The sequence below is a fragment of the Paenibacillus tritici genome, assembly GCF_018207515.1.
GTDB lineage: Bacteria > Bacillota > Bacilli > Paenibacillales > Paenibacillaceae > Paenibacillus_AQ > Paenibacillus_AQ tritici.
Map to the genome: position 1 here is coordinate 115,343 of NZ_CP073365.1, position 57,671 is coordinate 173,013.

Here is a 57,671-nt window from a genome sequence, read left to right on the forward strand (position 1 = left end):
AGCAGAGCCACTATCTTATACAGCAGAACAAAAAAATGAAATTAGTGAAGCTGCTAAGAAAGCCAGATTAGATAAAGTTTACATCCCTACAGTAGGCTTAGGTGTTGATGATTACTTGGATCGTGTAGAAGTTAAAGACAATCAAGTCCGTATTGTATTTATTCGAGGTTCAATCACTCAATCCAAAGAAGAACTTAAACCAACTAACGAGATTGCTTCGACTAAAGAAGTTGAACTTTCAAAAAATGTATCTGGGAAATGGATTACTGAAGAGAATGGAGCAACGTCTTTATACTTTGAGAAAGACGGACTGTATTTCAGTATGAATTCAGCTAGAACCTTTTTTCAGGCTGATTATGAGAGAGCGGCCGCTTCGCTTGAACCATTAAAGTAAGTTTCTTCGCTATCTCCCTAATGGGCAGAACGGATTGAAATCACTACATATAGGATGCAAAACAACCGCCTGGATTCAGGCGGTTGTTTTAATGTGGACCAACGCGCCGCCAGAGGAATGAAAGGAAAAGAAACAACAGGAAGGTTAGTACAAGGGGAGGGACTGGGGGGCGGTTGGGACAGATTAACGCCGGGTTGGCCAGAAGCGTAACCGGCGCAAAACAGCTGTATTAGAAATTTGTAAACACTTCGCGCAAGATTCGGTATGCCCTTTGTTGCTGTTCATGATCTTGTTCCTTTAAAAGCAGAACGATCTTCCAAATCCATTCGTCAGCTTTGAAGCGTTCGTATTGCTCATGATCAAATGTAATAGCAATCTGCGTATGTAGCGCTTCAGCAATCTTTTCCAGCGTTTGAAGCTGTATGTTTTGCTCACCGCGTTCCACGCGGCCAATGTAAGTCCCTTGAGACTCTATCGCTTCAGCTAGCTGTTCTTGCGTCATTCCTGCCAAGGTCCGGTAGTGCCGAATTTGCTCTCCAATTGCTTTTGCCAAGTCGCTCACGTTGGTTATCACCCCTTCCTACTAGAAGTGTAGACCAGTGATTGGACAACCTTGGAGAGTTCTGAAAGTTCAAAAAATATATCATTGAACTTTAAGGTTCTTTTAGGGTATAATTTCCACATATTGTATGCATAACATGTGGAAAGATGGAGGCGCGCGCCATGTTCCTTCCGATGATTGAGTTCTTCGCGTGTTCACGTAAATAAATACGAAAATGCGTTGTTGACCACCGTTTTGGAACTTTTTTGAAAGGAGATTGTATCTATTTGGAAGTTAAAAATTCTATACGTGAGATTTTGTTGAAGTATATGCGGGCCAATGATATGAGCTACGCAAAATTTACTGAGATTTCTGGAATCAATTCGGGATCACTTAGCCGGATACTTCAGGGGAGTAGGCCAATCTCAGTAAAGCAATTAGAATTAATCACGGGGGCGCTGGGGTTAGCGGAAGATGCTCTGTTCGGTTCATATGTAGAAGAGTGTTTTGCTTTTTTTGCTTCGATGCGCCGAATACGTCCGTTTATTATCAAGTGCGCAGTGCTGGATCGTCTGGATTGCATTGAGTGGATTGTTCTGCGGCTATTGGATAATTTGTCTTATGTTCCAGCGTTATTTGATGTTGCTGAAGAACTATTTGCCAGCAAGCATCATCAAGCAGCGGCATTGCTCTATGATAATGTGAGTAAAGCTGAAAAATTTCAGCATTCTGAGCGTTTGGCATTTTGCCGTTATCGTTTATTTTTAGTCGAGCTAGGGACTGACTTGGAATCAAACTATAGAGCAGCCATGGTATTTGAAGATTATGTGAATCGTTTACATGAAGCCGACCAGTTGGAAGCACTTAAGCGCCTTATTGATGTGTTGGTTACAGTACATAAGTGGAAAAGAGTAGATGAACTGGCTGCTGAGATGCTTCGAATTTCTCAAATTCAGTATGACTTACAAGCCGTTGGAGGAAGTGAGAAGCAGCCTGAACGACCAATCTACTTTTACATCCTTTATGCTTGGCTGGTGCGCTCGGCTGTATGCGAAGAATATAAGGATTACGCTGGTGCTTTGAAATATGTGTCTCTTTATGCTGAAGCGGACTGGATACGGGAAAAAGATCAGTCAGCAGCTAGGTATAAAAAACAGTTTTCTGAATGGGCCATAGCTAATGGTTACCTATACCGGGTGATGTCTGGTGATGCTCAAGCCATAGATGAGTATGCCGACTTTGTGGCTGACCACCCGGAAGAGATTTTTATCGCGTTGAGTCAGATCGTCCAAGCAGCCAATCAATTTGGTTATGACATTGATCGTATCTTGGAACGTTTCTCTGATTACTTCCCATTTAAGGAGATGGCGGGTGAACAAGGTCAGTACAATGTCTCCGTCATTTCGGAGAAGAGCGCTCAGTTTTTAAGTGACTTGGGAGTATATACATTCAAGAAAAATCAGGGCAATGCAATAAATCTTATATTAGAAGGATTGGATTTTTCTGTTAATATAAACAGTGTACGGAATGTGATTACCTGTATGACTCTTTTTGAGCAATATCGTGATTATGCAGATCAAGAAGCGAAAAAGAAATTTAAAAAACTCGCGAGTGAGGTGCATCGGATCAATGCGAAAAAGAACGTGGTTCCTCTTAGTTTCGTTTAGTTGTCTTGTTGCGACTGTGGCTCCTATTATGACTACACTAATCACAATGGGGCATGGTGTCGGTTGGGGCTAAGGTGTTGACAACTTCATTGTAATGCACAAAAAAGCTTTCCTTCAAGGGAAAGCTTTTTTGTGCATTAAGACGGCATTTTAAATTTGTTGTAACCAGTATTAGCAAAAAAATGGTGAGTTGCCATCTGAGTATCGAGTAATCATTTGACATAAAAACCTAAAATATTACACAAAGGAGATGTTGCTCAACGATGAAAAAAAGCATGCTCATGCAACTTCGGATTGAACGTGCCCGGAATCGCCTTTACACCCTGACAAACCAGTATGGGAATTTTCAGCATCCTGCTGTAATCAAGCAATCGATGGTACTGGATGAATTGATTAATCAGTACAATGTGATCGGAGAGCAATTAAAAAAGCCGATTGGGTGAACAATCGACTTTGGGCGAGAAACTTTGTCGGGTTCGCTCGCCCCTTTAGTTTAACAGATGATGCTAAAACACGGAAAAATAGCTGTAGAATTTATGAAGGAGCTGTACTTGCCCCGTGGATCAATGTCTCCAAGTGGCTCTTTTTTGTTTGCTGTCTGTCTGAGTCAAAACTACCTAGATGTACTTTATCCACTTGTTCCCGCCTTACCTTTGAAAATTGCCGAATTAAGATACGTTATTCCACTTGCTTATGGCAACAGCCGATATCGCGGACCTCCGCCGCGCACCTACGCTTTCGCGGCCGCGGCCTTGGCAACGCCGCTTCCGCCGCTACTGCCGCCGCTGCCAGCGCCGCCGCCACTGCGCCGGGCCCGGATGCCTACGCGCAGCAGGCGCAGCGCATCGGCCGCACCGCCGCCCAGGGAGGCGCGGCGCTGGCCCTTGCGCAGCCGCACCGGCGAGGCGGTGCGGCGCAGGAGCAGCTTCAGCTCGCGGGGCGACAGCCCCGGCCGCAGCGCGAGCAGCAGGGCCGCGGCACCGGTGACATGGGAGGTCGCCATGGAGGTGCCGCTCATTTCCTTATACCCCTCCCGCAGCCAGCAGGAGGGGATACCTTCGCCCGGACCGTAGACGTCAATGTACGGTCCGCGGTTGCTGAAGGCCGCGATGCGCTGCCTTCTGTCAAGGGCGCCTACGGCAATAGTCTCCGGATACCGCGCGGGGTAATCCCCGCCGCGCTTGCCGTCGTTGCCGGAGGAGGCGATGATGGCGATCCCGGCCCGGTAGGCCTTGATCACTACATCATGCAGAGCCTTGCTCCGGTTCCTCATGCCGAAGCTCATATTGATGATATCGACTTTGTTCTGTACGCACCAATCGATGCCAAGGACAATGTCCGACACATAGGCGGAGCCGTTGTGGTCGAAGGCCTTGACCGGATAGAGCAGCGCCCGGGGGGCTACGCCCATCATGCTGCGCGTGCCCCCGGCTGCGGCCAGCGTTCCGGCAATATGTGTGCCGTGTCCGTTGTCATCCAGCGGCATCATGCCGCGGTTCAGCAGATTTACCCCGGAAGCCAGCGTATGCTTCAGATCGGGATGGCGGAAGTCAACGCCCGTATCAATGACGCCGATCTTCACGTGTACACCGGTGGATCTCGACCAGGCCTGCGGCGCGCGGATAGCCTTAACGCCCCAGGGCATCATGGAAGGACCGCTGGGGTCCGCCAAGGCCGAGTGAACCTGAATCCGGTGGTCTTCTTCTATACATAGGGAATCCGCATAACGGTCCATCAGCTTCCCTGCTCCCGCAGCGGGCACGAAGAAAGCCTGGATCAGTGCAGATACCTGAACCTGCCGCAGACCAGGCTTCTTTGTCTTCAGGGACTTCCACTGTGAGAGTGCTCCGGCATACATACGGGGGTCGTTGAAGGTCACAATGTGCCGCTGTGCACTTTTGGGGGCAGCCTTCATTTCTTCAAGCAGCATCTGCCAAAATCCGTAATAATCCATAAGTTACGCCGTCCCCTCCTCGGTGCCGTGCTGCCATATAGTATGAAGGCGGGAGGGTCTCCGAATGGGAACTTGCCCTTTTTTAACGAAATAGGCTGCCCATCGTGTCAAAAAGCGATAGTTCACATAAAATAAACAGAGGGAACCGCAAGGCTCCCTGCAACATCCCGTAAGGAGCCGATCCTTGGCGTGGATACAGTCATGTGCGGAGGGATTTCCCTCCGCCTTTTTAAAAACTTAAGAAATTACAGGTTTCACATATAACTTATCCTTCTATTTCACGCGGAACGCCGCGTTTATCGCCCATTGCGAGCGGACAAGCCTTCCCCGGCTGAAGTACCGCACATTCTCTTTCCGGATCTTGCTGCAATAGACTTGCAATTTACCCGCAAATAGGTTTTACTTAGGTTTGTTAATGGATATCATGAATGAAGCATGAGTTAATGTGAACAATGCGTGAGAGGAAGTGTCCTTTAGTGAGTACGCCACTCAATTTAAAGCTGGACCCTGAGAAAGTTAAAGAAATGCCGATGGTAGACCTGGCTTTCCTGGTGCTGAAGGGTGCCAATACGCCTTACTACTACCGTGATCTGATGGTTGAGGTTGCCAAGCTGCGCGGTATGACCGAACAAGAGAGCCAAGATACGATTGCCCAGTTATATACCGAGATTAATATTGACGGGCGTTTTGCCTGTGTCGGAACCAACCTGTGGGGCCTGAAGCGCTGGTATCCGCTGGAACGCTCCGATGACCCTGTCGGCAACACCAAGCGCGTGCGGATCATCAACGATGAGGACGACGATTTGGAAGATGACGACTTTGCTGAAGAAGATGAGAATTACGCTGCCGAGGAAGAGGATTTCGATGCGATTGATGAAGATCGCGACGACCTCTATTCAGACGACGACAGCGAAGAGGAAGTTGACGAAGATGTGGTCATTGATGAAGACGACATTGACGAAGACGATGCGGACGAGGAAGATTCCGAAGACGGCGAAGAAGATGAAGCCGATGAGGAAGAAGAAGATTAATTTTAGAATAGTCTCTCCGGCGGGATAATTCGTCCCTTGACAGGGGCAGGACCGTCAGAGTAAACTATTGCATGGGCTTATAATGAAAGTTAATATGTTTTCTTAAAATAAAAAGTGCCCCGGGTCTACGGGTGTCACTTTTTTGTTTTTTTTAAAGATAATAAGGGCTGTGCTTCGCGCAATAATGTTTCTTATCCTTGTTGCGGTTTTCTGCGGTTTCAGGGCCGTTCGGTCCTGAATGTCGGCGGGTGGAAGCAACTTTCCGGTTCCCCGGTTGGATGATGGAAAAAAGGGTTACGATAAGCAGCAAGCGTCCCCTGAATTTCTGGACTTTATTTAGGAGGGTTTTAGAGTGACAAAGTATATTTTCGTAACGGGTGGCGTCGTGTCCTCCCTTGGCAAAGGCATTACCGCTGCTTCGCTGGGCAGACTGCTCAAGAACAGAGGTCTGAAGGTAACGATCCAGAAATTTGATCCTTACATTAACGTGGACCCGGGAACAATGAGTCCTTATCAGCACGGGGAAGTGTTCGTAACCGATGACGGTGCGGAGACGGACCTGGATCTTGGGCATTATGAACGGTTTATTGACATTAACCTGTCGAAGAACAGCAATGTAACGACAGGCAAAATCTATTCCTCGGTCATCAGCAAAGAACGCCGCGGGGAATATCTAGGCGGCACTGTACAGGTTATCCCGCATATTACGAACGAAATCAAGGAACGCGTATTCCGCGCCGGCCGTGAGACAGGCTCGGATGTAGTGATTACAGAAATCGGCGGCACCGTGGGCGATATCGAGAGTCTGCCGTTCATGGAAGCCATCCGTCAGATCAAGAGCGATATCGGCCGGGAGAATGTCATGTACATTCATGTTACCCTGATTCCTTATATCAAAGCAGCCGGTGAGGTCAAAACAAAGCCGACACAGCATAGCGTCAAGGAACTGCGCAGCATCGGAATTCAGCCGAATGTGATCGTATGCCGTACGGAGTATCCGTTGACCGATGATATGAAGGCCAAGCTTGCTTTGTTCTGCGATATTGATAAGAATGCCGTTGTGGAATGCCGCGACGCTTCAACCCTGTATGAAGTTCCGCTTAACCTGCGTGACGAAGGATTGGATGAGATTGTCGTCAATCACCTGAAGCTGACCACACCTGCACCGGATATGCGTGAATGGGAGAGTATGCTGGAGCGGATTCAGAAGCTGGAGCGTACCGTTGAGATTGCTATCGTTGGTAAATATGTAGCGCTTCATGATGCGTATCTTAGTGTTGTTGAGTCTCTGTCCCATGCCGGATTTGCCTCCAATGCGGATGTGAAGCTCCGGTGGGTGGATGCAGAGCTGGTAACGGATGAGAATGTCCATGAGCTGCTGGGCGGCATCGGCGGGATTCTCGTTCCGGGTGGTTTCGGCGACCGGGGAATCGAAGGCAAAATCTCGGCTATCCGCTATGCGCGGGAGAAGTCCATTCCGTTCTTCGGAATCTGCCTGGGGATGCAGGTATCCGTAATCGAATACGGCCGTTCCGTTCTGGGACTGGCTGGGGCGAACAGCTCCGAGATCGATCCTGCTACTCCGTACCCGCTGATTGACCTCCTGCCAGAGCAGAAGGATGTTGAAGATATGGGCGGAACCATGCGCCTCGGACTGTATCCTTGTAAGCTTTTGCCGGATTCACTGGCTATGTCCTGCTACGATGATGAGCTGGTCTATGAACGCCATCGTCACCGGTATGAGTTCAATAACGCCTTCCGTGATGAGATGGAAAAAGCAGGACTGGTCATTTCCGGGACCTCCCCTGACGGACGTCTGGTGGAAATTGTCGAGCTGCCGGGTCATCCGTGGTTCCTGTCCGTGCAGTTCCATCCGGAATTCATCTCCCGTCCGAACCGTCCGCAGCCGTTGTTCCGTGAATTTGTCAAAGCTTCACTTGCACATTCTGAGCAAATCTAACAATTTGATGAACAGGCCTGCCGGAGCCCCCATTAGGGGGCTTCTTTTTTGAAATATAATCTATAAGTTGCTAATCCTTCAATTTTTTGCTTTGAATATAACACGCGATGTCAATTATCCTTCAATTTCTCGCTAGAACATTGTTTGCTTGGCACAATAGCTCACGGAGTTCAAGGGGACTGTACTCCCGTTTTTCAACTGGAAATACACCTGTATATGGCATAGATTTACGCATTTTAGCCAATTAGCAGGATTTTGGCTGCAAAGCACGAATAATAGGTTTCGTATAGACTAAGTTGAAGCGGGGCCGTTAGCTGTGAGAGGGCGCGGTATGGACAATCTGCCTTAAACTCTGGGAGGGTATCGTATGGAAAAAAAGAAAGTGTTAATCGTCGACGATCAGAATGGAATCCGGATTCTCCTCATGGAAGTATTCAATAGTGAAGGTTATGCCACCTTTCAGGCAGCTAACGGGAAATTGGCGCTGGAGATCGTGAAGAACGAATCGCCGGATATGGTTCTGCTCGATATGAAGATTCCGGGGATGGACGGGCTGGAGATTCTCAAGCATTTGAAGGAGCTTAATCCGGCGATCAAAGTCATTATGATGACGGCCTACGGAGAGCTGGACATGATTAAGGAAGCGACCAAGCTGGGGGCCCTGATGCATTTTACCAAGCCGTTTGATATTGATGAGATGCGCGTTGCTGTCAATATGCATCTGCACAACAAGTCGGTTGACCAATGCAGCTAGCTTAGAGGTTTATAGTTTGGGGACGTCCTGTTATGGATACGCTAAATGAGGAAATAGTCCGCTGGTAAAGGGTTGGCTGAATATCGTCCCACCGGGACATTTTTTTGTGTATCCTATTTAGTATTTAACACAGGATGTGCTATAATAGGCCTGTATGTGATGTCGGCTTATATAAGCAACCCAATATTTTAGGAGGATTGAAACCATGCCATTAGTATCTATGACAGACATGTTGACCAAAGCACTTGAAGGAAAATATGCAGTTGGCCAGTTCAACATCAACAACCTGGAGTGGACTCAAGCGATTCTTGGTGCAGCAGAAGAAGAGAAGTCACCGGTAATCCTTGGTGTATCCGAAGGCGCAGCCCGTCACATGGGCGGCTTCTATACAGTAGTTAAGATGGTTGAAGGTCTTATTCATGACATGAAAATCACCGTTCCTGTAGCCATCCACTTGGACCACGGTTCAAGCTTTGACAAATGTAAAGATGCCATTGATGCCGGATTCACTTCCGTAATGATCGACGGCTCCCACCACCCAATCGACGAGAACATTGAAATGACCAAGAAGGTCGTTGAATATGCTCACGCTAAAGGTGTTTCTGTAGAAGCTGAAGTTGGTACTGTAGGCGGACAGGAAGATGACGTTATCGGCGGCATCCAATACGCTGACCTTAACGAATGCGTACGCATCGTCAAAGAAACCGGCATCGACACTCTGGCTCCTGCACTGGGTTCCGTACACGGTCCTTACCTGGGCGAACCAAACCTTGGATTCAAGGAAATGGAAGAGATCCGCGATGCGGTTAACCTTCCGCTTGTACTTCACGGCGGTACTGGTATTCCTGTACACGACATTCAGAAGTCCATCTCCCTGGGTACTTCCAAGATCAACGTTAACACTGAGAACCAAATCGCGTTCGCTAAGGTTGTCCGCGAAGTTCTTGCTGCTAAACCGGATGCTTACGACCCGCGTACATTCATCGCACCAGGCCGCGAAGCTATCAAGCAGACTGTTATCGGCAAAATCCGTGAATTCGGATCCAGCAACAAAGCCTAAGTATTACACTGCCGCATAACTTTGTTTTTCCGCACAAGCCATTTCGTTTTCCTCAGAAACGGGTGCCGTCCTTCGGATAAGGGCGGCACAGCCGTTTCTTCTTCTAATCACCAATCACAAGCAACCCATGTCACCTTAAGCCACAACTGGTATTGCCACAACAAGCTGCAATACACGTAGGGGGAACCAAATAAATTTATGGAAAAATTAATGATTGGCGGCGGACGTCCGCTAGAGGGCGTTGTAACCATCAGCGGAGCAAAGAATAGTGCAATTGCGCTGATTCCTGCGGCAATTTTGGCGGAATCTGAGGTTGTGCTGGATAATTTGCCTGCGCTCAGTGATGTTGCCGTTTACTCCGAAATTCTGGAGGAGCTTGGTGCAAGCGTGTCGTGGACAGGCAGCCAAATGAGAATTAATCCCTCCCGTATTGTATCTATTCCCATGCCTAACGGACCGGTTAAGAAACTCCGGGCTTCTTATTATATGATGGGTGCACTTCTGGGACGTTTCAAGGAAGCAACTATTGGACTACCCGGCGGCTGCAATTTCGAGCCCCGCCCGATTGACCAGCATATCAAAGGCTTTGAGGCACTTGGGGCGACAGTGACCAATGACCATGGCTCTATTCACCTGTATGCCAAAGAACTGCGCGGTGCCAAGATCTACCTGGATGTCTCCAGTGTCGGCGCCACCATTAATATTATGCTCGCGGCCTCCCGTGCCAAAGGCTCTACAATTATTGAAAATGCGGCTAAAGAGCCTGAGATTATAGATGTAGCTACCCTATTGAACTCTATGGGCGCTGTTATTAAAGGCGCCGGTACAGAAACGATCCGGATTGAAGGCGTAACTGAAATGCACGGTTGCCGCCATTCCATTATTCCCGACCGTATTCAAGCTGGAACATACATGATTGCAGCTGCGGCTACGCGCGGCAATGTCTTAATTGATAACGTAATTCCCAAGCATCTGGAGGCGCTCACTGCCAAGCTGCTGGAAATGGGAGTAGACATAGAAGAGCTGGATGAGAGTATCAGGGTCATCGGCAAGGCCAAGTACCAGCATGCCGATGTCAAAGCGTTGATCTACCCCGGGTTCGCCACTGATTTGCAATCTCCGATGACCAGTATGCTTACTCAAGCTGAGGGAGTCAGCGTCCTGAGCGATTTCGTATACAGCAACCGCTTCAAGCATGTCCCTGAATTAGTCCGTATGGGCGCTAAGATTCGTGTAGAAGGACGTTCCGCAATTATTGAAGGCGGCAAGCTCAATGCTGCCAAGGTGAAGGCTGCTGATCTCCGGGCAGGCGCAGCCCTGGTTATAGCCGGGCTTACCGTAGAGGAAGGCATCACTGAAGTGACGGGCGTGGAGTATATTGACCGCGGTTATGATAACCTCGTAAGCAACCTTCGTAATTTGGGAGCCGATGTTTGGCGCGAGAACGAATAGTCAGGATTCCCGGATTGGACAGGGAGAATTTGCGGGCGGACTGCATATCTCTTTCCAATTCGGGTAATCCTATCCTAATAAGCATTTTCATAGACTCATATATTCCATAAAAATTGAATAGGTGGTTATTGCACATGGATCTTCAAATTTCCGATCTGGAAGAAATGAAGCTTACCGATCTGTATAAGCTGGCCAAGAAATACCAGATCCCTTATTACGGAACGCTTAAGAAGCGGGAGTTAATCTTCGCCATTCTTCGGGCACAGGCTGAGCAGAGCGGTCTTATGTTTATGGAAGGCGTGCTTGAGATTCTGCCGGAAGGCTATGGCTTCCTCAGGCCGATCAACTACTTGCCGAGTGCAGAGGATATTTATATCTCCGCCTCGCAGATCCGCAAGTTTGACCTAAGAAGCGGAGACCTGGTATCCGGGAAATGCCGGACCCCCAAAGAGAACGAACGTTATTTTGGATTGCTGCAGGTCAATGCCGTCAATGGCGAGAACCCTGCTACTGCGGCTGAACGGCTGCATTTCCCGGCGCTTACGCCGCTGTATCCGCAAGACAAGCTGCCGCTCGAAACATCCCCAACCCATCTGTCTACCCGTATTATGGATTTGCTTGCTCCTGTAGGTCTGGGACAGCGTGGTTTGATTGTAGCACCTCCCAAAGCAGGTAAGACGCTCCTTCTGAAAGAAATTGCCAACAGCATCTCCACTAATAATCCTGAGATTTCGCTGTTTGTACTGCTAATTGACGAACGCCCCGAGGAAGTAACGGATATGCAGCGTTCGGTTAAAGGTGAGGTAGTGGCTTCGACATTCGATGAGCTGCCGGAGAATCATATCAAAGTGGCTGAGCTTGTGCTGCAGCGTGCGCTGCGGCTGGTAGAGCACAAGAAGGATGTCGTAATTCTGCTGGACAGCATTACCCGTCTTGCCCGTGCCTACAATCTCGTGGTTCCGCCATCCGGCCGGACCCTGAGCGGAGGGATTGATCCCGCCGCCTTCCATCGTCCCAAGCGCTTCTTCGGTTCCGCGCGTAACGTGGAAGAAGGCGGAAGCTTAACCATTCTGGCAACCGCGCTGATTGATACCGGATCGCGTATGGACGATATTATCTACGAAGAATTCAAGGGTACAGGGAACATGGAGCTTCATCTGGACCGTAAGCTGGCAGAACGCCGTATCTTCCCGGCTATTGATATCCGCCGTTCGGGTACACGCCGCGAAGAAGTGCTGCTGAGCAAGGAAGAGCTCGATACCATCTGGTCCATCCGTAAAAATATGAACGAATCCTACGACTTCGTAGAAGGTTTCCTGAAGAAGCTGCGTGACACCAAGACGAATGCTGAATTCCTGGCCTCCTTTGATGTAGCCGGCAATAAGGATTCCTCGTCCGCAAGCGGTACCGCCAGCAAGGGCGGAACCTCGAACAGCGGCTCGTCCGCCCGCCGCACCCCGCGGCCCAAGGCCCCTTCGGTGCCTACAACCTGAGAAATGATAACAAGAGGAGAATAACATGTATTTGGTATATGCCGACGGGCAAGGAAACGTATATGATCATCCCGAGCTGTATGCCCTGGCCCGCAGCGGGGATATGATTGTTGAGATACTGGAGGAAGAGTTGATCCCGTTGCCTGAAGGCGCCACCCTGGTAGGGCTGCCTAATACGCGTGCAATAGGAATGAATCCCGAGACAGGCGAAATGCTGCCGTTGCCGTTAGGTTCGCAGGCAGTTGGAGCGCTATTGCCGCAGGGCTATACCCGTCTATGTCTTCCCGGCTATGTCAAGACAGACAAGACGTATAAGCTTCCGCTCTTTGGTTATTCCGCAGTGGTGTGGAAGGATGGCGGATTCTATGTCGCCGCTGATCTGACCGATGATCCGGAGCAGTGGAATCCTATGAATTGTGACCGGGGCGATGTGAAGGCTGGTGTGGGTGATCTGACTGCCAAGTATCCGGAGAACCGCCTGTATAATCATCTGTCCAATTGTGCACTGGAATATGAATGCCTGACTTCCTCCAATACCTTCTTGGGCCGCTGGGAGGGCGCTGTTCCCGTCTCTTATTCCTGCAATGCCGGCTGCTTCGGCTGTATCTCTGAACAGCCGGATGACAGCGGATTTGTATCGCCGCAGACACGGATGAACTTCCGCCCTACGGCCAGTGAGGTCTCACAAGTGATGCTGGAGCATCTGAAGACACCGGAATCCATTGTAAGCTTTGGACAGGGCTGTGAAGGGGAACCTTCCACTCAGGCCAAGCTGATTATCGAGTCTATCCGTGAAGTGCGCTCCATTACGGATATGGGCTATATCAATATCAATACCAACGCCGGGTTAAGCGATCATATCCGTGGTATTGTGGATGCAGGACTTGATCTGATGCGGGTCAGTACGATCAGTGCATTGGATGACCATTATAATGCCTATTACAAGCCCCGCGGGTATACGCTGGCTAATGTAGAGAAGTCGCTGAAGTATGCTGCTTCACAAGGCGTATACACTTCCATCAACTATTTGATCTTTCCAGGTGTTACAGACCGTGAGGAAGAGATTGAAGCTATGGTGGAATTCGTCAGACGTACAGATCTGAAGCTGATTCAGATGCGTAATCTGAATATTGACCCGGAGAGTTATCTGGAACTGATTCCTCCGGCACAAGGCGAGATTCTCGGAATGAAGACGATGCTTGAGATCTTCCGTGAGGAGCTCCCGGGCGTTGTGATTGGCTCCTTCACCCATGTTCCGCCTGCTGAACTGGCCCGTGCCAAGCAGCGTGTGGTGAAGCTGTAGGGTACGGAAATTGGAAGCGGCCGGGGCTATTGCAGAGCCTGGGCTTCCATGCTAGAATGTAGCTTGCGTAATCATATAACTCTAGGCCCGCATGAGGCTTAGGGCGTGAGAGGTGAGATTTCATATGCAAACAGCAATTCAACCCAAGTACAATCTAACGAAGGTAACCTGCGCTTGTGGCCATACCTTTGAAGCGGGCTCGACGGTACAGGAGCTTCGCGTCGAGATTTGCTCGAACTGTCATCCGTTCTTCACCGGCAAGCAGAAGTTCCTGGATGCCGGCGGCCGTGTTGACAAATTCAAGAAGAAATATGGTATCTAATGGATCTGCCGCCTAAGCGGCATAAGATTTGGAACCCCTCCGGCTGTAACGGCTGCAGGGGTTTTCTTTTTGGAAATATGCGGAGTTGATTTTTGTCCAGCTGTAAGCTATACTTATCTTCGCCGTGCTAGACGGGGAGGTAGCGGTGCCCTGTAACTCGCAATCCGCTGTAGCGAGGTTGAATTCCTGTTAGAGGTGCTGTCGATGTGAGGCCTTGGTTCCTATAGGCTGTGTTGACGGTTGGGTCCTCCGCAATGAGTGCTTGTGAACCTGGTCAGGTCCGGAAGGAAGCAGCCATAAGCGAGTTTGCTCTTGTGCCGGAGGGTGGCCTAGCCCGAGCAGTTTTGTAGGGTTACCGCTTGGATCGCAGCCATCAATAACAGGTGCACGGTTTACATACTAGGATGATAGCGTCTTTGCTACAAGCGAAGATGCTTTTTGTTTTTTTGCGGAATATAGTATAATAAATTAGCGACAAATGCCGGAAAGCGGCAGGCTGAGAGAGGGTAATGCATAGTGGAACATATCGCGCTGTACCGTGCTTGGCGGCCGCAGTCGTTTCAAGATATGGTAGGACAGCAGCATATTATCCAGACGCTGCAGAATGCGATCCGTGAACAGCGGGTTTCGCATGCCTACCTGTTCAGCGGACCGCGGGGAACCGGTAAGACGAGTGCTGCCAAGGTATTGGCCAAGGCAGTCAATTGCGAACAGGGCCCGGGTCCTGAGCCATGTAATGAATGTCCGTCTTGTCTGCGGATTACAGCAGGCAACATCATGGATGTTCAGGAGATTGACGCGGCGTCTAACCGGGGCGTTGAAGAGATTCGCGATCTGCGGGATAAGGTGAAATATGCGCCTACCGAAGTACGCCGCAAAGTGTATATTATTGATGAAGTGCATATGCTGACAACAGAGGCCTTCAATGCCCTGCTGAAGACGCTTGAAGAGCCGCCGCCGCATGTGATGTTCATTCTCGCGACCACCGAGCCGCATAAACTGCCGGCCACGATCATCTCACGTTGTCAGCGGTTTGACTTCCGCCGGGTCTCGCTGGAGGAACAGACGGGCCGTCTGACTGAGATTTGCCGGAAAGAAGGCATTACAGCGGATGCAGATGCCCTCCAGTACATTGCCCGCCTGTCTGACGGCGGGATGCGGGATGCGCTTAGCATTCTGGACCAGATCTCTTCTTTTACAGATGGGAACGTGACCTATCAGCAGGTGCTGGGAATGACCGGAGGGATTCCCTCCGAGCAGTTCGCCCGTCTGGCAACCGCCATTCTTGGAAGTGACATGGGACAACTGCTGGAACTTGTCGAGCAGATGATGCATGAGGGCAAGAGTGCAGATAAATGCCTGGAGAATCTTCTGTATTACTTCCGTGATTTACTGATGATCAAGATGGTGCCGGGAGCGGATCAATTAACGGACCGGGTGCTGAATCCGGCCGATTTCCGCGACATGGCAGCAGCCTTTACCCGCGACCGGTTATTTCTGATTGTGGAGACACTGAGCCGCTATCTTGGGGAAATGAAATATGCAACACATCCGCAGACTATATTTGAGGTAGCACTGATGAAGCTGTGCAGCGGTCCGCAGGATGCGGCTCCTTCGGCAGGCATTCCGGCTGTGAATGCTGACCTGCCTGCTGCCGGGCACAGCTCTCCGCCGGTTCAGTCCGGTGAGCTGGATCAGCTCAAACGGCAAATCGCCGCGCTGGAGAAGAAGCTGGAGCAGGCTATTCAATCCGGCGGCGTGGCCGGCGGGGGACGCGAGCAGGCAGTCCAGAGAACAGCCGCTCCTCCAAGTGCTCCGCGCGTATCTTCGGCGTCTAAGCTTCCGCCGCAGCTTGATAAGTTTATTGCGGGCAAGGATAGTCCCGATTTTAACGCAGTATATAAGCAGTGGAGCCATGTTCTTCAGGGTGTGAAGGAAGAGAAGGTTACTGTACACGCGTGGTTTGTAGACGGGGAACCCGTGGCGGTTATGGAAGATGCCGTGCTCGTCGCCTTCAAGAATACCATTCACCGCGATACCACCGAGAAGCCGGCCAACCGGCAGGTCATCGAGAACGTTATGAACGCTAAGCTGGGTAAGCCGTACCGGCTGGTAACCATGATGATGCGCGACTGGAGTGAAGCGGCAACCAAGTCTGCTTCAGCGGCCAGCACAGAAGAGCTGCGCCTGGAGCATGAGCATGAGACAGGCGAAGCGAAGTCCGAACCATGGATTGACGAGGCGATCCAGCTCTTTGGAGAAGACCTTGTTGTCATAAAAGAATAAGGATTCAGCCTATCAGCGCAGAGATGCGCATCCCAAAGGAGAGATGATGTATGAATAATATGAACCAAATGATGAAGCAGGTAAAAAAAATGCAGGAGCAGATGCTCAAAGCCCAGGAGGAACTGGGAAGCAAGACTATCGAGGGCTCCTCTGGCGGCGGCGTGGTTACCGTTCAGGTGAACGGCCACAAGAAGTTGCTGTCCATTCAGATTAAACCGGAGGTAGTGGACCCCGAAGATATCGAGATGCTGCAGGATCTGGTGATCACTGCTGTTAATGATGCTCTTACCCAGGCTGAAGATTTGGCTAATAACGATATGGGTAAATTCACCGGCGGAATGAAGATCCCTGGTTTATTCTAGGCTTACTCCACTCCCGACCAAAGGAGAACCATTACTTTGTATTATCCAGAACCGTTAGCCAAGCTGATAGAAGCTTTTACACGTTTGCCCGGTATTGGTCCGAAGACTGCCGCCCGGCTGGCCTTTCATGTGCTGAATATGAAGGAGGACGAGGTGATTGACTTCGCCAAGGCTCTGGTCAGTGTCAAACGTAATCTTCATTACTGCTCGGTCTGCTGCAACATCACGGATACCGACCCGTGCCGGATCTGTCAGGACAAAACCCGCGATGCTTCGGTAATCTGTGTGGTTCAGGACTCGAAGGATCTGGTGGCTATAGAACGAACCAAGGAATTTGACGGTTATTATCATGTGCTTCAGGGTGCTATTTCTCCTATGGAGGGGATAGGCCCAGATGATATCCGGCTCAAGGAGCTGTTGACCAGGCTCAGCGATGAGCGGGTGAAGGAGCTGATTATGGCAACCAATCCTAACATAGAGGGTGAGGCAACCGCCATGTATATCTCCCGTCTTGTCCGTCCATTCGAGATCAAGATCACCAGGATAGCCCATGGCTTGCCCGTAGGCGGCGATCTGGAGTATGCGGATGAGGTTACCCTGTCGAAGGCGCTGGAAGGCCGTCGAGAGCTGTTCTAAGTGTTATGCTGATGCATTATAAGTTTAGGGAGCCCCCAGGGCTCCCTTTTTTAATATAGGCGTGCCCAGAGGCACGCATTATCTAGTTGGTGAAAGTCCAACCAAAGGAGGGACCAAGCTACCTTTGTAGCTAGGATGCTTGCACATGGCGAAATCTGTGTGTAAAAGCGCATCGACAAAAGTACTGGTCAGAGACCGGGCGAGCAACAATTCAGGCCGCAACATCAAGTGAATCCTGCCGCGTCGTCAAAAAGGCCCTGCAAAGGGGAACAGAGGGAGCCGAGTCCCGCTATTATGGACGAAGGCCAAGGAAACTGTGCAGAACTTGGAACAGCAGTGAAGAATCCTCCGGCGTAATGGGAACGGCATGGATTGAAAGATAATGCAGTGAACTGGGGAGACCCTCCCCCACACGGAAAATTTTTTTTTTTTTTTAGGAACCCGTAAAGAGACGCTCTATAAGTCCAGAAGACGAAGTGAACCGTCTGTGGGAAGGGAGTCCGAGGGGCTTATAGTACCGAAGAACCTAAGGACAACATAACCTTAGGGAGGGAAGGAGCCCTGCTTTGTTTACGCTTTTGGAGGAGGTACGAGTGAGTGAATGCCAAACGGCTAACGACACCCAAGGAAAAAGTTCAAGAACTCCAAGAAAAGCTAGGTCATGCGGCCAAGGAGAACAACAAGCGTAAATTCCACGCCTTGTACGACAAAGTCTACCGGTGGGATGTGCTATGCGAAGCCTGGAAACGGGTGAAAGCGAATAAGGGAGCTGCGGGAGTGGATGCCGTAACGCTCGTTGAAATCGAGAAACAAGGAGTCACGAGATTTCTCAAAAGCTGTGAGCGAGAATTGAAAGAAGGCAGCTACCATCCGCAGCCCGTACGGCGGCACTATATCCCGAAGAAAGACGGGAAGCCAAGACCACTAGGCATCCCTACGGTACGAGACCGAGTCCTACAGATGGCAACCAAACTGGTGATTGAACCCATCTTTGAAGCAGATTTTAAAGAAGTCTCCTTCGGATTTCGCCCGAAGCGAGGTGCAAAAGGAGCACTGGAACGAATCCGGAAAGCCTGCAACCGCAAAGGAAATTGGGTAGTCGACGTCGATATCCAAGGTTACTTCGACAATATAAATCAAGAGAAACTCATGAAATTGGTACAGATGCGTATCAATGACAGACGGATTTTGAAGCTTATACGGAAGTGGCTTCATGCGGGAGTGATGGAAGAAGGAAAGGTACGGCGCTCCGATCTAGGGACACCCCAAGGTGGTGTCATCTCGCCACTGCTGGCGAATATCTATTTGAACTACTTTGACCGGTTATGGGAGAAACACGGAAGTGGGCTGGGAGAACTGACGAGGTATGCAGACGACTTCGTTGTGGTCTGTAAAACCAAAAAGGATGCAGAACATGCGTATGAACTCATCCGCACCATTATGGAACGTCTAGAACTCACGCTGCATCCGACCAAAACCCGCATTGTAGGTCTGTGGACAGGAGACGAAGGCTTCGACTTCTTAGGAATGCACCACCGAAAAACGAAAGCAGAAACCTCTCAAGGGAAGGTGTACTATACCACTCAGCAGTGGCTAACGAAGAGGGCAGAGGAACGCATCCGAGGCGTGGTCAAAGACAGATTAGCACCGCCTGGCATGCGCTGGAAATCGTTTGAGGAACACGTGGAATGGCTCAACCCAAAGATTCAGGGATGGAGAAATTACTATTACACGAACTACAGCCAAAAGAGGTTAGCGAAGCTGGATTGGTATATTCTGCAGCGATTTACCCGGTGGTATGCAAAGAAGAGACAACGGAGGAGATGGATGAGCTCATTCCCGGAGGTCAAGTATATGGCCAATAAGTGTGGACTAAAAACGCTATTGTAATCTGCATGCCCATGAATGACAAACATCGGAAAGCCGTATGAGGGAAAACCTCACGTACGGTTTGATGAGGAGGGGCTGGGTTGTACCAGCCCTTTACTCTAGATGAGCGGTCAATATTTTTGATAAAAGGTCTGCTGACTCTCTGACTCTTGGTTCTAAGTTTGTCCCTATTCCGATATGTATGAGATTAACGGGTGTGAATCGCCGGTTGGTTCTGCAGTTATTCATATAGGAGGGATTGCAATGGGATGGTGGAGTGCCAAGTGGCTGAGCGGGAGTGTGGAGAGGGAGAAGGAAGCAAAGGCGGAAGAGGAGTGGGGAGAAGTGTATCAGGAGGTGCGGAAAGCACAGTCTGATTGGGAAAGAGCCTATCTGATGTTTGACGAGGCACTCGGCCAGGATCAGATTGACTACGCTATCTATATTCTGGAGGCGGCTGAACGGAAATATCAGATCCATCTCAAAGATGCCAAGAGACTGGGTCTTGACCGGAGAGAGCTGCAATTATGAACATACTGAGCTGTGGAGGAGGATTGCGATGCTGAGAACGGTTGCTATGGGTGTACTGATTGTATCGGGGGTCTTACTGATACTGACGGTATTCAGAAAAAAATTGGGCTGGGCGTGGCTGAGCGTATTTGGAACTCATCTTATATTGGCTGCACTCGGTATTTACATCGTTAACTTCTCAGGTATTCTAACGGATCTGCACATCCCGCTTAACCCGACAACAATAGGAGCTGTAACCCTGCTGGGCTTGCCGGGAGTGCTGATGTTATTGGGTTTGAAATTAACTTTATTTTAGAGGTTGACGAAGGTTGCCGATTCATGATACATTAAGTCTCGGCCCTTTGGACAAGAGATCTCCGGATCACTTGCCAGAAGCTAAAGCGAAAAAAGAAATTAAAAAAACGCTTGACTGAAACAAGGGTGCTGTGATATATTATAAAGGTCGCTGCTGAGACAAACATCGGCGATAAAAGATGAGACATTGATCTTTGAAAACTGAACAACGAGTGAGTGGGAAATCACGAAAGTGACTTCCGAAAATGATGAATTTCAAGGCGTCTTGACGCTTTAGAGATCTCATCGTAGAGAATGTAAATTCTCGTCAGATGTTTCAAAATGAGCAATCGCTCTTTCTAAATACCAATTTGGAGAGTTTGATCCTGGCTCAGGACGAACGCTGGCGGCATGCCTAATACATGCAAGTCGAGCGGAGTTATGAAGGAGCTTGCTCCGGATTAACTTAGCGGCGGACGGGTGAGTAACACGTAGGCAACCTGCCCTCAAGACTGGGATAACTACCGGAAACGGTAGCTAATACCGGATAATTTCTTTCCTCTCCTGAAGAGAGAATGAAAGGCGGAGCGATCTGCCACTTGGGGATGGGCCTGCGGCGCATTAGCTAGTTGGTGGGGTAATGGCTCACCAAGGCGACGATGCGTAGCCGACCTGAGAGGGTGAACGGCCACACTGGGACTGAGACACGGCCCAGACTCCTACGGGAGGCAGCAGTAGGGAATCTTCCGCAATGGGCGCAAGCCTGACGGAGCAATGCCGCGTGAGTGATGAAGGTTTTCGGATCGTAAAGCTCTGTTGCCAGGGAAGAACGTCCGGTAGAGTAACTGCTATCGGAGTGACGGTACCTGAGAAGAAAGCCCCGGCTAACTACGTGCCAGCAGCCGCGGTAATACGTAGGGGGCAAGCGTTGTCCGGAATTATTGGGCGTAAAGCGCGCGCAGGCGGTTATTTAAGTCTGGTGTTTAAACCTTGGGCTCAACCTGAGGTCGCACTGGAAACTGGGTAACTTGAGTACAGAAGAGGAAAGTGGAATTCCACGTGTAGCGGTGAAATGCGTAGATATGTGGAGGAACACCAGTGGCGAAGGCGACTTTCTGGGCTGTAACTGACGCTGAGGCGCGAAAGCGTGGGGAGCAAACAGGATTAGATACCCTGGTAGTCCACGCCGTAAACGATGAGTGCTAGGTGTTAGGGGTTTCGATACCCTTGGTGCCGAAGTTAACACAGTAAGCACTCCGCCTGGGGAGTACGGTCGCAAGACTGAAACTCAAAGGAATTGACGGGGACCCGCACAAGCAGTGGAGTATGTGGTTTAATTCGAAGCAACGCGAAGAACCTTACCAGGTCTTGACATCCCGATGAAAGCATTAGAGATAGTGCCCCTCTTCGGAGCATCGGAGACAGGTGGTGCATGGTTGTCGTCAGCTCGTGTCGTGAGATGTTGGGTTAAGTCCCGCAACGAGCGCAACCCTTGACTTTAGTTGCCAGCAGGTTGAGCTGGGCACTCTAGAGTGACTGCCGGTGACAAACCGGAGGAAGGTGGGGATGACGTCAAATCATCATGCCCCTTATGACCTGGGCTACACACGTACTACAATGGCCGGTACAACGGGAAGCGAAACCGCGAGGTGGAGCCAATCCCAGCAAAGCCGGTCTCAGTTCGGATTGCAGGCTGCAACTCGCCTGCATGAAGTCGGAATTGCTAGTAATCGCGGATCAGCATGCCGCGGTGAATACGTTCCCGGGTCTTGTACACACCGCCCGTCACACCACGAGAGTTTACAACACCCGAAGTCGGTGGGGTAACCCGCAAGGGAGCCAGCCGCCGAAGGTGGGGTAGATGATTGGGGTGAAGTCGTAACAAGGTAGCCGTATCGGAAGGTGCGGCTGGATCACCTCCTTTCTATGGAGAATCGTTTCCTGCAATGGAAACATTCAAATCGGAAGCTTAGCTTCCACAAGTGAACCTTCGGGTTCGAACACTCACTCGTGTTCAGTTTTGAAAGAGCAAGTCTCTTTCGTATGCGTTTGGTGGCGATAGCGGAGGGGTTCCACACGTACCCATCCCGAACACGACCGTTAAGCCCTCCAGCGCCGATGGTACTTGGACCGAAGGGTCCTGGGAGAGTAGGACGCCGCCAAGCGAACAATCAATTCATTGGTTGATTCACAATGTTATCTGTTATATGGGCTTTTAGCTCAGTTGGTTAGAGCGCACCTCTGATAAGGGTGAGGTCGGTGGTTCGAGTCCACCAAGGCCCACCATATAACATTTTAATTGAATACCATTTTGGGGCCATAGCTCAGCTGGGAGAGCGCCTGCCTTGCAAGCAGGAGGTCAGCGGTTCGATCCCGCTTGGCTCCACCAAAACTTCTTTACAAAAGTATATGCAAGAACTTGATCCTTGAAAACTGGATACCGAAACGAATTTGCGTTTTAGAACATTCCTTTAAGCTGAACTTGTGTAAACAAGTTTCAATATTATAGTGATGCTAAGCGAAGATTTTGGATGATGAAGCGACCTTTGGCTTTGAATGTGTTGGTGAATGGAGCAATCCATGAACAGCATTCAAAACAAGATGAGCAAATCAGCCAAACATCGGAGCGTTGGTTAAGCTAATAAGAGCACACGGAGGATGCCTAGGCGCCAGGAGCCGACGAAGGACGTGGCGAACAACGAAACTGCCTCGGGGAGCTGTAAGCAAGCTTTGATCCGGGGGTGTCCGAATGGGGAAACCCAGCTGTGGTAATTCGCAGTTACTCATTTCTGAATACATAGGAAATGCAGAGGCAGACCAGGGGAACTGAAACATCTAAGTACCCTGAGGAAGAGAAAACAATAGTGATTCCGTCAGTAGCGGCGAGCGAACGCGGAACAGCCTAAACCAAGGGGCTTGCCCCTTGGGGTTGTGGGACGTCTCACATGGAGTTACAAAGGAATATGGTAGGCGAAGAGGTCTGGAAAGGCCCGCGATAGAGGTAAAAGCCCTGTAGCCGAAATGGTGTTCTCTCCGAGACGGATCCCGAGTAGTGCGGGGCACGTGAAACCCCGTATGAATCCAGCAGGACCATCTGCTAAGGCTAAATACTACCTGGCGACCGATAGTGAAACAGTACCGTGAGGGAAAGGTGAAAAGCACCCCGGAAGGGGAGTGAAATAGAACCTGAAACCGTGTGCTTACAAAAAGTCAGAGCCCTTTTTATGGGTGATGGCGTGCCTTTTGTAGAATGAACCGGCGAGTTACGTTTAACATGCAAGGTTAAGGTGAGAAGCCGGAGCCGCAGCGAAAGCGAGTCTGAATAGGGCGATTGAGTATGTGGACGTAGACCCGAAACCGTGTGATCTACCCCTGTCCAGGGTGAAGGTGCGGTAACACGCACTGGAGGCCCGAACCCACGCATGTTGAAAAATGCGGGGATGAGGTGGGGGTAGCGGAGAAATTCCAATCGAACTCGGAGATAGCTGGTTCTCCCCGAAATAGCTTTAGGGCTAGCCTCGGTGAATGGAGTGGTGGAGGTAGAGCACTGATTGGGTGCGGGGCCCGCAAGGGTTACCAAGCTCAGTCAAACTCCGAATGCCATTTACTTCTTGCCGGGAGTCAGACAGTGAGTGCTAAGATCCATTGTCAAAAGGGAAACAGCCCAGACCATCAGCTAAGGTCCCCAAGTGTGTGTTAAGTGGGAAAGGATGTGGAGTTGCACAGACAACCAGGATGTTGGCTTAGAAGCAGCCACCATTGAAAGAGTGCGTAATAGCTCACTGGTCGAGTGACTCTGCGCCGAAAATGTAACGGGGCTAAACACACCACCGAAGCTATGGCTAGATGCTTTGCATCTGGGGTAGGGGAGCGTTGTGTAGGGGTTGAAGGTGTACCGTAAGGAGCGCTGGACACTACACAAGTGAGAATGCCGGTATGAGTAACGAAAAGATCAGTGAGAATCTGATCCGCCGAAAGCCCAAGGTTTCCTGAGGAAGGCTCGTCCGCTCAGGGTAAGTCGGGACCTAAGGCGAGGCCGACAGGCGTAGTCGAAGGACAACAGTTTGAAATTACTGTACCACCGTAATCCGCTATGAGCGATGGGGTGACGCAGGAGGGTAGTGACGCGGACTGATGGATGTCCGTCTAAGCAGTGAGGCTGATGTGTAGGCAAATCCGCACATTACTAAGGCTGGGCTGTGATGGGGAGCGAAAATTATAGTAGCGAAGGTCATGATCTCACACTGCCAAGAAAAGCCTCTAGCCAGGAGAAGGTGCCCGTACCGCAAACCGACACAGGTAGGCGAGAAGAGAATTCTAAGGCGCGCGGAAGAACTCTCGTTAAGGAACTCGGCAAAATGACCTCGTAACTTCGGGAGAAGAGGTGCCTCGGTAGGGTGAATAGCCCGAGGGGGCCGCAGTGAAAAGGCCCAAGCGACTGTTTAGCAAAAACACAGGTCTGTGCGAAGCCGTAAGGCGAAGTATACGGGCTGACGCCTGCCCGGTGCTGGAAGGTTAAGGGGAGTGGTTAGGGGCAACCCGAAGCTGTGAACCGAAGCCCCAGTAAACGGCGGCCGTAACTATAACGGTCCTAAGGTAGCGAAATTCCTTGTCAGGTAAATTCTGACCCGCACGAATGGCGTAACGACTTGGGCGCTGTCTCAACGAGAGATCCGGTGAAATTTTAATACCTGTGAAGATGCAGGTTACCCGCGACAAGACGGAAAGACCCCATGGAGCTTTACTGCAGCTTGATATTGAATTTGGGTACGATCTGTACAGGATAGGTGGGAGCCGGTGAGGCAGGAGCGCAAGCTTCTGCGGAGGCGCCGTTGGGATACCACCCTGATCGTATCTAGGTTCTAACCTGGTGCCCTCATCGGGTACGGGGACCGTGTCAGGCGGGCAGTTTGACTGGGGCGGTCGCCTCCTAAAGAGTAACGGAGGCGTTCAAAGGTTCCCTCAGAATGGTTGGAAATCATTCGCAGAGTGCAAAGGCATAAGGGAGCTTGACTGCGAGACCTACAAGTCGAGCAGGGACGAAAGTCGGACTTAGTGATCCGGTGGTACCGCATGGAAGGGCCATCGCTCAACGGATAAAAGCTACCCTGGGGATAACAGGCTTATCTCCCCCAAGAGTCCACATCGACGGGGAGGTTTGGCACCTCGATGTCGGCTCATCGCATCCTGGGGCTGAAGTAGGTCCCAAGGGTTGGGCTGTTCGCCCATTAAAGCGGTACGCGAGCTGGGTTCAGAACGTCGTGAGACAGTTCGGTCCCTATCTGTCGTGGGCGCAGGAAATTTGAGAGGAGCTGTCCTTAGTACGAGAGGACCGGGATGGACGTACCGCTGGTGCATCAGTTGTTCCGCCAGGAGCATGGCTGAGTAGCTACGTACGGACGGGATAAGCGCTGAAAGCATCTAAGCGTGAAGCCCCCCTCAAGATGAGATTTCCCAGTATGTAAGACCCCTTGAAGACGACGAGGTAGATAGGTTGGAGGTGGAAGTGCAGCAATGCATGGAGCTGACCAATACTAATCGGTCGAGGGCTTATCCAAATACACTAATACACAAATTCGTTTCGGATTCAGTTTTCAGGAATTAATTTCCTGTGCGGATTTACATGGCTACCATTTATTTGGAGAGATACCCAAGTGGCTATAAGGGGACCCTCTGCTAAGGGGTTAGACTGCGTAAGCGGTGCGAGGGTTCGAATCCCTCTCTCTCCGCCATTATAAATCCAATACTTGTAGTGTGGCGGCGTAGCTCAGCTGGCTAGAGCGTACGGTTCATACCCGTGAGGTCGGGGGTTCGATCCCCTCTGCCGCTACCATACATACCCGGAGGCTTAGCTCAGCTGGGAGAGCATCTGCCTTACAAGCAGAGGGTCGGGGGTTCGAACCCCTCAGCCTCCACCATTTTTAACTTTTTGTTTCAACTTACACCGTGCCGGTGTAGCTCAACTGGTAGAGCAACTGACTTGTAATCAGTAGGTTGGGGGTTCAAGTCCTCTCGCCGGCACCATTTTTACAACAAAAGTGTGGAACCGTGGTGTAGTTGGCCTAACATGCCTGCCTGTCACGCAGGAGATCGCGGGTTCGAATCCCGTCGGTTCCGCCATTTTTTTGTTTTTAGGCTTGTTTCATGGCTCGGTAGCTCAGTCGGTAGAGCAAAGGACTGAAAATCCTTGTGTCGGGGGTTCGATTCCCTCCCGCGCCACCATCATGGAGGCTTAGCGAAGTGGCCAAACGCATCAGACTGTAAATCTGCTCACGTACGTGTTCGGTGGTTCGAATCCATCAGCCTCCATAAGTTTTTTGAGCCATTAGCTCAGTTGGTAGAGCACCTGACTTTTAATCAGGGTGTCGAAGGTTCGAGTCCTTCATGGCTCATCTCAAGTTAGAGGTCATCACCTTAGGGTGGTGGCCTTTTTTTGTTATGTTGTATCCAGTAAGGTTCCTGATTAATTATTGTTGTCATTTAGGGTACAGCAGTGCAATTCCGCATATTGCAGCAAAATATGATAAAATAAGCGAAAAGAGCAAAAGTGGTGGAGAATGGTGACGATGGATAGTGAGGTTTTGCGTCAAAGACTGGAGCAACTCACCGGAAAGAGAACCGGAATCAAGCAGCTTGGAAGGCAGCATTCAGCTTCACTTTTTGGCATAGGTACGGATAAAGACCAGGAACAGCCGGTGTTTCATGAAGGTTATCTATGGGTTCCCTTATATGAGAATGACGGCCGGGTTACAGCTGTGTGGGTGGAGACAGAGGGGCTGTCGTCACTGGAGCTGGAGCTTGTTAATTATGCCGGACGGAACTTTGCGGTAGCTCTTAAGGCTACCGGATTCAAAGAAGAAGGTGAGATGGAGGCGCGGCAGCTTAGCGCCTGGCTGAACTCACAGCTGGAGCAGGAGAAGGACGATACGGAGATTCCCGATGAAATCTCGCTGAAAGGCCGGTTGTTCGGGGATATGATTCCATTTCTGCTGGTCAGCGAGAACGCCCATAACCCGCAGATGACGTACCGTTCATTAATGAAGCTGATGCGGAGTTATTTCGAGAACGATGTATTGCTTGTTCCCCTGCAGGATAAGGAATGGTTAATTTTAGCCCGTAAGGAACTACTCACGGGCGGAGATGATAAGGAGGATGAGGAAGAAAGCGAAGAGGAACTGCTGTCGCAGACTTCTATGGGGCTGCATGAACTGATTGCCAGTGAATGGGTTGGCGTCTTCCATCTGGCAGTGTCTCCAGCCATTGTTCCGGTCAAGGGTCTAACAGGAGCGGTAGCCTTACTGCGGGAGACCATTATTCTCGGGCGGATTTTCCAGGTAGGGGATTATATTCATCTGCCGTGGGAGCTTCACATGGAGCGGCTGGTTAACAGTATTCCCGATGACCGCCGCAGGCAGCTTCTTGGACAGATCGGCGATTATTCCGCTGTACTGGCGGATAAGGAAATGCTGCTGACGCTGGAGAGCTTTTTTGAAATGGACTGCAATGTCAGTGAAACCGCCAAGAAGCTGTATATTCACCGGAATACCCTGCTATACAGGCTGGATAAAATCAAACAGGAGACCGGGGCCGATGTCCGCAGCTTTGGAGATGCCGCAATTGTGAAGGTTGCTATGTTATTGTATAAAGTGACGAAAAGAAAATAGGTTTTTTGTGAACCTTGCAAATAGCCATCCGGCTAGGTCTGGGGTAAGATAAGTGTACAAGAAAGCGTTTGATTTTCTATTCCAATAATAGACTCGAGGGGGAAATACAATGGCAGGCGTACGTTTAGAGCATATTTTCAAAAAATACCCGGGTTCCGATAAAGCAACAGTAATTGATATCAATCTTGATATTAAAGATAAGGAATTCCTCGTACTGGTTGGACCTTCCGGTTGCGGTAAATCCACAACCCTGCGTATGATCGCTGGTCTGGAAGAAATCTCTGAAGGCAAAATGTACATTGGTGACCGTGTTGTGAATGACGTTGCTCCTAAAGACCGTGATATCGCGATGGTATTCCAATCCTACGCCTTGTACCCGCATATGAGTGTATATCAGAACATGGCTTTCGGTCTGAAGCTGCGTAAAGTGAAGAAAGAAGAAATCGACAAGAAAGTGCGCGAAGCAGCAAGAATTCTGGATATCGAGCATTTGCTGGAACGCAAACCTAAGGCACTGTCCGGTGGTCAACGCCAACGTGTCGCTCTAGGCCGCGCTATTGTCCGTGATCCACAAGTCTTCCTGATGGATGAGCCTCTCTCCAACTTGGATGCGAAACTTCGTGGTCAGATGCGTGCTGAAATCACTAAGCTGGTTAAGCGCCTTGAAACCACTTGTATCTATGTAACGCATGACCAGACAGAAGCAATGACAATGGGTGACCGTATCGTAGTTATGTACGATGGTATCATCCAGCAGGCTGCTTCCCCTGAAGAACTGTACAATGAGCCTACGAACCTGTTCGTAGCCGGATTTATCGGTTCCCCTACAATGAACTTTATCAATGGTACCCTGTCCGAATTGAACGGCGCTGTCCGTTTCCGTGCTGAGAACCTTGACGTTGAAGTTCCAGGCGGCAAAGCTACAATCCTGCGCAACAAAGGCTTCATCGGCAAAGATGTAATCATGGGCGTTCGTCCGGAAGACATCCATGAAGAGCCTGTGTTCCTGGAAGCTTCCCCTAACACAATCTTCACTTCGTTGGTTGATGTTACCGAGAACCTTGGTCATGAAATGCTCCTCTACTTGAGCGGTCTTGGCAATAACACAGTTATTGCGCGTGTAGATGGACGTTCCACTACCCGTGAAGGCAGCAAGCCTAGATTGGCTATCGACATGAATAAGGTCCACATCTTTGACAAAGAATCCGAACTTAACGTTCTGCTGGGATAAGATCTCTGCAGTATGAGTACTTTTATTTTGAAGAAAGCCGCCTGATTAGGCGGCTTTTTCTTGTAGGCGTGCCCAGAGGCACGCATTATCTAGTTGGTGAAAGTCCAACCAAAGGAGGGACCAAGCTACCTTTGTAGCTAGGATGCTTGCACATGGCGAAATCTGTGTGTAAAAGCGCATCGACAAAAGTACTGGTCAGAGACCGGGCGAGCAACAATTCAGGCCGCAACATCAAGTGAATCCTGCCGCGTCGTCAAAAAGGCCCTGCAAAGGGGAACAGAGGGAGCCGAGTCCCGCTATTATGGACGAAGGCCAAGGAAGCTGTGCAGAACTTGGAACAACAGTGAAGAACCCTCCGGCGTATAGGGAACGGCATGGATTGAAAGATAATGCAGTGAACTGGGGAGACCCTCCCCCACACGGAATTTTTTTTTTAGGAACCCGTAAAGAGGCGCTCTATAAGTCCAGAAGACGAAGTGAACCGTCTGTGGGAAGGGAGTCCGAGGGGCTCGTAGTACCGAAGAACCTAAGGACAACATAACCTTAGGGAGGGAAGGAGCCCTGCTTTGTTTACGCTTTTGGAGGAGGTACGAGTGAGTGAATGCCAAACGGCTAACGACACCCAAGGAAAAAGTTCAAGAACTCCAAGAAAAGCTAGGTCATGCGGCCAAGGAGAACAACAAGCGTAAATTCCACGCCTTGTACGACAAAGTCTACCGGTGGGATGTGCTATGCGAAGCCTGGAAACGGGTGAAAGCGAATAAGGGAGCTGCGGGAGTGGATGCCGTAACGCTCGCTGAAATCGAGAAACAAGGAGTGACGAGATTTCTCAAAAGCTGTGAGCAAGAATTGAAAGAAGGCAGCTACCATCCGCAGCCGGTTCGGCGGCACTATATCCCGAAGAAAGATGGGAAGCCAAGACCGCTAGGCATCCCTACCGTACGGGACCGTGTCTTACAAATGGCAACCAAACTGGTGATTGAACCCATCTTTGAAGCCGATTTTAAAGAAGTCTCCTTCGGATTTCGTCCAAAACGAAGTGCCAAAGGAGCGCTGGAGCGAATCCGGAAAGCCTGCAACCGCAAAGGAAATTGGGTAGTCGACGTCGATATCCAAGGTTACTTCGACCATATCAATCAAGAGAAACTCATGAAATTGGTACAGATGCGTATCAATGACAGACGGATTCTGAAGCTCATACGGAAGTGGCTTCATGCGGGAATAATGGAAGAAGGAAAGGTACGGCGCTCCGATCTAGGGACACCCCAAGGTGGTGTCATCTCGCCACTGCTGGCGAATATCTATTTGAACTACTTTGACCGGTTATGGGAAAAACACGGAAGTGGACTGGGAGAACTGACGAGGTATGCAGACGACTTCGTCGTGGTCTGTAAAACCAAAAAGGATGCAGAACATGCGTATGAACTCATCCGCACCATTATGGAACGTCTAGAACTCACGCTGCATCCGACCAAAACCCGCATTGTAGGTCTGTGGACAGGAGACGAAGGCTTCGACTTCTTAGGAATGCACCACCGAAAAACGAAAGCAGAAACTTCTCAAGGGAAGGTGTACTATACCACCCAGCAGTGGCTAACGAAGAAGGCAGAGGAACGTATCCGAGGCGTGGTCAAAGACCGATTAGCACCGCCCGGCATGCGCTGGAAATCGTTCGTGGAACACGTGGAATGGCTCAATCCAAAGATACAGGGATGGAGAAATTATTACTACACGAACTACAGCCAAAAGAGATTAGCCAAGCTGGATTGGTATATCCTGCAGCGATTTACGCGGTGGTATGCGAAGAAGAGACAACGGAGGAGATGGATGAGTTCATTCCCGGAGGTCAAGTATATGGTCAATAAGTGTGGACTAAAAACGCTATTGTAATCTGCATGCCCATGAATGACAAACATCGGAAAGCCGTATGAGGGAAAACCTCACGTACGGTTTGATGAGGAGGGGCTGGGTTGTACCAGCCCTTTACTCTAGAGAGCCTGAACAAATGACGAGCTGCCGGCGGGCTTTAAGATTGCATTCACAGGCGTTATCAATTAAGATAGCAGGAGAATTACCTGTAGCTGGAATGGATTAAGTTGTGAACCGGCATAAGGGAAACCGGCGTGAGCCGCGGGTGACGAAAGGACGGACGATATGGCTAAGAAGGTAAAGGTATCGGAATTGGTACAGCATTTTCAATTAGAGGTGGTATCCGGACATGAAGGTCTGAAGAGACCGATCACTGTGGACGATTTGAACCGTCCGGGACTGGAAATGGCCGGTTATTTTGAATATTATCCTGAAGAACGTGTACAGCTGCTGGGCAAAACAGAGCTGGCGTTCTTCTCCATGCTCTCGGAGGAAGACCGAAAAAGCCGGGTTCGCGGAATCTGTAATGATAATACTCCATGTATCGTGATTACACGCGGGCTGGACATTCCTCAGGAAATTATTGATATCAGCAACGAAAAGGGGCTTCCGGTGCTGCGCAGCTCGATGGCGACAACTATTTTCTCCAGCAGACTGACCAGCTTCCTTGAGGGCAGACTGGCACCGACAGCAACGATTCATGGTGTTCTCTGTGATGTGTATGGTGTAGGGATGCTGATTACTGGAACCAGCGGCATCGGTAAAAGTGAAACAGCGCTGGAACTGGTTAAACGCGGCCACCGTCTGATCGCCGATGATGCTGTAGAAATCCGTCAGACCTCGGATAATCAGCTCCATGGTACCGCACCGGAATTAATTCGTCACCTGCTGGAAATTCGCGGTGTAGGGATTATTAATGTTATGACTCTGTTTGGTGCAGGCGCCATCCGTAATCATAAGCGGATTACTCTGGTGGTCAGACTGGAAGCCTGGCAGCAGGACAAGCAGTATGACCGGCTGGGACTGGATGAGGAGACTACACGGATCATTGATACCGATGTACCGCTGGTCACCATTCCTGTCCGCCCGGGGCGTAACCTTGCTGTTATTATCGAGGTTGCGGCGATGAATTACCGGCTCAAGCAAATGGGCTTCAACGCTGCTCTGCAATTTACGAATAAACTTACAGCCACCATCTCTGAAGACATGGATGATCTGGATTAGGAGTGTGAGAGCATGTTTTTTTCATTAGCGATTAACCCGGTAGTCTTCTCCATCGGATCGCTCCCTGTCCACTGGTATGGTCTGATCCTCGGTCTTGGTGCCTTAGCCGGATTATTCCTCGCCATTCAGGAGGGCAAACGCTTCAACATTCCCCAAGAGTTCTTCATGGATATGTTACTGCTGGGCGTGCCTTCGGCAATTATCGGGGCGCGGATTTATTTTGTAGCGTTCAAGTGGGACGACTATAAGGATAACTGGCTCGATATTTTCAAAGTCTGGAACGGCGGTATTGCTATTTATGGCGCCCTGATCGGGGCGATTATCTGCGGGATCATTTATTTCCGCTACAAAGGTTATCCGTTCTGGCGTATCGTGGACATCTGTGCTCCCGGACTGCTTGCCGGTCAGATGATCGGGCGTTGGGGGAACTTCATTAATCAGGAGGCCTATGGCGGTGTGGTGGAGGAATCGTTCCTGCGCGACAAGCTGCATTTGCCGGATTTTATCGTCAATCAAATGTACATAGGGGATGCCTTTCACCATCCGACCTTCCTGTATGAATCGCTCTGGAGTCTGCTGGGTATTCTGCTCCTGATGGTCCTCCGACGCCAGAAATTTGTCCGTGCCGGAGAGATCTTCCTGGGTTATTTCATCTGGTACTCTATCGGACGGTTCTTTATTGAGGCGCTGCGTACAGACAGCCTTGGATTTAACGGCAGCAGCGGGCTGGCATCCTTCATTGACGGTCTATGGAGTCCGATGAAATGGCTCGGATTCGAGCAAGGGTATCTTGATCCGGCTTACGGCAATGTCCGTATCTCTCAGCTGCTGGCACTGCTCATCATTGTCGCTGCAATCATCCTGATTATCGTACGGCGGGTAAGCGGTCAGCCGAAGGATCATTATTCGGACCCGATTATCAGTACCAAGTCCGCAGCAGCGGACGCTGTTGTGCCCGAGAGTGCTGTCAATACACCGCAGAAGGCTCCTCAGCCTGCCCGGCCGGTGCCAGATCCCTCTGAAGATAAGGAAACAAAGGAGTAGTACCAATGATAGAATGCGTGTTATTTGACCTGGACGGAACGATTGTGAATACGAATGAGCTGATTATCCGTTCATTCATGCATGCGCTGAAGGAGAATAATCTGCCGTCCCTGACCCGGGAGCAGATCATTCCGTTTATGGGAACGACACTTCAGCAGCAGATGACTGCATTCTCCGGCCTGCAGGATATAAGCGCGTTGGAGCGGTCCTACCGTTCATACAATTATGCGCATCATGATGAGCTGATTGGTTCTTTTCCAGATGTGAATGAGACGATGGAAGAACTGCTGCGCCGCGGGATCAAGCTCGGGATTGTGACGACGAAGATCCGGCCCACTACCCTCAAAGCACTGGAAATGTTCGATCTGCTGAAGTATATGGAGACTATTGTTACGGTCAATGATGTTAGTCATCCCAAACCTCATCCGGAGCCGGTGCTTACGGCCGTTGCTAATCTGGGCGTTGATCCGGCTAAGACACTGATGGTTGGTGACAGCGCTGTGGATATTCAGTCCGCCAAAGCAGCAGGGGTGCGTGTAGCCGCAGTGGCCTGGTCGCTTAAGGGTGAGGATGTGCTGCGCGGATATGAACCGGATTATATTATCCATGAGATGAAGGATTTGTTCACTATTGTGGAGCAGGAGACCATGCAGCCGTGAGAAAGATAACGCGTTATCCGGTGGAGGGGCATAATTCGCTCTGGTATATTTACCGTACGGTCAGTCCGTGGAAGGGTGTGCGCAATTTTATTTTTATCCAGATTGCCCGCTATTGCCCGATTCTGCCGCTCAAGAACTGGATCTACCGCCGGATACTCGGGATGAAGGTAGGCAAGCATACTGCGTTTGGGCTGATGGCGATGGTAGATGTCTTTTTTCCAGAGAAAATCTCTGTCGGGGAAAATTCCGTGATTGGCTATAACACCACTATTCTGGCTCATGAGTACCTCATTAAAGAGTATCGGCTGGGTGAAGTCATTATCGGTGAGAATGTGCTGATCGGGGCAAACACGACCATCCTGCCAGGTGTTACGATAGGGGATGGGGCTGTTGTTGCGGCGGGATCGGTGGTGCACAAGGATGTGGCGGCCGGCTCGTTCGTCGGGGGGAATCCCCTGCGTGAACTGCGTCCTGCTTCAGCAGAGCCTTACGAAGAAGAATAGTGTACAGACAAGTTCTCACCCTGCAGTATCATATTGCGTGTATCTGCGCAGGAGCTGCAGGGTTTGTTGCGTTAACTTCACACACAGGAGGAATGATAATGGCACAAAAGGAAAGAATTCCACAGCTTGATATTTTTCGGGCAATTGCCATTTTTGCGGTGATAGCCATTCATGCCACTTCACGGACACTGGCGGAGACGCTGGGCACTTCGATGTTCCCTCCGTTTCTGTTCATTAACAAGTTCAGCCAGTTTGCAGTGCCTTCCTTTGTATTTCTGAGCGGGTTCGTACTCTTCTACAATTATATAGACCGCCCGCTGGGAGGGAAGGTGCTGGCCAAATTCTACAGCCGCAGGCTAATCTATATTATTGTGCCTTATCTTATGTTTACGGTGCTGTATTTTGGGCTCAAAATGACAGCCGGGCATACTTGGGGTCTGCCTCTTCAGGAGCTGGGAGCGAAGTTCGGCAAGTATCTATGGACCGGTACAGCGTATACGCATCTATACTATATCATCATCATTATCCAGTTCTATGTGCTGTTCCCGCTTGTGCTGTGGTGTCTGCAGAAAGTCCGGCATCTGGCGGCCTGGGCACCGGTCATCGGGCTCGCGCTTCAGTGGGGCTTCGTGCTGCTGAACAAATATATGGTCAACCACGGGTATTGGCAGCTGTCCAAGGGCAGTCTTGCGATTACGTATTTCTCTTATTTCCTGCTCGGTGCGGCAATTGCGATCTACTACAGCTCTTTGAAAAAGTGGCTGATTCCTTCCCGCGAAGGCTGGCGCTCCGGTAAAGGGGCAAGCTGGGTGGCACTGTGGCTCGTATGGGCTGCGGCAGGAATCGGGCATGTGTTACTGTGGTACAACAACTATACCAAAAAAACAGTAATCAACAGTCTATGGTACGAAGGGTTCTCCAACCTTCATGCCTTGCTCTCTTGTCTGGTATTGCTTCAGTTGTCTTTCCTGCTGTACGGCGCCGGGCGCAGCTTCCTGACGAGATTGCTGATCTCCGCCGGGGCTTGCTCCTTCGGCATTTACCTGCTGCATCCGCTGCTGCTGTTCCTCTATCGAAAGCTGCCGTTCCATGGCGGATCGCTTGCTTATACGGCGGCTATTGCGGGTGGCTGGCTGGTAGCGCTGCTGGGTTCCTGGCTGGTAGTTGCCCTCGCCTTCCGTTATGTGAAGCCGGCCTGGATCGTATTTGGCTCCGCACCGCCGAAGCCGGGACCGGTGCCCAAGGCAACTGTATAGACTCGGCATAGGGGAATCCTAGGATGGATACAAAGCAAAGCGCCGGCTGGCCGCAGATGCGGCGGGCTGGCGCTTTGCTGTAGGGAGAATTGCAAGTGCAAGTATATAATAGTTAGCCGGGCTGTTCTCCGGCCTGTTCACGCTGGAAGTCGGCAATCGCCTGATATTGGTCTTCCAGACTACGGGATACGGAGATGAAGATCGGCAGGAGTTGTTTGTAGGCTTTGGAGTGGGTTGTAACCGGTTCATGCCGGTGGGTCGAGCCGATCATTCCGAATACAGCCTCGAAGGAATCGATCCGGCCGGTGGCGTATAGTCCTAATACGACTGCGCCGAGGCACGAGCTCTCGAAGCTCTCCGGGACCACTACCTCCTGATCGAAAATATCCGCCATCATCTGCCGCCATAGAGCAGAGCGGGCGAAGCCGCCTGTAGCCAGGATTCTGACAGGCTGGCCGATACATTCCTCCATAGCGAGCAATACGGTGTACATATTGAAGATGACACCTTCGAGCACCGCACGGATCATATGCTCCTTGCGGTGATTCATGCTTAAGCCGAAGAAGGAGCCGCGGGCATCGGGATTCCACAGCGGTGCGCGTTCTCCGGTCAGATACGGATGGAAGAGTAGTCCATTACTGCCGGGCGGCACCTGCTCGGCAATCCGGGTCAATACTTCATAGGGATCAATGCCAAGGCGCTTCGCGGTCTCCACCTCAGAAGCGGCGAACTCATCACGCACCCAGCGGAAGAGCATCCCCCCGTTATTCACGGGACCGCCAATTACCCAATGCTTGTCTGTCAGGGCATAGCAGAAGATCCGTCCTTTGGGATCGGTCAGCGGATGATCAACTACAGTGCGGATGGCCCCACTCGTTCCTATAGTTGCGGCAATGACACCTGGCTCTATTGCACCTACCCCCAGGTTAGACAGGACGCCGTCACTGGCTCCCACCACAAACGGGGTGTTAACCAGAAGTCCCAGCTTATCCGCAAGCCCTGGAAGCAGGCCCTGCATGATCTGGGTGGTAGGGACCGGCCGGGATAGCCGTTCAGGAGTAACACCAGCGATCCTTAGGGCCTCCTCGTCCCAATCCAGCTTCTCCAGATTGAACAGGCCGGTCGCCGAGGCGATGGAATGGTCGATCACATATTCGCCGAACAGCTTGAAGAAGATATATTCTTTGATGGAGATGAACTTGTGGGTCTGACTGAACAGCCCGGACTGCTCCTCGCCAAGCCACATCAGCTTGGTGATCGGAGACATGGGATGGATGGGTGTCCCCGTCCGCAGGTACAGCTCATGCCCGTTCAGATCGTCCTTCAGCCGCCGCGCAGAGCGGCTGCTCCGGTTGTCAGCCCAGGTAATGCAGGCAGTAAGCGGCTGGCCGGAAGCATCAACAGCAATAACACTATGCATAGCCGAGCTGAACGAGACCAGCAGAATATCTGCAGGAGAGGCAAGGCTGTCTTGCATGACCGATGATATAGTGTGGATTACAGCTTGCAGAATCTGCTCCGGGTCCTGTTCCGCCACAGAGGGAGAGGGCTGGTGCAGCGGATAGCCCTGATTGCTCTGGGCAACAATCGTTCCATTCTCCTCAAAGAGGACAGCCTTGGTGCTGGTGGTTCCAATATCAACGCCAATCATATAGGATGTACTCAAGCCGTCAGTCCTTCTTTCTGCTTCTGAAATAGATACCGGGAATACTTAATGCAGGAAATAAAGTACAATCATATTAACTTATTATATTCGCCGGTTATCCCGGTGGCAAAATGTTGACGCAAAAGGATGGTCCGTGATACGATATTGCCACTGCTTTACTTTACTACCACTTTACCATGATAAAGTATTTGATGATCTCTCTTAACATATCTGATGAGGTGAACAATGAAGATGGCCAAACCAAAGGGATTTGAAAAGCCTGCCGGCGTAAGGGATTATCTCCCGCGTGCGGTAACGAAGCTGCGCAAGATTGAGAATGATGTACTTCACTGCATGAGCCGCTGGGGTTACCGGCAGATGATTACGCCTACCCTTGAATATTATGATACGGTCGGTGTGGCCAGCTCTACATCAGATCAGAAGCTGTATAAATTGCTTAACAACCGTGGTCAGGCTCTGGTGCTGCGCTCGGAAATGACAGCTCCTGTGGCCCGTGTGGTCTCTTCTCTATTGAAGGATGAGCCGCTGCCGCTGCGTCTGTCCTATCACGCCAACGTCTTCCGGGCGATTGAAGAGGAAGCCGGCCGGGAGGCGGAATTCTATCAGACCGGCGTAGAGCTTGTCGGGGATGATTCACCGGAGGCGGACGCTGAGGTGGTCGCACTGGCCATTGCCTCGCTGCAGGCGGCGGGTGTGAAGTCTTTCAAAATAGCGATAGGGCATGTCGGCTTCCTCGACGGTCTCTTCCAGGAAGCTGTGTCCGGTCTGCCGCAGGCTCAGGAGGAGCTCAAGAGCCACCTGCTCAGCCGGGATTATGTAGCCTTCCGTGAGACGCTGCGGCGTCTTGAGCTATCCGAAGCCCAGAAGCAGGAGCTGGACGGATTGCTTCGGCTGCGGGGCGGCAAGGAGATCTGTGGCCAGGCGCTGGAGTTAAGCAATCATCCGCTGGCACGCGCTTCGATTGAGCATCTGTGTAAGGTATGGGAAGTTCTGGTTGCCTACGGCGTCTCTCAGCATGTGCTGATTGATCTGACGATGATCGGCGATTTCTCTTACTATACCGGAATGACCTTTGAGGGTTATGCTGCTGAGCTGGGCTTCCCGGTATGCAGCGGCGGCCGGTATGACAATCTGCTTCAGCAGTTCGGGCGGCCTATCCCCTCGACGGGCTTCTCGCTGAAGACCAACCGTATTCTGGATGGTGTATCCGGGCTGCCTGAAGAGGAAGAATTGCCGATTCTGGTCCAGTATGATGCACTCCGGCGCCAGGAGGGCCTAACCGAAGCAGCGCGCCTGCGGACGGAAGGTCATGCTGTAGTTACACGGCTGGCATCAGGCCCGGAGGAGCTGAAGACCGTGAAGCGGCTGGATGCGGATACGATTGAGGCAGAGGGTGAGCGGTACGGCGAGATTTATACGTTCGTGTCTTTTGTCAGTGAGCATGGGTGAGTGAAGCCGTCTGCATGAATGGAGACTTTATTAAAATAATGAAACAATGATCACCTATAGAAGCGGAAATACGAAACGGAGGCGGGTAATGATGGCACAGATTCTTAAGGTGGCCATGCCGAAAGGCCGGATTTACAATAAAGCGGCAGAGCTGTTCCGCCAAGCGGGACTGCCGATTCCTCCAGATGGAGAAGAATCGCGCAAGCTGGTGATTTCACTGCCGGAAGCCGGAATGGAGTTCATTCTTGCCAAGCCGGTGGATGTACCTACCTATGTAGAGTATGGGGTAGCGGATATCGGCATTGTCGGCAAAGACGTATTATTGGAAGAAAGCCGCGATGTCTACGAACTGCTTGATCTGGGAATTGCCCGCTGCCGGATGTCGATTATCGGGCTTCCGAACTGGCAGCCGGGCATTCAGCAGCGGGTAGCTACCAAATACCCGAATGTGGCCTCAAGGTACTTCCGCGAGCAGGGCCAGCAGGTGGAGGTTGTGAAGCTGAACGGCTCCATCGAGCTGGCGCCGCTGATCGGCCTGGCGGACCGGATCGTGGACATGGTTGAGACCGGGCAGACGCTGAAGGACAACGGGCTGGTAGAGATGACCAGCATCTTCGAGATCACCAGCCGCCTGGTAGCGAACCGGGTAAGCTACCGGATGAAGAACGCGGAGATTCAACAGCTGTGCGACCGCCTGCAGGCCGTTATTGCAGGCCCGGGGCTGCAGATGAAATAATCTTAGTAAATATAGAGTTCAAGGGGGAAGCAGCGGTGAAGATTCAGTCCAGTAAGGAATTTAAGCTGCAGCGTGAAGTGGAATACGGCACGCCGGAGCAGAACAAGGCCGTACGTGAGATCGTGGCTGGTATCAAGCAGGAAGGCGATGCAGCGCTGCTCCGGTATACGGAGCGCTTTGACGGCGCCGTGCTGACGCCTGCGCAGCTGCGGGTCACACCGGAGGAGCTTGAAGCCGCCTACAGCCGGGTAGAGGAGTCCTTCGTGACGGCGATCCGTGCGGCAGCCGTTAATATCCGTGCGTTCCATGCGCGGCAGAAACGCAATTCCTGGATGGATCTGCAGCCGGACGGCACGATCCTCGGCCAGATCATCCGCCCGCTGAAGCGAGTGGGCGTCTATGTTCCCGGCGGCAAGGCAGCCTATCCGTCCTCGGTGCTGATGAACGTGATTCCGGCACAGATTGCCGGCGTGCCGGAGATCGTGATGGTTACCCCGCCTTCGACGGGCGGCAGCGAAGGCATTGACCCCTATATTCTCGTGGCCGCCGCTGAAGCGGGCGTACACGAGATCTACCGCGTGGGCGGCGCGCAGGCGATCGCCGCCCTGGCCTTCGGCACGGAGTCCATCGTGCCGGTCGATAAGATCTGCGGGCCAGGGAACATCTACGTGGCCCTGGCCAAACGCGAGGTCTACGGCGCTGTCGATATCGACAGCATCGCCGGACCGAGCGAGATCGTCGTGCTCGCCGACGATACCGCCGAGGCCGCCTACATCGCGGCCGACCTGCTCTCGCAGGCCGAGCACGACGAGATGGCGTCGGCGATCCTCGTGACGCCGTCGCAGCGTCTCGCGGAGGAGGTGGCTGCCGAGGTGGAGCGGCAGCTGCAGACGTTGCCGCGCGAAGCAATCGCGCGGGCCTCGGTCGAGAACTACGGCGCGATTATCGTCGTAGAATCGCTGAACGAGGGCATCTCCGTGGTGAACCGGCTGGCGCCGGAGCATCTGGAGATTGTCGTGAACGACCCGATGGCGCTGACCGGCGCGATTGAGAACGCCGGGGCCATCTTCCTCGGGCCGTATAGCTCGGAGCCGGTCGGCGATTACTTCGCCGGACCGAACCACATTATACCGACGAACGGTACGGCGCGGTTCTCCTCGCCTGTAGATGTGGATGATTTCATTAAGAAATCCAGCCTGATCTATTACAGCAAGGAAGCGCTGCTGCGGGACGGGGCGGCGATTATGGAGCTTGCCCGGCGTGAGGGGCTGGAGGGCCATGCACGTGCAATTGAAATCCGGCTGGAGAAGGAAGCGAAAGGTGGAGACGGAAATGGAGAACAATAATAACGAACAGGCGCTGCGCAAGGCGGGGCTTAGCCGTACAACCAACGAAACGGACATCAAGTTAACCTTTGCCGTAGACGGCAGCGGGGTTTCGGAACTGGAGACCGATGTGCCTTTCTTGAATCATATGCTGGACCTGTTCACGAAGCATGGACAGTTTGACCTGAACGTGCAGGCACGGGGCGACATTGATATTGATGACCATCACACGGTAGAGGACATCGGCATCTGTCTGGGACAGGCTCTGCGCGAAGCGCTGGGCGACAAAAAAGGGATCAAACGTTACGCAAGTGTCTTCGTCCCTATGGATGAAGCGCTGGCTCAGGTAGTGATTGATATCAGCAACCGGCCGCATTTCGAATACCGGGCAGAGTATCCTTCACAGCAGGTGGGCAGCTTCTCTACGGAGCTCGTTCATGAATTCCTCTGGAAATTCGCGCTGGAAGCCAGAATTACGCTGCATGTCATCGTACATTACGGCTCCAACACCCACCACATGATTGAAGCGGTCTTCAAGGCGCTGGGACGGGCGCTGGATGAGGCGACACTGGTTGATCCCCGGGTGAAGGGCGTACCTTCGACGAAGGGAGTGCTGTAGCATGGCCGTTGCAATCGTCGATTACGGCATGGGCAACCTGCACAGTGTCAGTAAGGCGGTAGAGCGGCTGGGCTATACGAGTCTTGTAACGGCTGATGCCGCTGCCATTCTGGCCGCAGACAGCGTGATTCTGCCCGGTGTCGGTGCCTTTGGCGATGCGATGGAGCACCTCCGCGAGAGCGGAATGGATGTGGTAGTCCGGGCCGCAGCAGAAGCGGGACAGCCGGTGCTGGGCATCTGCCTCGGGATGCAGCTGCTGTTCAGCAGCAGCGAGGAGCATGGCGAGCATAAGGGCCTGGAGCTTCTGCCGGGCTCGGTGGTGCGCTTCGCGCCCCGTGACGGCTACAAGGTGCCGCATATGGGCTGGAACAAGCTGAGCTTCCTCCAGCCGGAGAGTCCGCTCCTGAAGGGCTTAACGGAGGGGCATGTCTACTTCGTTCACTCCTATCACGCGCTTGCCGCAGCCGACAGCGATCTGCTTGCCGTCACGGACTACGGGCATCCGGTAACGGCTGTAGTGGGGCGGGGTAATGTATATGGAATGCAGTTCCACCCGGAGAAAAGCGGAGAGCTTGGCATCCAGCTGCTGGGCAATTTCCTGCAGCTCCAGGCACAGCAGGCTTAAGGCCTGCCAGAATAACAATATTGCAATGAAAGCGGGGAGTATTCATGTCTTCTTTTATCATATATCCGGCCATTGATATCCGGGACGGGAAGTGTGTCCGGTTACAGCAGGGCGATTACGCTCAGGAGACCATCTACAACGACAGCCCGGTGAAGGTGGCAAAATCGTGGGAGGAGCAGGGTGGACGGTATATCCACCTGGTAGATCTGGATGGAGCCAAAGCCGGGCATCCGGTCAATGACGCCATCATCGGAGCCATTGCCCGCAATGCGAATGTTCCTGTGCAGGTCGGCGGCGGTCTCCGCACGCTTGCCGATGTGGAGAAGCTGCTGGGTCTTGGCATCAGCCGGGTGATTATCGGAACGGCGGCGATCAATGATCATGCTTTTACCGAAGCTGTACTTGCCAAGTATGGCGATAAGGTGGCCATTGGCATTGACGCACGGAACGGCTACGTAGCTACGCACGGATGGCTTAATACCTCTGAGGTCCGCGCGGAGGATCTGGCCAAAGAGTTGGCCGCCAAAGGCGCAGAGACCTTCATCTACACCGATATCTCCCGTGACGGGATGATGCAGGGGCCGAACGTGGAAGGGATTCTGTCTATGGCCGGGGCGAGCGGTAGAACGGTCATCGCCTCCGGCGGTGTGACGAGTCTTGAGGATCTGCAGCGCCTGAACGAACACAGCGGCAGCGGAATCGGCGGAGCTATTGTCGGCAAGGCGCTGTATACCGGTAATATTGATTTGGCGGAAGCGCTACAGGCCTTGGGCCAGTCCTCCGGATTGCGGTAAGCCTATACTAAGGAGGGGTCTTGGAATGTTGGCTAAACGGATTATCCCCTGTCTGGATGTGAAGGACGGGCGTGTGGTAAAAGGCGTGAATTTTGTAAATCTGCGCGATGCCGGAGATCCGGTGGAGCTGGCGGCGCTGTATGACCGCGAGGGGGCGGATGAGCTGGTATTTCTGGATATATCCGCTTCTGTGGAAGGCCGGGCAACCATGATCGAAGTGGTCCGGCAGACAGCCGGGGAGATTGCCATTCCCTTCACAGTGGGCGGGGGGATCTCCACTCCGGAGGATATGAAGCGGATTCTGCGCGCCGGGGCGGACAAAATCGGCATTAATACGGCAGCCGTCAATAACCCCCAGCTTATTCTGGAGGGGGCCCGCCACTTCGGCTCCCAGTGTATTGTGCTGGCAATGGACGCCAAATATAATGAGGCTTGGGGCGAATGGGAAGTGTACACGCATGGCGGACGTAAGCCAACCGGTATCCGGGCATTGACCTGGGCGAAGGAGGCCGAGCGGCTGGGTGCCGGCGAGATTCTGCTTACGAGCATGGATGCCGACGGTACCAAGGACGGCTTCGATCTGAAGCTGACGGCGGCGGTCTGTGATCTGCTGAGCATTCCTGTGATTGCTTCCGGCGGTGCAGGGAGAATTGAACATTTCTATGATGTGTTTACCGAAGGCAAAGCGGATGCGGGCCTTGCGGCAACGATTTTTCACTATAAAGAGATTGCTATTCATGATCTGAAGGCTGATCTGAAGCAAAGAGGGGTAGAGATCCGATGAGCGAGGACAAGAAGGATATAGCACTGAACCAGGACAATGCGGTAGCGGGCATCCGCTGGAATGAATCGGGCCTGCTGCCTGCTGTAGTTCAGGATGCGCGTACCCTTGAGGTATTAATGTTCGCCTATATGAACCCGGAGTCGCTGCGCCTGTCGCTTACCAGCGGCCAGACCTGGTTCTGGAGCCGTTCGCGCAGCGAGCTGTGGCACAAGGGCGGAACGTCGGGCAATACGCAGGCTATCACCTCGATCCATTACGATTGTGACAGCGATACGCTGCTGGTGAAGGTGGTGCCGGAAGGCCCGGCCTGCCATACCGGGGAGAACAGCTGCTTCTTCCGGGAGATTCCGCTCGATTCACCGGCAACTGTTGAAGCTGCTGAGGCTGCCGTTAACACTGCTGATGCAGAGAGCGGCCGGTTTGCGGTACTGGGTGAGCTGGAGCGGGTGATTGCCGAGCGCGAAGTGAACCGTCCGGAGGGGGCGTATACTACGTATCTGTTCGACAAGGGCGTGGATAAGATCCTGAAGAAGGTCGGTGAGGAAGCCTCTGAGACAATCATCGCCGCCAAAAATAAAGATAATGCCGAGCTGCGCCTGGAAGTCAGCGATCTGATCTACCACTTACTCGTACTGCTGCAGGAACGCAAGCTTCCGCTGGATGAGATTCTGGAAGAGCTGAGCGCCCGCCATGAACGGCCTCGGCGGGACTAGGAGGGGCGCTTCAGGATGCTTATTGATTACCATACCCACCATGAGCGCTGCGGTCATGCCGTGGGGAAGCTTGAAGAGTATGTCCAGCGCGGAATCGCGCTGGGGCTCCAGCAGCTTGGGCTGTCGGACCATCTGCCGCTGATCCATGTAGATCCGGAGCAGTATTATCCCGAGATGGCGATGCCGCTCGCCGAGCTTCCGTATTATGTGGAGGAGTGCCTTACGCTGAAGGAGCGCTACCGTGGAACGATTGAGATGCGGGTAGGGCTTGAAGCCGATTATATCGAGGGATACGAGGAGCAGATCCGCGAGCTTTTAGCGCCGTATCCCTGGGACTATCTGATCGGGTCGGTGCATTTCCTCGGGGAGTGGGATATTACAGACCACCGGCAGACTCAGGGCTGGGAAGGCCAGGATGTAATGAGCGTATACCGCCGTTATTATGATGCTGTGCAGAAGTCGGCGTTATCGGGATTATATGATATTATAGGACATATGGATGTCATTAAACGGTTCGGTTACGGACCGCAGACGCCAGAGGACACCGCAGAGGTCAGGATGCTTGAGCTGGAGACACTGAAGGTGATTGCAGGCAGCGGAATCGCGATGGAGCTGAATGCTTCCGGACTGACCAAACCCTGCGCCGAGATGTTCCCGGCGGAGCATGTGATTGCTCAGGCGCTTGCGCTGGGTATTCCGCTCACTGTAGGCTCCGACGCGCATGATCCCATGAAGCTGGGAGACGGCTTAACAGAGGCCCGGCAATTGCTCTGGCATACAGGCTTCCGTGAACTGGCAGTATTCGAAGGGCGCCGCCGTACACTTGTCCCGTTTGAAATATAAATTATAATCCCAGGAGGGTACTATGCATCATCAATTACGGATTTTTTCCGGTTCGTCGAATCCGAAGCTGGCCGCTGACATCGCGGAGCGCCTTGGTGCACCGCTTGGCCTGATCAAGCTGACACGTTTCAAAAGCGGCGAGATTTATGTGCATTATGAAGAGAGCATCCGGAACTGCGACGTATTTTTGGTGCAATCCCTGGCTCATCCGATTAACGAGCTGTTTGTAGAGCTGCTGGTCATGATTGATGCAGCCAAACGTGCATCGGCAAGAACAGTGAACATTATCGTCCCTTATTACGGGTATGCCCGGCAGGAACGCAAATCCGCACCGCGTGAGCCGATCTCGGCCAAAATGGTTGCCGATGTGCTGACCACAGCAGGGGCGACCCGCGTAATTACCATTGATCTGCATGCCGCAGCTATTCAGGGATTCTTCAATATCCCGGTGGACCATCTGACAGCGCTCGATCTGATCAGCGGTTATTTGAAGGTGAAGGGTCTTACTGATCTGGTCGTGGTATCGCCGGATGCGGGACGCGCCTCCATGGCGGAGAAGCTGGCCAGCCGGCTGGATTCGCCGTTTGCGATCATGATCAAGAAACGTCCGGCCCATAATGAATCGGTAATTACGCATGTCATCGGGGATGTTGAAGGCAGAACGCCGATCATCATAGAGGATCTGATTGATACCGGAACGACCATCGTCAATGTGGTGGAGGGCCTGAAGGAACGGGGCGCCCGGAACAGCATCGTCTGTGCTACACACGGACTGTTCTCCGGAGATGCGCTGGAGCGGATGGACCACCCCAATATCGACGAGATTGTGGTCACCGATTCGATTGCACTGCCGGATGAGCATTCCAGCAGATTCGCAGTACTCTCGGTAGCTCCTATGCTGGCAGAGGCCACGCGTATCATCATCGAAGGCGGTTCCATAGATAAGCTGTTCAGAGATGCAGGGATTTAGCGCCTGCGTCTTTTTTTTACCGCCTTGCCATGTTGATCTTAGCCTGTTGTGAAGAGCGTTGAGATTGAGAATCTGACTGCCACATGTGGTATACTGTGTGAAGAAGACAGCCGGGACCAGAAATGGAAACGAAAAGGTTGCTTAAGTAGGGAGGACAGGTGGTTCTTATGACGCCGCTCTCCTATTTTTCATGAGGCTTAGGAAGCTGATAAAAGGGAGGTGCCTTGCTTCCATGATTGAGAGAACTTCAGAGAATGTCGCGGAAATTAGTAACGTCATTCCGGTCACTCTGGATGCCAATTTTTTCTTTGAAAGAGCCGTTCGGTCGCTGGACCGCTTTCAATATGATAAGGCATTGAAGAATTTTCGCAAAGCTGTTGAATATGAGCCGGATAATCCGGTGAATCATTGCAACATGGCGGGTATATTATCTGAGATGGGCGATTACACGGCATCCAATGAGATTCTCATCCATGTCCTTGAGAAGATTGATCCGGGAATGACAGAATGTCACTTCTATATGGCTAATAACTTCGCCAATATGGAAAGCTTTGAAGAGGCGGAGCGTGCGCTGGTCACTTATCTGGAGGAGGATGCCAGCGGTGAGTTCATGGCTGAATCCGAAGAATTGATGGAGCTGCTGCAATATGAGCTGAACCGTCCCGCTCCGCTGGTGCGTATCCGCAGCCGTGAGGGTGTGATCGAGCATGACCGGGCCCGGACGCTGCTGGAGGAGGGGAAGTTCCCGCAGGCTGTAGAGCTTCTGCAGGAGATCACCACGAACACCCCGGACTTTCTGGCTGCGCACAATAACCTGGCACTGGCCAATTTCTATATGGGCCGGTTCGCCAAGGCGAAGGAATGTCTGGATGAGGTGCTGAAGCAGGACCCCGGTAACCTTCATGCACTCTGCAATATGGCTATTTTCATGCAGTATGCAGGGGACAAGGAGCAGCTTGGGACTCTGCTGGGTATGCTAGAAGCAACCGTGCCGTTTCATCAGGAGCATGTGTTCAAAATGGCCACAACCATGGGTATCCTGGGCCGCCACACTGCGGCGTACAGCCATTTTCGCCGTCTGCTGAAGGATGAGGAGGTCGCCGGAGACGCCGGCCTGTATCATTACTGCGCGGTGGCGGCAAGCAATAGCGGCCTGTACAGTGAAGCTCAGCGCTGCTGGAGACAGGCCGCGAAGCTGGACCCTGATTCTGCTGTGCCGGCCTTCTTCCTGTCCCAGCTTCAGCAGGCCAGGGCGGAAGAGCGCTCTATGCCATCTATCAGCTACAATTACCAGTTACCCTTCCAGGAGCAGCTTAAGCAGTGGAAGGACAATACGGGCAAATTCACGGAAGAGGTACGGAGTAATCCGCTGCTGCGCGCGTCGTTCTTCTGGGCGCTGCGCTACGGCGATTCTGCCACGAAGCTTCAGGTGACCGAAGCTCTCCGCTGGATTGAGGATGAGGAGATGTCCGAGGTACTGCGCGGCGTGCTGGAGCAGGAGCCGCTTCAGGAGGACCGCCTGCAGGAGGCAGCGCTGTTCAGCCTTCAGCGGCTGATCGGAGATCACCTGGATGAAGCTGGCCCATCCGGCGAAGAACAGGAGCTGGCGGCTCTGTCCAGCCCCAAGGGAACGCCTGAATGGAGAGAGGACTGGCAGCGGATTATGGATCATACGGCAGCGATGATGGACCGCAGATATGATGCTGTCCAGAAGAAGGATGCCGAGTTTATCTGGAAGCAGTTCATCGGCAGCCTGTACCCGGATGTTCCGTTATTCCGCAATGACGGCGGCTGGTGCGCAGCCCTGGAGTATCTGACGGCACGGCTGCATGGACAGCCGGTTACATTCCGCGAGGTGGCCCAGCGTTACGGGGTGTCCGTCTCCATGGTTAGCCGTTATGCGCGGCGGATCGACAGCGAATGTGATGTCCGGGGGATGCTGCCGGGAACGGACGGCTTATCGCCGTCCACTACCCGTATTTGAACCACTACTTCTAAATACAAACCTACTTGTAAGGAGGCCAAAGCAATGTACAAAACAATTGTAATCGGAACAGGCCCGGCCGGGCTGACTGCTGCGATTTACCTGGCGCGTGCGAACCTGAGCCCGCTGGTGATTGAAGGCTTGCAGCCGGGAGGACAGCTGACAACGACAACAGAAGTGGAGAACTTTCCAGGCTTCCCTGAAGGAATTCTGGGTCCGGATCTGATGGACAATATGCGTAAGCAGGCTGAACGCTTCGGCGCTGAATTCAAGAATGGCTGGGTGGAATCCGTTGATTTCTCGCAGCGTCCGTTCAAGGTTACCGTAGACGGAATGGGTGTGCTCGAAGCAGAGTCGGTCATTATTTCAACCGGAGCCTCTGCAAGATATCTGGGAATCCCGGGCGAGCAGGAGAATGTGGGGCGCGGGGTTAGTACCTGTGCGACCTGTGACGGCTTCTTTTTCCGGGGCAAAAAGATTGTCGTGGTCGGCGGCGGGGACTCTGCCATGGAGGAAGCCAGCTTCCTGACCCGCTTCGCGTCCAGCGTAACGCTGGTTCACCGCCGTCCGGAGCTTCGGGCTTCGAAGATCATGCAGGACCGCGCGCGCGATAACAGCAAGGTATCCTGGGCCCTGAACCGTACCCCGGTTGAAGTTACCGTCGGGGACACCGGTGTGAAGGGCATCACGGTGCTTAATAATGAGACCGGACTGACAGAGCTGGTGGAGGCAGATGGTGTCTTTGTGGCGATTGGACATACTCCTAACACAGCGTTCTTGGGCGGCCAGATTAACACGGATGAGAGTGGTTATATCGTGGTCAATCCGGGTACTACCGAGACGAATATTCCCGGCGTATTCGCCTGCGGCGATGTGCAGGATACACGTTACCGTCAGGCTATATCGGCAGCGGGAACCGGCTGTATGGCGGCAATGGACGCCGAGAAGTTCCTGGAAGGCACGATGGTGCATGACTGGAGCGAATCGCTGGATAAATAACCGGAGAAGGTTCCGGGTAACAATTATGGGTTTACAAGAAATACCTATACCAGTAAAATGTAATTAATTAGATAAGATACCCACTAGGGGAGCCTGAATAGGCTGAGACGGGAAAATTGAATTTCCGGACCCTTGAACCTGATCTGGATCATACCAGCGTAGGAAAGTGGAGTCGGACCTTTTTTGAATACAGTCTTATTTGGCTGTTCCTTTAATAAAGCCGCTCCAGGTGGAGCGGCTTTTTGACGTGCGGGAATTCATGGATTCTTCGGCTCAGTCTGCTGCGTGAAATCTTATCTGACAAGCTCATAGAGCAAAGAGGAGGAGATTAGAGTGACAGAAATAGTGAAGAACGGCGAGGTAGACCTTTCCAGTTTTCCGGCAAGCCGTAAAGTGTATGTAGAGGGCTCGCGCCCGGATATTCAGGTTCCGATGCGGGAGATCACTCTCAGCAGAACAGAGGGCGTTGCCGGGGATAAGGAGAACGCACCGCTGCGTGTCTATGACACAAGCGGTATCTACACCGATGCTGCAGAGGAGACCGACATTCGGAGGGGACTGCCGCCGCACCGTCTATGCTGGATTGCAGAGCGGGGCGATTCGGAGGAATACACCGGAAGAGCCGTACAGCCGGAGGATAACGGAATCCGCAGGGGCGGGCCGCCCGCAGAAGCTTTTCCGGGACTGCAGCGAAGTCCGCTGCGGGCACAGGCGGGCCGCAATGTTACCCAGCTGCATTATGCACGGCAAGGGATGATTACACCGGAGATGGAGTATATCGCGATCCGTGAGAATATGCGGCCGGAATTCGTACGGGACGAGGTGGCCGCCGGCCGGGCCATCATTCCGGCCAACATTAATCATCCGGAGAGCGAGCCGATGATTATTGGCCGCAACTTCCTGGTGAAGATCAATGCCAACATCGGAAATTCTGCGGTATCTTCTTCTATTGAAGAGGAGGTGGAGAAGATGCGGTGGGCGACCCGTTGGGGGGCTGATACAATTATGGACCTCTCCACCGGAGCTGCAATTCATACCACCCGCGAATGGATTATCCGCAATTCTCCGGTGCCTGTCGGCACAGTGCCCTTATACCAGGCGCTCGAGAAGGTGAACGGTATAGCGGAGGATTTAACCTGGGAGCTCTATCGTGACACGCTGATTGAGCAGGCAGAGCAGGGAGTGGATTACTTCACCATTCATGCCGGGGTGCTGAAGCGCTATATTCCGCTGACTGCCCGGAGAATGACAGGCATCGTATCCAGAGGCGGCTCGATTATGGCCGCGTGGTGCCTTGCCCATCAGCAGGAGAACTTCCTGTACACACATTTTGAAGAGATATGTGAGATTATGAAGACGTATGATGTAGCCTTCTCCCTGGGGGACGGACTGCGTCCGGGTTCTATTGCAGATGCCAATGACGAAGCTCAATTCGCTGAGCTGGAGACGCTGGGAGAGCTGACAGCGCTGGCCTGGAAGCACGATGTTCAGGTCATGGTTGAGGGTCCGGGACATGTGCCGATGCACCAGATTAAGGAGAATATGGACAAGCAGCTCGAGATTTGCCGGGAAGCCCCCTTTTATACTCTCGGCCCGCTGACTACCGATATTGCCCCCGGTTATGATCATATCACTTCAGCTATCGGGGCGGCGATGATCGGCTGGCTGGGGACATCTATGCTATGTTACGTAACACCGAAGGAGCATCTGGGGTTGCCTAACAAGAATGATGTGCGCGAAGGAGTCATTACCTACAAAATCGCCGCCCATGCCGCAGACCTCGCCAAGGGACATCCGGGTGCACAGGACAGGGATAATGCGCTGTCCAAGGCGCGGTTCGAATTCCGCTGGCGTGACCAGTTCCATCTCTCCCTGGACCCGGAAAGGGCGCTGGAGTATCATGATGAGACCCTTCCTGCGGAGGGTGCGAAGCAAGCGCATTTCTGCTCGATGTGCGGCCCTAAGTTCTGCAGCATGCGGATTTCGCATGATATCCGTAATTCCCCAGTTTGAGTGTACCGCTGTAAATATAGCTGGTCTTCTATACCTATAATCTGAACTATTACTTGCTGTCCCCATGCTGAAAAAGGCGTGAGGGCAGCTTTTCTTATGCTTAGTGATTACAATCACAATCCACCTCTGTACCCTATGCTAAGCTGTTGTTGAGAAGAATTCTCATTGGTGAGGTGTACAACAGAATGAGTAAAGTGCTGAAGCTGGATGAACCTATCTTTGAGCTGGTAACCAGGCACCCGGAAGCGGTGGAAATCATGGTGGGTCTCGGTTTCCGTGATATCACGAAGCCTGGGATGCTGCAGACCGCAGGACGTTTCATGACATTATCCAAAGGAATAAAGTTAAAGAAAATAGAGCTGGAAACCGTTCGGCTGGCCTTTCAGCAGCATGGCTTCGAGATTATAGAATAGAAGGAGAGATCCATATGAGTGAGCTGATTAATAACCGCGAGGTAGATGTGCCCGAACAGACGCGCCGCCAGGCTATGCTGAAAGAGATCATCAAGGAGCTGCATGCAGGCAAAAGCGTTGAGGAGGTTAAGGCGCGTTTTGCGGAAGCGGTAGGCGATGTTACTGTGGAGGAAATCTCCGCCATGGAGCATTCCCTTATGACCGAGGAGGGCATTCCGGTAGAGGAAGTACAGCGCCTATGCTCCGTGCATACGGCCATATTCAAAGGCTCAATTGAACAGATTCACCGTTCTGTAAGGCCCGAGGAGCAGCCCGGCCATCCCGTGCATACCTTCAAGCTGGAGAACCGTGAGATTGAACGGCTGGTGAACTTCCGGCTGGAGCTGCATGCTGACAAGTTCAAGAAGAACGCCAGTGACGAGATTATATTCAAGCTGCTGGAGGACCTGAGCCTGCTGCTCGATCTCGACAAGCACTACAGCCGCAAGGAGAATCTGCTGTTCCCTTACCTGGAGAAGTACGGAATCTATGGTCCGACCAAGGTGATGTGGGGGGTCGATGACGGCATCCGCAATATGATCAAGGAAGCGAAGAAGACACTTAGCGCCTATAACGGGGACACGGAGCAGATTGCTGCTTCACTCGAAGAGATCATTAAGGAAGTCAACGAGATGATCTTCAAGGAAGAGAACATTCTGCTGCCGATGGCGCTGGATAAGCTGACTGAAGATGAGTGGGTCAAAATTGCCCGCGAAAGCGATGAAATCGGCTTCTGCCTGGCTGCACCGGACCAGGAATGGATACCGGAGCGTGCGGCTGAGCCTGAAGGGGCCGATGTGCAAGCGGAGGGAGCAGGGGAAGGCCTGTCGCCGCAGGGCTTCATCCGGTTTGAGACCGGGCTGTTGTCGCTTCACCAGCTCGAGACGCTGATGAATCATTTGCCGGTGGACCTGACCTTTATCGACGAGAATGATGTTGTCCGCTATTTCTCGCATGGCAAGGAACGGATTTTTGCCCGGACGAAGGCCGTGATCGGCCGCACGGTGCAGAATTGCCATCCGCCGCAGAGTGTGCATGTCGTGGAGAAGCTGCTGGCTGATTTCAAGGCTGGCGTCAAGGATGCCGAGGATTTCTGGATTAACATTAAGGATAAATTCATCTACATCCGGTACTTCGCAGTACGCGACGAGGCGGGCCGTTATATGGGTACGCTGGAATTCACGCAGAACATCGCACCGATCCGGGCACTTGAGGGTCAAAAACGGATTTTGTCGGAATAGAAGATATGACCGATTCCTTACATTAAAATAGAAGATACATTTCGGACTTTCTTGCCTGCCCGGCGAGAAAGTCTTTTTGCTGCTGCGCAGCCCATTGCCCCGGGTGTATCGCCTTTCCTTGACCGCAGGGAAGGCTTCTATTATAGTGGGTACGTAGGATTAACTATTTTAGCATAGAAAAAGGTGGCTTGTTACATGTCTGAAAATATCTACGTTGGCGTGGATTTAGGTGGTACCACGATTAAGGTTGGAATCTGCAGTGCCGAGGGAAGCCTGCTGCACACCTACGAGGGCCCAACGGGGACTGCAGATGGCGCTGAGGCTGTCATCGACAATATCGAGAAGTATGTACGCCAGATTGTTGAAGACTCTCCGTATTCCTGGGACCAGCTGGCCGGTGTGGGAGCCGGACTCGCCGGATTTACGAATATTCGTGAAGGCATCATCATCCTTGCGCCCAACATAGGATTTAGAGATGTGCCGATCCGTTCCATTCTGGAGGGTCGTCTGAACAAGCCAGTCAAAATAGACAATGACGCCAACGTGGCTGCACTGGGCGAAGCCTGGAGCGGCGCGGGACGCGGCATTGAGAATTGTGTCTGCTATACGCTCGGCACAGGTGTCGGCGGGGGTATTATTATTAATGGTAAGGTGTATCAAGGCTTTGCCGGTCTGGCCGGAGAGCTGGGTCATATCTCAGTCGTTCCTGATCTGGAAGCGATCCAGTGCGGCTGCGGGAACATGGGCTGTTTGGAAACCGTTTCCTCAGCTACAGGCATTATCCGCATGGCCAATGATGCAGTAGCCCGTGGAGACCGGACCTCCCTGTCTACCGTAGAGAAGATTGCGGCGAAGGAAGTATTTGATGCTGCGAAGGCAGGCGATGAAGCTGCGCTGCGTATTGTGAACCGGGCCGCCTTCTACCTGGGCAAATCCATGGCATCGGTAGCCGCCGTCCTGAACCCGGAAGTATTCATTGTAGGCGGAGGGGTCTCCAAGGCAGGCGATATTCTGTTTGATGAAGTCCGCCGGGTATTCGCCAAGCTGGCACCTGCACCTCTGCAGACCGGTGTGACCATTGTGCCAGCAGAGCTTGGCAACGATGCCGGTATTATTGGTGCGGCAGGACTATTGCTGCGTTCTTAAAAGACTGGAATTATTCATATACTCATCTTAGGGAGGGATGCTGTAATGACCGACCTCGACCAACCATTGCCCGGTCACGCCACCCTGATTATCATTACAGGCATGTCGGGTGCAGGCAAGACGATTGCCGTGCAGAGCCTGGAGGATCTCGGGTTCTTCTGCGTAGATAATCTTCCGCCTGTACTGATCCCGAAGTTCGCTGAACTGATTGAGCAGTCAAAGGGTAAAATCGCCAAGGTAGCGCTGGTAATCGACCTCAGGGGCAGGGAATTCTTCACCGCCCTGTCGGAGTCTCTGGCCTACATCAAGGACGAATCAACGATCGGCTTTGAGATTCTTTTCCTGGATGCGACAGATTCAGTGCTTGTACAGCGGTACAAGGAGAGCCGGAGGCATCATCCGCTTGCTCCCAAAGGCATGCCGCTTGACGGTATCCGGCTCGAACGCCAGATGCTGCAGGAGCTGAAGAATTCAGCTACCCTGTGCCTGGATACTAGCAGCATGAAGCCGGTACAGCTCAAAGAAAAAATAGTATCACGGTTCTCCCACCTCGGGAAAAGCACCCTCTCTGTTAATATCACTTCGTTTGGGTTCAAGTATGGGATTCCGATTGATGCTGATCTGGTGTTCGATGTCCGCTTCCTGCCTAATCCTCATTATGTGGATCAGCTGCGGCCCAAGACAGGCCAAGACAACGAGGTGTACGACTATGTGATGAAATGGCCTGAAACGCAGACCTTTCTGACCAAGCTGCTAGACATGCTTCAGTTCCTTATTCCGCAATACCGCAAGGAAGGCAAATCGCAGATTATTATCGGTATCGGCTGTACCGGCGGCAAACATCGTTCGGTAGCGATTGCTGAATATCTGGGCAAAATGCTGGGGGTTAGCGAGACGGAAACGGTAGCAGTCAGCCATCGGGATTCTGAACGCGACCGGCATTGATGAGAGAAGGGATGAATAGTGGCTGAAGAACAAGGAGAGCGTCCGAAGATCGTCGTGATGGGCGGCGGTACCGGACTCTCCGTAATGCTCCGGGGGCTGAAGGAGAAGCCGCTGGATATTACAGCGATCGTAACTGTCGCAGATGACGGGGGAAGCTCCGGCATTCTGCGCAGTGAGCTGCAGATGCCGCCGCCCGGGGATATCCGCAACGTACTTACGGCTATGGCTGACGTTGAGCCCCTGATGGCGCAGATTATGAAGTATCGCTTCAGCAGCGGAGAAGGCTTAGCCGGACACAGCCTGGGCAATCTGATTCTGGCTGCGTTAACCGACATATCCGGGGATTTCGTTACGGCAGTCCGGGAACTCAGCCGGCTCTTCGCTGTTCGCGGCCGGGTGCTGCCTGCGGCTGGAGAGGCTGTAATTCTGCATGCCGAGATGGCGGACGGCACGCTGATTACCGGCGAATCCAAAATTCCGGAGGCGGGTGGCGTCATCAAGCGCGTGTTCCTGGAGCCTGTGGATGTCGAGCCGCTGCCAGAGGCACTGGAGGCTATCCGCAACGCAGATGCTATTCTGCTCGGTCCGGGCAGTCTGTATACCAGCATTCTGCCGAATCTGCTGGTGCCGAAGCTGGCAGAGGCCGTAGTGGCTTCAGAGGCGATTAAGATTTTTGTATGCAATGTGATGACCCAGCTGGGCGAAACGGATAATTATACAGTTAATGACCATCTTCAGGCGGTATATGACCACATTGGGCTGCATCTGTTCGATTATGTGATCGTGAATGACGGAGAGATCCCGGAGCAGGTTCAGCTCAAATATGCTGAGAAGGGCGCCCGTCCAGTGCAGCTCGACCGTGAGGCCGTGGACGGCAACGGGTATAAGGTGATTGCTGACAAACTGGTATTATTCAAAACCTATTTGCGGCATGATACAGATAAGCTGAGTCATCATATTTTCCAGCTGGTGCAGGATTGGATTAACAGAAAGAGTTAACATGAAAGAGGTGAGCCCCTTGTCTTTTGCGGCCCTTACCAAAAAAGAGCTGACGATGGTCGAGAGCCCGCCCTGCTGCGAGAAAGCAGAAATGTCAGCGCTGATCCGAATGAATGGTTCGGTGCAGCTTTCGAGCAAAAAGGTGGTTCTCGACATTTCGACGGAGAACGCCGCGATTGCAAGGCGGGTATATTCTTTGCTTAAGAAATATTACCAGGTCCATATCGAGCTGCTCGTGCGTAAAAAAATGCGTTTGAAGAAGAATAACGTCTATATTGTAAGAATCCCGAACCAGGTCCAGGAGATCCTGAAGGATCTGCGGATTGTCTCGGAAGGGTTTATCTTCACGGACGGGATTGATGATGAGATTGTCGGCAAGAACTGCTGCAAGCGTGCATACCTGCGCGGGGCCTTCATGGCCGGCGGTTCGGTGAATAATCCGGAAGGCTCCTCGTACCACTTGGAAATCGCTTCCATGTATGAGGAGCACTGCAAGGCGCTCGTGGAGCTGGCTGGTGAATTTCACCTGAATGCCCGCTGTATAGAACGCAAAAAAGGCTTCATCCTATACATCAAGGAAGGCGAGAAGATCATCGAGTTCCTCAGTTTGATTGGAGCCCATCAGGCGCTGTTCAAATTCGAGGATGTGCGGATCATGCGCGATATGCGCAACTCGGTCAACCGGATTGTGAATTGCGAAACGGCAAATCTGAACAAGACGATCAGCGCGGCGGTAAGGCAGATTGAGAACATCAAGCTGCTGCAGCGCGAGGTGGGTCTGGAGAGCTTGCCGGATAAGCTGCGGGAGGTTGCAGAAATCAGACTGGCCCACCCGGATATTAACCTCAAGGAAGTCGGGGATATGCTGGGCGGTACGGTCAGTAAGTCAGGGGTAAACCACCGCTTGCGCAAAATTGATGAGCTGGCGGACAAGGTCCGTGGCGGCTGATTATTTTTTTTCTAGTGTGGTATGCGTTATAATGATATAATATTATAAAATTAATGTGAAATTTTTGGGCAGATCTCAAATAGGGGGTAAGCGTTTCATGACAAAGCACCCGGTAGTTGTTCGGTTGAAGACGGGGCTCCATGCTCGGCCGGCAGCATTGTTTGTGCAAGAAGCTAATAAGTTTTCGTCGGAGATTTTCGTGGAAAAAGACGATAAAAAAGTGAACGCCAAAAGCATCATGGGGATTATGAGCCTTGCGATCAGTTCCGGTACGGAGATTTATATCAGCGCAGACGGCGCAGATGCGGAACAAGCTGTAACCGCTTTGACAAGTCTTGTCAGTAAGGAAGAACTCGAGAACCAATAAATCCACAATGTCTTACCGAAAGCCCTTAGGGGCTTTTTTTCATATTCATATCAGGATAAGGGAGGACCACAGATGCAGAACCAAGGCAGTAAGGTAACCTTAGTAGAGCCTACAGAAACGCTTAGAGAGGCTTATATGGTATTTTATGAAGAGTGGAAGGCCAGCGGAGAATCCTTCGTTCCCTGGGTCATTGCGCTCGATCCTGCGGACTTTGCCGGTATGGTTCAGTCTCTGCGTGAATATGCCAGTGGTGCGGGTATACCAGAAGGGTGGGTGAGCAGTTCGACCTTCTGGCTGGTGACCCTGGATAAGCGGATAGTGGGTGCTGTGAATATAAGACATCGGCTGACCGATACATTACTCCATACGGGCGGGCATATTGGCTATGGGGTGGTACCTTCCGCGCGCAGACAAGGGTATGCCACAGAACTTCTGAAGCAGGCGCTCCTGAGAGCCAGTGAGCTGGGGATAGAGCAGGCACTCGTCGTCTGTGACGCCGTCAACACCGCATCAGAACGGACCATCCGTAAGAACGGCGGAATAGAGGATAGCGGATACATAGAGGAAGATGGAAATGTCATCCGGCGTTTCTGGGTCAGCACCAAATAAATTATGGATAACGTACATTCCTCATGCAACTTTTACCAAGCTGGCCCGTCTAGAGGGTACTAACACTTAAACGAACCGAAAGGGGATGGCAAGCATGAACAGATG

The 57,671-nt window shown here is 52.1% G+C and carries 50 protein-coding genes, 10 tRNA genes, 3 rRNA genes, 1 other RNA gene and 1 riboswitch (2 of these 65 running past the window's edge); of the genes, 61 read left to right on the top strand and 3 right to left on the bottom strand.

Going from position 1 to position 57,671, the window contains the following annotated elements:
* Window positions 1–394, top strand: the 3' portion of a protein-coding gene (locus KDC22_RS00555) for a hypothetical protein (RefSeq protein WP_173141103.1). Its footprint begins 164 nt before the window's first position; the window shows 394 of its 558 coding nt (coding positions 165–558); its start codon lies beyond the left edge, outside the window; its stop codon occupies window positions 392–394.
* 229 nt (window positions 395–623) lie between these two features.
* On the opposite strand, the gene KDC22_RS00560 is transcribed toward KDC22_RS00555, so the two are convergent.
* A complete protein-coding gene (locus KDC22_RS00560) occupies window positions 624–956 on the bottom strand; it encodes a helix-turn-helix domain-containing protein (RefSeq protein ID WP_246553201.1) in 333 nt (110 codons plus the stop codon).
* 266 nt (window positions 957–1,222) lie between these two features.
* Here KDC22_RS00560 and KDC22_RS00565 point away from each other — a divergent pair, with 266 nt between their 5' ends.
* Window positions 1,223–2,602 carry a helix-turn-helix domain-containing protein gene (locus KDC22_RS00565; RefSeq protein ID WP_246553203.1) on the top strand — a complete coding sequence of 460 codons (1,380 nt, stop codon included), beginning with the start codon at window positions 1,223–1,225 and terminating at the stop codon, window positions 2,600–2,602.
* Between the two features lie 263 nt (window positions 2,603–2,865).
* On the top strand, window positions 2,866–3,045 hold the full coding sequence (locus KDC22_RS00570) for an aspartyl-phosphate phosphatase Spo0E family protein (protein ID WP_173141105.1): 180 nt from the start codon (window positions 2,866–2,868) through the stop codon (window positions 3,043–3,045).
* Between the two features lie 287 nt (window positions 3,046–3,332).
* Here the strand turns inward: KDC22_RS00570 and KDC22_RS00575 are convergent, their stop codons facing one another.
* A complete protein-coding gene (locus KDC22_RS00575) occupies window positions 3,333–4,556 on the bottom strand; it encodes a S8 family peptidase (RefSeq protein ID WP_211721743.1) in 1,224 nt (407 codons plus the stop codon).
* A gap of 476 nt (window positions 4,557–5,032) precedes the next feature.
* Here KDC22_RS00575 and rpoE point away from each other — a divergent pair, with 476 nt between their 5' ends.
* The 36 genes from rpoE (at window position 5,033) to KDC22_RS00755 (ending at window position 35,338) form a co-directional block, all read left to right on the top strand.
* The gene (gene rpoE / locus KDC22_RS00580) at window positions 5,033–5,587 is read left to right on the top strand and encodes a DNA-directed RNA polymerase subunit delta (RefSeq protein ID WP_173141109.1); all 555 of its coding nucleotides are present in this window, start codon (window positions 5,033–5,035) and stop codon (window positions 5,585–5,587) included.
* Between the two features lie 352 nt (window positions 5,588–5,939).
* Window positions 5,940–7,547: a CTP synthase gene (pyrG, locus tag KDC22_RS00585; RefSeq protein WP_173141111.1), complete on the top strand. Its 1,608-nt coding sequence runs from the start codon at window positions 5,940–5,942 to the stop codon at window positions 7,545–7,547.
* 367 nt (window positions 7,548–7,914) lie between these two features.
* Window positions 7,915–8,301, top strand: a complete 387-nt coding sequence (locus KDC22_RS00590) for a response regulator (RefSeq protein ID WP_042132729.1) — start codon at window positions 7,915–7,917, stop codon at window positions 8,299–8,301.
* 205 nt (window positions 8,302–8,506) lie between these two features.
* Window positions 8,507–9,361 carry a class II fructose-1,6-bisphosphate aldolase gene (gene fba, locus KDC22_RS00595; RefSeq protein WP_039309634.1) on the top strand — a complete coding sequence of 285 codons (855 nt, stop codon included), beginning with the start codon at window positions 8,507–8,509 and terminating at the stop codon, window positions 9,359–9,361.
* A 198-nt stretch (window positions 9,362–9,559) separates the two neighbouring features.
* Window positions 9,560–10,813, top strand: a complete 1,254-nt coding sequence (locus tag KDC22_RS00600; RefSeq protein ID WP_173141113.1) for a UDP-N-acetylglucosamine 1-carboxyvinyltransferase — start codon at window positions 9,560–9,562, stop codon at window positions 10,811–10,813.
* A 134-nt stretch (window positions 10,814–10,947) separates the two neighbouring features.
* Entirely contained in the window at window positions 10,948–12,306 is a 1,359-nt protein-coding gene (gene rho, locus KDC22_RS00605) for a transcription termination factor Rho (RefSeq protein WP_173141115.1), read from the top strand.
* 25 nt (window positions 12,307–12,331) lie between these two features.
* The gene (locus KDC22_RS00610; protein ID WP_211721744.1) at window positions 12,332–13,609 is read left to right on the top strand and encodes a radical SAM family protein; all 1,278 of its coding nucleotides are present in this window, start codon (window positions 12,332–12,334) and stop codon (window positions 13,607–13,609) included.
* Window positions 13,610–13,733: 124 nt separating this feature from the next.
* The gene (gene rpmE / locus KDC22_RS00615; RefSeq protein ID WP_173141119.1) at window positions 13,734–13,931 is read left to right on the top strand and encodes a 50S ribosomal protein L31; all 198 of its coding nucleotides are present in this window, start codon (window positions 13,734–13,736) and stop codon (window positions 13,929–13,931) included.
* A gap of 122 nt (window positions 13,932–14,053) precedes the next feature.
* An RNA gene (gene ffs, locus KDC22_RS00620) (signal recognition particle sRNA large type) lies at window positions 14,054–14,322 on the top strand.
* Between the two features lie 125 nt (window positions 14,323–14,447).
* Window positions 14,448–16,217: a DNA polymerase III subunit gamma/tau gene (gene dnaX / locus KDC22_RS00625; protein WP_173141121.1), complete on the top strand. Its 1,770-nt coding sequence runs from the start codon at window positions 14,448–14,450 to the stop codon at window positions 16,215–16,217.
* Window positions 16,218–16,267: 50 nt separating this feature from the next.
* A complete protein-coding gene (locus KDC22_RS00630) occupies window positions 16,268–16,579 on the top strand; it encodes a YbaB/EbfC family nucleoid-associated protein (RefSeq protein WP_173141123.1) in 312 nt (103 codons plus the stop codon).
* 36 nt (window positions 16,580–16,615) lie between these two features.
* A complete protein-coding gene (gene recR / locus KDC22_RS00635; RefSeq protein ID WP_036698882.1) occupies window positions 16,616–17,215 on the top strand; it encodes a recombination mediator RecR in 600 nt (199 codons plus the stop codon).
* 597 nt (window positions 17,216–17,812) lie between these two features.
* Window positions 17,813–19,105, top strand: coding sequence for a group II intron reverse transcriptase/maturase (gene ltrA, locus KDC22_RS00640; protein WP_211721745.1), 1,293 nt, complete (start codon window positions 17,813–17,815; stop codon window positions 19,103–19,105).
* A gap of 243 nt (window positions 19,106–19,348) precedes the next feature.
* Window positions 19,349–19,615: a DUF2508 family protein gene (locus tag KDC22_RS00645; RefSeq protein WP_173141125.1), complete on the top strand. Its 267-nt coding sequence runs from the start codon at window positions 19,349–19,351 to the stop codon at window positions 19,613–19,615.
* A gap of 28 nt (window positions 19,616–19,643) precedes the next feature.
* Window positions 19,644–19,910 carry a pro-sigmaK processing inhibitor BofA family protein gene (locus KDC22_RS00650; RefSeq protein ID WP_211721746.1) on the top strand — a complete coding sequence of 89 codons (267 nt, stop codon included), beginning with the start codon at window positions 19,644–19,646 and terminating at the stop codon, window positions 19,908–19,910.
* A 346-nt stretch (window positions 19,911–20,256) separates the two neighbouring features.
* Window positions 20,257–21,812, top strand: a 16S ribosomal RNA gene (locus KDC22_RS00655).
* A 124-nt stretch (window positions 21,813–21,936) separates the two neighbouring features.
* Window positions 21,937–22,053, top strand: a 5S ribosomal RNA gene (gene rrf, locus KDC22_RS00660).
* Between the two features lie 44 nt (window positions 22,054–22,097).
* Window positions 22,098–22,174 (top strand) — tRNA-Ile (locus KDC22_RS00665).
* A gap of 27 nt (window positions 22,175–22,201) precedes the next feature.
* Window positions 22,202–22,277: transfer RNA gene (locus KDC22_RS00670), tRNA-Ala, on the top strand.
* A 242-nt stretch (window positions 22,278–22,519) separates the two neighbouring features.
* Window positions 22,520–25,446, top strand: a 23S ribosomal RNA gene (locus KDC22_RS00675).
* Together the 16S, 23S and 5S rRNA genes with 10 tRNA genes alongside form the textbook arrangement of a ribosomal RNA operon.
* Before the next feature lie 82 nt (window positions 25,447–25,528).
* Window positions 25,529–25,620: transfer RNA gene (locus tag KDC22_RS00680), tRNA-Ser, on the top strand.
* A gap of 24 nt (window positions 25,621–25,644) precedes the next feature.
* Window positions 25,645–25,721: transfer RNA gene (locus tag KDC22_RS00685), tRNA-Met, on the top strand.
* 9 nt (window positions 25,722–25,730) lie between these two features.
* Window positions 25,731–25,806: transfer RNA gene (locus KDC22_RS00690), tRNA-Val, on the top strand.
* A 30-nt stretch (window positions 25,807–25,836) separates the two neighbouring features.
* A tRNA-Thr gene (locus KDC22_RS00695) sits at window positions 25,837–25,912 on the top strand.
* 18 nt (window positions 25,913–25,930) lie between these two features.
* Window positions 25,931–26,008: transfer RNA gene (locus tag KDC22_RS00700), tRNA-Asp, on the top strand.
* Window positions 26,009–26,034: 26 nt separating this feature from the next.
* A tRNA-Phe gene (locus tag KDC22_RS00705) sits at window positions 26,035–26,110 on the top strand.
* A gap of 4 nt (window positions 26,111–26,114) precedes the next feature.
* A tRNA-Tyr gene (locus tag KDC22_RS00710) sits at window positions 26,115–26,197 on the top strand.
* A 10-nt stretch (window positions 26,198–26,207) separates the two neighbouring features.
* A tRNA-Lys gene (locus KDC22_RS00715) sits at window positions 26,208–26,280 on the top strand.
* Window positions 26,281–26,454: 174 nt separating this feature from the next.
* Window positions 26,455–27,552: a PucR family transcriptional regulator gene (locus KDC22_RS00720; protein ID WP_211721747.1), complete on the top strand. Its 1,098-nt coding sequence runs from the start codon at window positions 26,455–26,457 to the stop codon at window positions 27,550–27,552.
* Window positions 27,553–27,661: 109 nt separating this feature from the next.
* Window positions 27,662–28,783, top strand: a complete 1,122-nt coding sequence (locus tag KDC22_RS00725; protein WP_173135736.1) for an ABC transporter ATP-binding protein — start codon at window positions 27,662–27,664, stop codon at window positions 28,781–28,783.
* 597 nt (window positions 28,784–29,380) lie between these two features.
* The gene (gene ltrA, locus KDC22_RS00730; RefSeq protein WP_211720874.1) at window positions 29,381–30,673 is read left to right on the top strand and encodes a group II intron reverse transcriptase/maturase; all 1,293 of its coding nucleotides are present in this window, start codon (window positions 29,381–29,383) and stop codon (window positions 30,671–30,673) included.
* A gap of 264 nt (window positions 30,674–30,937) precedes the next feature.
* Window positions 30,938–31,876 (top strand): HPr(Ser) kinase/phosphatase, encoded by a 939-nt coding sequence (gene hprK, locus KDC22_RS00735; protein ID WP_211721748.1) that lies wholly within the window; start codon window positions 30,938–30,940, stop codon window positions 31,874–31,876.
* 12 nt (window positions 31,877–31,888) lie between these two features.
* On the top strand, window positions 31,889–32,920 hold the full coding sequence (gene lgt, locus KDC22_RS00740) for a prolipoprotein diacylglyceryl transferase (protein ID WP_173135730.1): 1,032 nt from the start codon (window positions 31,889–31,891) through the stop codon (window positions 32,918–32,920).
* A 5-nt stretch (window positions 32,921–32,925) separates the two neighbouring features.
* Window positions 32,926–33,579 carry a pyrophosphatase PpaX gene (ppaX, locus tag KDC22_RS00745; RefSeq protein ID WP_211721749.1) on the top strand — a complete coding sequence of 218 codons (654 nt, stop codon included), beginning with the start codon at window positions 32,926–32,928 and terminating at the stop codon, window positions 33,577–33,579.
* Window positions 33,576–34,082, top strand: coding sequence for an acyltransferase (locus KDC22_RS00750; protein WP_211721750.1), 507 nt, complete (start codon window positions 33,576–33,578; stop codon window positions 34,080–34,082). Before ppaX ends, KDC22_RS00750 begins: the two co-directional genes overlap by 4 nt.
* Before the next feature lie 98 nt (window positions 34,083–34,180).
* The gene (locus tag KDC22_RS00755) at window positions 34,181–35,338 is read left to right on the top strand and encodes an acyltransferase family protein (RefSeq protein WP_211721751.1); all 1,158 of its coding nucleotides are present in this window, start codon (window positions 34,181–34,183) and stop codon (window positions 35,336–35,338) included.
* A gap of 112 nt (window positions 35,339–35,450) precedes the next feature.
* On the opposite strand, the gene gntK is transcribed toward KDC22_RS00755, so the two are convergent.
* A complete protein-coding gene (gntK, locus tag KDC22_RS00760; protein ID WP_425517047.1) occupies window positions 35,451–36,989 on the bottom strand; it encodes a gluconokinase in 1,539 nt (512 codons plus the stop codon).
* Between the two features lie 246 nt (window positions 36,990–37,235).
* On the opposite strand from gntK, the gene KDC22_RS00765 reads away from it, so the two are divergent.
* The 22 genes from KDC22_RS00765 to KDC22_RS00870 all read left to right on the top strand — a co-directional run.
* Window positions 37,236–38,453, top strand: coding sequence for an ATP phosphoribosyltransferase regulatory subunit (locus KDC22_RS00765; RefSeq protein ID WP_173135718.1), 1,218 nt, complete (start codon window positions 37,236–37,238; stop codon window positions 38,451–38,453).
* Window positions 38,454–38,544: 91 nt separating this feature from the next.
* Window positions 38,545–39,189 (top strand): ATP phosphoribosyltransferase, encoded by a 645-nt coding sequence (hisG, locus tag KDC22_RS00770; RefSeq protein ID WP_173135842.1) that lies wholly within the window; start codon window positions 38,545–38,547, stop codon window positions 39,187–39,189.
* Between the two features lie 35 nt (window positions 39,190–39,224).
* Window positions 39,225–40,535, top strand: coding sequence for a histidinol dehydrogenase (gene hisD, locus KDC22_RS00775; RefSeq protein WP_211721753.1), 1,311 nt, complete (start codon window positions 39,225–39,227; stop codon window positions 40,533–40,535).
* Complete coding sequence (hisB, locus tag KDC22_RS00780; protein WP_246553205.1) at window positions 40,522–41,133, top strand: imidazoleglycerol-phosphate dehydratase HisB; 612 nt, start codon at window positions 40,522–40,524, stop codon at window positions 41,131–41,133. Before hisD ends, hisB begins: the two co-directional genes overlap by 14 nt.
* Window position 41,134: 1 nt before the next feature.
* Entirely contained in the window at window positions 41,135–41,758 is a 624-nt protein-coding gene (gene hisH / locus KDC22_RS00785) for an imidazole glycerol phosphate synthase subunit HisH (RefSeq protein ID WP_173135714.1), read from the top strand.
* A 44-nt stretch (window positions 41,759–41,802) separates the two neighbouring features.
* On the top strand, window positions 41,803–42,552 hold the full coding sequence (gene hisA, locus KDC22_RS00790; protein ID WP_173135710.1) for a 1-(5-phosphoribosyl)-5-[(5-phosphoribosylamino)methylideneamino]imidazole-4-carboxamide isomerase: 750 nt from the start codon (window positions 41,803–41,805) through the stop codon (window positions 42,550–42,552).
* Between the two features lie 25 nt (window positions 42,553–42,577).
* Window positions 42,578–43,336 carry an imidazole glycerol phosphate synthase subunit HisF gene (gene hisF / locus KDC22_RS00795; protein ID WP_173135707.1) on the top strand — a complete coding sequence of 253 codons (759 nt, stop codon included), beginning with the start codon at window positions 42,578–42,580 and terminating at the stop codon, window positions 43,334–43,336.
* Window positions 43,333–44,049 carry a bifunctional phosphoribosyl-AMP cyclohydrolase/phosphoribosyl-ATP diphosphatase HisIE gene (gene hisIE / locus KDC22_RS00800; RefSeq protein ID WP_173135703.1) on the top strand — a complete coding sequence of 239 codons (717 nt, stop codon included), beginning with the start codon at window positions 43,333–43,335 and terminating at the stop codon, window positions 44,047–44,049. The genes hisF and hisIE overlap by 4 nt, the downstream gene beginning before the upstream one ends.
* Before the next feature lie 15 nt (window positions 44,050–44,064).
* Window positions 44,065–44,892 carry a histidinol-phosphatase HisJ gene (gene hisJ, locus KDC22_RS00805; RefSeq protein ID WP_211721754.1) on the top strand — a complete coding sequence of 276 codons (828 nt, stop codon included), beginning with the start codon at window positions 44,065–44,067 and terminating at the stop codon, window positions 44,890–44,892.
* A gap of 22 nt (window positions 44,893–44,914) precedes the next feature.
* Complete coding sequence (locus KDC22_RS00810) at window positions 44,915–45,862, top strand: ribose-phosphate diphosphokinase (protein ID WP_173135697.1); 948 nt, start codon at window positions 44,915–44,917, stop codon at window positions 45,860–45,862.
* A gap of 232 nt (window positions 45,863–46,094) precedes the next feature.
* Window positions 46,095–47,846, top strand: coding sequence for a tetratricopeptide repeat protein (locus tag KDC22_RS00815; protein ID WP_173135694.1), 1,752 nt, complete (start codon window positions 46,095–46,097; stop codon window positions 47,844–47,846).
* A gap of 45 nt (window positions 47,847–47,891) precedes the next feature.
* Entirely contained in the window at window positions 47,892–48,845 is a 954-nt protein-coding gene (trxB, locus tag KDC22_RS00820) for a thioredoxin-disulfide reductase (protein WP_173135691.1), read from the top strand.
* Between the two features lie 75 nt (window positions 48,846–48,920).
* Window positions 48,921–49,027, top strand: a riboswitch (TPP riboswitch).
* A 151-nt stretch (window positions 49,028–49,178) separates the two neighbouring features.
* Window positions 49,179–50,858, top strand: a complete 1,680-nt coding sequence (gene thiC, locus KDC22_RS00825) for a phosphomethylpyrimidine synthase ThiC (RefSeq protein WP_211721755.1) — start codon at window positions 49,179–49,181, stop codon at window positions 50,856–50,858.
* Between the two features lie 185 nt (window positions 50,859–51,043).
* Entirely contained in the window at window positions 51,044–51,271 is a 228-nt protein-coding gene (locus KDC22_RS00830; protein ID WP_211721756.1) for a DUF1858 domain-containing protein, read from the top strand.
* A 14-nt stretch (window positions 51,272–51,285) separates the two neighbouring features.
* Window positions 51,286–52,551: a DUF438 domain-containing protein gene (locus KDC22_RS00835; protein WP_211721757.1), complete on the top strand. Its 1,266-nt coding sequence runs from the start codon at window positions 51,286–51,288 to the stop codon at window positions 52,549–52,551.
* A 195-nt stretch (window positions 52,552–52,746) separates the two neighbouring features.
* Window positions 52,747–53,697 carry an ROK family glucokinase gene (locus tag KDC22_RS00840; protein WP_173135679.1) on the top strand — a complete coding sequence of 317 codons (951 nt, stop codon included), beginning with the start codon at window positions 52,747–52,749 and terminating at the stop codon, window positions 53,695–53,697.
* A 45-nt stretch (window positions 53,698–53,742) separates the two neighbouring features.
* Window positions 53,743–54,642: an RNase adapter RapZ gene (rapZ, locus tag KDC22_RS00845; protein WP_211721758.1), complete on the top strand. Its 900-nt coding sequence runs from the start codon at window positions 53,743–53,745 to the stop codon at window positions 54,640–54,642.
* 57 nt (window positions 54,643–54,699) lie between these two features.
* On the top strand, window positions 54,700–55,641 hold the full coding sequence (locus tag KDC22_RS00850) for a gluconeogenesis factor YvcK family protein (RefSeq protein WP_211723844.1): 942 nt from the start codon (window positions 54,700–54,702) through the stop codon (window positions 55,639–55,641).
* Between the two features lie 19 nt (window positions 55,642–55,660).
* Window positions 55,661–56,590 (top strand): DNA-binding protein WhiA, encoded by a 930-nt coding sequence (gene whiA, locus KDC22_RS00855; protein ID WP_211723845.1) that lies wholly within the window; start codon window positions 55,661–55,663, stop codon window positions 56,588–56,590.
* Between the two features lie 97 nt (window positions 56,591–56,687).
* On the top strand, window positions 56,688–56,957 hold the full coding sequence (locus KDC22_RS00860) for an HPr family phosphocarrier protein (protein ID WP_036651317.1): 270 nt from the start codon (window positions 56,688–56,690) through the stop codon (window positions 56,955–56,957).
* Between the two features lie 72 nt (window positions 56,958–57,029).
* Entirely contained in the window at window positions 57,030–57,566 is a 537-nt protein-coding gene (locus KDC22_RS00865; RefSeq protein ID WP_211721759.1) for a GNAT family N-acetyltransferase, read from the top strand.
* Between the two features lie 94 nt (window positions 57,567–57,660).
* On the top strand, window positions 57,661–57,671 hold the 5' portion of the coding sequence (locus KDC22_RS00870) for an SIMPL domain-containing protein (RefSeq protein ID WP_211721760.1). The gene runs 742 nt beyond the window's last position; the window shows 11 of its 753 coding nt (coding positions 1–11); it begins with the start codon at window positions 57,661–57,663; the stop codon falls past the right edge of the window.

Excerpts from the sequence above, each read along its gene's own strand:
- trxB (WP_173135691.1), top strand. The coding sequence starts at position 47,892 with ATGTACAAAACAATTGTAATCGGAACAGGCCCGGCCGGGCTGACTGCT.
- KDC22_RS00810 (WP_173135697.1), top strand. The coding sequence starts at position 44,915 with ATGCATCATCAATTACGGATTTTTTCCGGTTCGTCGAATCCGAAGCTG.
- KDC22_RS00835 (WP_211721757.1), top strand. The coding sequence starts at position 51,286 with ATGAGTGAGCTGATTAATAACCGCGAGGTAGATGTGCCCGAACAGACG.
- hprK (WP_211721748.1), top strand. The coding sequence starts at position 30,938 with ATGGCTAAGAAGGTAAAGGTATCGGAATTGGTACAGCATTTTCAATTA.
- hisIE (WP_173135703.1), top strand. The coding sequence starts at position 43,333 with ATGAGCGAGGACAAGAAGGATATAGCACTGAACCAGGACAATGCGGTA.
- KDC22_RS00590 (WP_042132729.1), top strand. The coding sequence starts at position 7,915 with ATGGAAAAAAAGAAAGTGTTAATCGTCGACGATCAGAATGGAATCCGG.
- KDC22_RS00600 (WP_173141113.1), top strand. The coding sequence starts at position 9,560 with ATGGAAAAATTAATGATTGGCGGCGGACGTCCGCTAGAGGGCGTTGTA.
- hisJ (WP_211721754.1), top strand. The coding sequence starts at position 44,065 with ATGCTTATTGATTACCATACCCACCATGAGCGCTGCGGTCATGCCGTG.
- KDC22_RS00830 (WP_211721756.1), top strand. The coding sequence starts at position 51,044 with ATGAGTAAAGTGCTGAAGCTGGATGAACCTATCTTTGAGCTGGTAACC.
- gntK (WP_425517047.1), bottom strand. The coding sequence starts at position 36,989 with ATGATTGGCGTTGATATTGGAACCACCAGCACCAAGGCTGTCCTCTTT.
- KDC22_RS00575 (WP_211721743.1), bottom strand. The coding sequence starts at position 4,556 with ATGGATTATTACGGATTTTGGCAGATGCTGCTTGAAGAAATGAAGGCT.
- KDC22_RS00610 (WP_211721744.1), top strand. The coding sequence starts at position 12,332 with ATGTATTTGGTATATGCCGACGGGCAAGGAAACGTATATGATCATCCC.
- KDC22_RS00840 (WP_173135679.1), top strand. The coding sequence starts at position 52,747 with ATGTCTGAAAATATCTACGTTGGCGTGGATTTAGGTGGTACCACGATT.
- hisH (WP_173135714.1), top strand. The coding sequence starts at position 41,135 with ATGGCCGTTGCAATCGTCGATTACGGCATGGGCAACCTGCACAGTGTC.
- rho (WP_173141115.1), top strand. The coding sequence starts at position 10,948 with ATGGATCTTCAAATTTCCGATCTGGAAGAAATGAAGCTTACCGATCTG.
- KDC22_RS00645 (WP_173141125.1), top strand. The coding sequence starts at position 19,349 with ATGGGATGGTGGAGTGCCAAGTGGCTGAGCGGGAGTGTGGAGAGGGAG.
- hisG (WP_173135842.1), top strand. The coding sequence starts at position 38,545 with ATGGCACAGATTCTTAAGGTGGCCATGCCGAAAGGCCGGATTTACAAT.
- KDC22_RS00755 (WP_211721751.1), top strand. The coding sequence starts at position 34,181 with ATGGCACAAAAGGAAAGAATTCCACAGCTTGATATTTTTCGGGCAATT.
- rapZ (WP_211721758.1), top strand. The coding sequence starts at position 53,743 with ATGACCGACCTCGACCAACCATTGCCCGGTCACGCCACCCTGATTATC.
- KDC22_RS00865 (WP_211721759.1), top strand. The coding sequence starts at position 57,030 with ATGCAGAACCAAGGCAGTAAGGTAACCTTAGTAGAGCCTACAGAAACG.
- rpmE (WP_173141119.1), top strand. The coding sequence starts at position 13,734 with ATGCAAACAGCAATTCAACCCAAGTACAATCTAACGAAGGTAACCTGC.
- KDC22_RS00765 (WP_173135718.1), top strand. The coding sequence starts at position 37,236 with ATGGCCAAACCAAAGGGATTTGAAAAGCCTGCCGGCGTAAGGGATTAT.
- KDC22_RS00815 (WP_173135694.1), top strand. The coding sequence starts at position 46,095 with ATGATTGAGAGAACTTCAGAGAATGTCGCGGAAATTAGTAACGTCATT.
- ppaX (WP_211721749.1), top strand. The coding sequence starts at position 32,926 with ATGATAGAATGCGTGTTATTTGACCTGGACGGAACGATTGTGAATACG.
- KDC22_RS00850 (WP_211723844.1), top strand. The coding sequence starts at position 54,700 with ATGGGCGGCGGTACCGGACTCTCCGTAATGCTCCGGGGGCTGAAGGAG.
- KDC22_RS00630 (WP_173141123.1), top strand. The coding sequence starts at position 16,268 with ATGAATAATATGAACCAAATGATGAAGCAGGTAAAAAAAATGCAGGAG.
- hisF (WP_173135707.1), top strand. The coding sequence starts at position 42,578 with ATGTTGGCTAAACGGATTATCCCCTGTCTGGATGTGAAGGACGGGCGT.
- fba (WP_039309634.1), top strand. The coding sequence starts at position 8,507 with ATGCCATTAGTATCTATGACAGACATGTTGACCAAAGCACTTGAAGGA.
- hisB (WP_246553205.1), top strand. The coding sequence starts at position 40,522 with ATGGAGAACAATAATAACGAACAGGCGCTGCGCAAGGCGGGGCTTAGC.
- lgt (WP_173135730.1), top strand. The coding sequence starts at position 31,889 with ATGTTTTTTTCATTAGCGATTAACCCGGTAGTCTTCTCCATCGGATCG.
- KDC22_RS00650 (WP_211721746.1), top strand. The coding sequence starts at position 19,644 with ATGCTGAGAACGGTTGCTATGGGTGTACTGATTGTATCGGGGGTCTTA.
- KDC22_RS00860 (WP_036651317.1), top strand. The coding sequence starts at position 56,688 with ATGACAAAGCACCCGGTAGTTGTTCGGTTGAAGACGGGGCTCCATGCT.
- KDC22_RS00570 (WP_173141105.1), top strand. The coding sequence starts at position 2,866 with ATGAAAAAAAGCATGCTCATGCAACTTCGGATTGAACGTGCCCGGAAT.
- KDC22_RS00720 (WP_211721747.1), top strand. The coding sequence starts at position 26,455 with ATGGATAGTGAGGTTTTGCGTCAAAGACTGGAGCAACTCACCGGAAAG.
- KDC22_RS00725 (WP_173135736.1), top strand. The coding sequence starts at position 27,662 with ATGGCAGGCGTACGTTTAGAGCATATTTTCAAAAAATACCCGGGTTCC.
- hisA (WP_173135710.1), top strand. The coding sequence starts at position 41,803 with ATGTCTTCTTTTATCATATATCCGGCCATTGATATCCGGGACGGGAAG.